Annotated in this window: 51 protein-coding genes and 1 other RNA gene (2 of these 52 cut by a window edge); 23 read left to right on the top strand and 29 right to left on the bottom strand. The window is 65.2% G+C overall.

Features of this window, described 5'->3' with window-relative positions:
• Positions 1-82 carry the 5' end (the start) of a glutathione S-transferase C-terminal domain-containing protein gene (locus tag ACTHNZ_RS11990; RefSeq protein ID WP_440542703.1) on the bottom strand. The gene continues 530 nt to the left of window position 1, outside the view, so 82 of the gene's 612 nt are visible here — the first part of the coding sequence; the start codon lies at positions 80-82; the stop codon falls past the left edge of the window.
• A 249-nt stretch (positions 83-331) separates the two neighbouring features.
• Here ACTHNZ_RS11990 and ACTHNZ_RS11985 point away from each other — a divergent pair, with 249 nt between their 5' ends.
• From ACTHNZ_RS11985 to ACTHNZ_RS11955, 7 genes are all read left to right on the top strand, one after another.
• Positions 332-1,735: an aminopeptidase P N-terminal domain-containing protein gene (locus ACTHNZ_RS11985; RefSeq protein ID WP_440542748.1), complete on the top strand. Its 1,404-nt coding sequence runs from the start codon at positions 332-334 to the stop codon at positions 1,733-1,735.
• Between the two features lie 4 nt (positions 1,736-1,739).
• The gene (locus ACTHNZ_RS11980; protein ID WP_440542702.1) at positions 1,740-3,032 is read left to right on the top strand and encodes a UbiH/UbiF/VisC/COQ6 family ubiquinone biosynthesis hydroxylase; all 1,293 of its coding nucleotides are present in this window, start codon (positions 1,740-1,742) and stop codon (positions 3,030-3,032) included.
• A gap of 156 nt (positions 3,033-3,188) precedes the next feature.
• The gene (gene dusB, locus ACTHNZ_RS11975) at positions 3,189-4,253 is read left to right on the top strand and encodes a tRNA dihydrouridine synthase DusB (RefSeq protein ID WP_440542747.1); all 1,065 of its coding nucleotides are present in this window, start codon (positions 3,189-3,191) and stop codon (positions 4,251-4,253) included.
• Positions 4,250-4,483 carry a Fis family transcriptional regulator gene (locus ACTHNZ_RS11970; protein ID WP_440542701.1) on the top strand — a complete coding sequence of 78 codons (234 nt, stop codon included), beginning with the start codon at positions 4,250-4,252 and terminating at the stop codon, positions 4,481-4,483. Before dusB ends, ACTHNZ_RS11970 begins: the two co-directional genes overlap by 4 nt.
• A 39-nt stretch (positions 4,484-4,522) precedes the next feature.
• Complete coding sequence (purH, locus tag ACTHNZ_RS11965; RefSeq protein ID WP_440542700.1) at positions 4,523-6,088, top strand: bifunctional phosphoribosylaminoimidazolecarboxamide formyltransferase/IMP cyclohydrolase; 1,566 nt, start codon at positions 4,523-4,525, stop codon at positions 6,086-6,088.
• Positions 6,089-6,337: 249 nt separating this feature from the next.
• A complete protein-coding gene (locus ACTHNZ_RS11960; RefSeq protein WP_440542699.1) occupies positions 6,338-7,120 on the top strand; it encodes a hypothetical protein in 783 nt (260 codons plus the stop codon).
• An 8-nt stretch (positions 7,121-7,128) separates the two neighbouring features.
• Entirely contained in the window at positions 7,129-8,280 is a 1,152-nt protein-coding gene (locus tag ACTHNZ_RS11955) for a DSD1 family PLP-dependent enzyme (RefSeq protein WP_440542698.1), read from the top strand.
• Between the two features lie 89 nt (positions 8,281-8,369).
• On the opposite strand, the gene ACTHNZ_RS11950 is transcribed toward ACTHNZ_RS11955, so the two are convergent.
• The gene (locus tag ACTHNZ_RS11950; protein WP_440542697.1) at positions 8,370-9,290 is read right to left on the bottom strand and encodes a DMT family transporter; all 921 of its coding nucleotides are present in this window, start codon (positions 9,288-9,290) and stop codon (positions 8,370-8,372) included.
• Between the two features lie 85 nt (positions 9,291-9,375).
• On the opposite strand from ACTHNZ_RS11950, the gene ACTHNZ_RS11945 reads away from it, so the two are divergent.
• The 6 genes from ACTHNZ_RS11945 (at position 9,376) to ACTHNZ_RS11920 (ending at position 13,978) form a co-directional block, all read left to right on the top strand.
• Complete coding sequence (locus ACTHNZ_RS11945) at positions 9,376-10,245, top strand: LysR family transcriptional regulator (protein ID WP_440542696.1); 870 nt, start codon at positions 9,376-9,378, stop codon at positions 10,243-10,245.
• A 130-nt stretch (positions 10,246-10,375) separates the two neighbouring features.
• Positions 10,376-10,918, top strand: a complete 543-nt coding sequence (gene ruvC, locus ACTHNZ_RS11940; protein WP_440542695.1) for a crossover junction endodeoxyribonuclease RuvC — start codon at positions 10,376-10,378, stop codon at positions 10,916-10,918.
• Between the two features lie 81 nt (positions 10,919-10,999).
• A complete protein-coding gene (locus ACTHNZ_RS11935; RefSeq protein ID WP_440542694.1) occupies positions 11,000-11,281 on the top strand; it encodes a hypothetical protein in 282 nt (93 codons plus the stop codon).
• Entirely contained in the window at positions 11,278-11,859 is a 582-nt protein-coding gene (gene ruvA, locus ACTHNZ_RS11930) for a Holliday junction branch migration protein RuvA (protein WP_440542693.1), read from the top strand. The genes ACTHNZ_RS11935 and ruvA overlap by 4 nt, the downstream gene beginning before the upstream one ends.
• Before the next feature lie 68 nt (positions 11,860-11,927).
• The gene (gene ruvB, locus ACTHNZ_RS11925; RefSeq protein ID WP_440542692.1) at positions 11,928-12,995 is read left to right on the top strand and encodes a Holliday junction branch migration DNA helicase RuvB; all 1,068 of its coding nucleotides are present in this window, start codon (positions 11,928-11,930) and stop codon (positions 12,993-12,995) included.
• Between the two features lie 41 nt (positions 12,996-13,036).
• Positions 13,037-13,978 (top strand): oxygenase MpaB family protein, encoded by a 942-nt coding sequence (locus ACTHNZ_RS11920; protein WP_440542691.1) that lies wholly within the window; start codon positions 13,037-13,039, stop codon positions 13,976-13,978.
• Here ACTHNZ_RS11920 and ACTHNZ_RS11915 read toward each other — a convergent pair.
• The 3 genes from ACTHNZ_RS11915 to tyrS all read right to left on the bottom strand — a co-directional run bounded on the left by ACTHNZ_RS11915 (position 13,975) and on the right by tyrS (position 16,440).
• The gene (locus ACTHNZ_RS11915; RefSeq protein ID WP_440542690.1) at positions 13,975-14,646 is read right to left on the bottom strand and encodes a histidine phosphatase family protein; all 672 of its coding nucleotides are present in this window, start codon (positions 14,644-14,646) and stop codon (positions 13,975-13,977) included. The genes ACTHNZ_RS11920 and ACTHNZ_RS11915 overlap by 4 nt on opposite strands.
• A gap of 22 nt (positions 14,647-14,668) precedes the next feature.
• Positions 14,669-15,127 (bottom strand): D-aminoacyl-tRNA deacylase, encoded by a 459-nt coding sequence (gene dtd / locus ACTHNZ_RS11910; protein ID WP_440542689.1) that lies wholly within the window; start codon positions 15,125-15,127, stop codon positions 14,669-14,671.
• Positions 15,128-15,192: 65 nt separating this feature from the next.
• Positions 15,193-16,440 (bottom strand): tyrosine--tRNA ligase, encoded by a 1,248-nt coding sequence (tyrS, locus tag ACTHNZ_RS11905; protein ID WP_440542688.1) that lies wholly within the window; start codon positions 16,438-16,440, stop codon positions 15,193-15,195.
• A 258-nt stretch (positions 16,441-16,698) separates the two neighbouring features.
• Here tyrS and ACTHNZ_RS11900 point away from each other — a divergent pair, with 258 nt between their 5' ends.
• The gene (locus ACTHNZ_RS11900; protein ID WP_440542746.1) at positions 16,699-17,850 is read left to right on the top strand and encodes an anhydro-N-acetylmuramic acid kinase; all 1,152 of its coding nucleotides are present in this window, start codon (positions 16,699-16,701) and stop codon (positions 17,848-17,850) included.
• A 197-nt stretch (positions 17,851-18,047) separates the two neighbouring features.
• On the opposite strand, the gene erpA is transcribed toward ACTHNZ_RS11900, so the two are convergent.
• The 3 genes from erpA to rplM form a co-directional block, all read right to left on the bottom strand.
• A complete protein-coding gene (erpA, locus tag ACTHNZ_RS11895; RefSeq protein WP_440542687.1) occupies positions 18,048-18,413 on the bottom strand; it encodes an iron-sulfur cluster insertion protein ErpA in 366 nt (121 codons plus the stop codon).
• 270 nt (positions 18,414-18,683) lie between these two features.
• On the bottom strand, positions 18,684-19,076 hold the full coding sequence (rpsI, locus tag ACTHNZ_RS11890; protein ID WP_440542686.1) for a 30S ribosomal protein S9: 393 nt from the start codon (positions 19,074-19,076) through the stop codon (positions 18,684-18,686).
• Positions 19,077-19,087: 11 nt separating this feature from the next.
• Positions 19,088-19,516 carry a 50S ribosomal protein L13 gene (rplM, locus tag ACTHNZ_RS11885; RefSeq protein ID WP_102609495.1) on the bottom strand — a complete coding sequence of 143 codons (429 nt, stop codon included), beginning with the start codon at positions 19,514-19,516 and terminating at the stop codon, positions 19,088-19,090.
• A 554-nt stretch (positions 19,517-20,070) separates the two neighbouring features.
• On the opposite strand from rplM, the gene ACTHNZ_RS11880 reads away from it, so the two are divergent.
• Entirely contained in the window at positions 20,071-20,493 is a 423-nt protein-coding gene (locus ACTHNZ_RS11880) for an OsmC family protein (protein ID WP_440542685.1), read from the top strand.
• 168 nt (positions 20,494-20,661) lie between these two features.
• Here ACTHNZ_RS11880 and rnpB read toward each other — a convergent pair.
• From rnpB to pyrC, 3 genes are all read right to left on the bottom strand, one after another.
• An RNA gene (gene rnpB / locus ACTHNZ_RS11875) (RNase P RNA component class A) lies at positions 20,662-21,073 on the bottom strand.
• A complete protein-coding gene (locus ACTHNZ_RS11870; protein ID WP_440542684.1) occupies positions 21,067-21,969 on the bottom strand; it encodes a DUF3025 domain-containing protein in 903 nt (300 codons plus the stop codon). Before ACTHNZ_RS11870 ends, rnpB begins: the two co-directional genes overlap by 7 nt.
• A gap of 33 nt (positions 21,970-22,002) precedes the next feature.
• Positions 22,003-23,091 carry a dihydroorotase gene (gene pyrC / locus ACTHNZ_RS11865; RefSeq protein WP_440542683.1) on the bottom strand — a complete coding sequence of 363 codons (1,089 nt, stop codon included), beginning with the start codon at positions 23,089-23,091 and terminating at the stop codon, positions 22,003-22,005.
• 220 nt (positions 23,092-23,311) lie between these two features.
• Here pyrC and ACTHNZ_RS11860 point away from each other — a divergent pair, with 220 nt between their 5' ends.
• Positions 23,312-24,217: a class II glutamine amidotransferase gene (locus tag ACTHNZ_RS11860; RefSeq protein ID WP_440542682.1), complete on the top strand. Its 906-nt coding sequence runs from the start codon at positions 23,312-23,314 to the stop codon at positions 24,215-24,217.
• Between the two features lie 116 nt (positions 24,218-24,333).
• Here the strand turns inward: ACTHNZ_RS11860 and ACTHNZ_RS11855 are convergent, their stop codons facing one another.
• Positions 24,334-25,059: an amino acid ABC transporter ATP-binding protein gene (locus ACTHNZ_RS11855; RefSeq protein WP_440542681.1), complete on the bottom strand. Its 726-nt coding sequence runs from the start codon at positions 25,057-25,059 to the stop codon at positions 24,334-24,336.
• Positions 25,060-25,315: 256 nt separating this feature from the next.
• Between ACTHNZ_RS11855 and bcsA the strand changes: the two genes are divergently transcribed.
• From bcsA to ACTHNZ_RS11840, 3 genes are all read left to right on the top strand, one after another.
• Positions 25,316-27,703, top strand: a complete 2,388-nt coding sequence (gene bcsA / locus ACTHNZ_RS11850; RefSeq protein ID WP_440542680.1) for a UDP-forming cellulose synthase catalytic subunit — start codon at positions 25,316-25,318, stop codon at positions 27,701-27,703.
• Positions 27,704-27,792: 89 nt separating this feature from the next.
• A complete protein-coding gene (locus ACTHNZ_RS11845) occupies positions 27,793-30,036 on the top strand; it encodes a cellulose biosynthesis cyclic di-GMP-binding regulatory protein BcsB (RefSeq protein WP_440542679.1) in 2,244 nt (747 codons plus the stop codon).
• Positions 30,029-32,839: a cellulose synthase subunit BcsC-related outer membrane protein gene (locus ACTHNZ_RS11840; RefSeq protein WP_440542678.1), complete on the top strand. Its 2,811-nt coding sequence runs from the start codon at positions 30,029-30,031 to the stop codon at positions 32,837-32,839. The genes ACTHNZ_RS11845 and ACTHNZ_RS11840 overlap by 8 nt, the downstream gene beginning before the upstream one ends.
• A 133-nt stretch (positions 32,840-32,972) precedes the next feature.
• On the opposite strand, the gene ACTHNZ_RS11835 is transcribed toward ACTHNZ_RS11840, so the two are convergent.
• Together ACTHNZ_RS11835 and ACTHNZ_RS11830 are read right to left on the bottom strand one after the other, a co-directional pair.
• Entirely contained in the window at positions 32,973-34,277 is a 1,305-nt protein-coding gene (locus ACTHNZ_RS11835) for a Glu/Leu/Phe/Val family dehydrogenase (RefSeq protein ID WP_440542677.1), read from the bottom strand.
• A 172-nt stretch (positions 34,278-34,449) separates the two neighbouring features.
• Positions 34,450-35,409, bottom strand: a complete 960-nt coding sequence (locus tag ACTHNZ_RS11830; RefSeq protein ID WP_440542676.1) for a LysR family transcriptional regulator — start codon at positions 35,407-35,409, stop codon at positions 34,450-34,452.
• Between the two features lie 475 nt (positions 35,410-35,884).
• Between ACTHNZ_RS11830 and ACTHNZ_RS11825 the strand changes: the two genes are divergently transcribed.
• Positions 35,885-37,294, top strand: coding sequence for an MFS transporter (locus ACTHNZ_RS11825; RefSeq protein ID WP_440542675.1), 1,410 nt, complete (start codon positions 35,885-35,887; stop codon positions 37,292-37,294).
• Between the two features lie 132 nt (positions 37,295-37,426).
• On the top strand, positions 37,427-38,815 hold the full coding sequence (gene purB / locus ACTHNZ_RS11820) for an adenylosuccinate lyase (protein WP_440542674.1): 1,389 nt from the start codon (positions 37,427-37,429) through the stop codon (positions 38,813-38,815).
• 131 nt (positions 38,816-38,946) lie between these two features.
• On the opposite strand, the gene ACTHNZ_RS11815 is transcribed toward purB, so the two are convergent.
• The 4 genes from ACTHNZ_RS11815 to edd form a co-directional block, all read right to left on the bottom strand.
• A complete protein-coding gene (locus ACTHNZ_RS11815) occupies positions 38,947-39,450 on the bottom strand; it encodes a gluconokinase (protein WP_440542673.1) in 504 nt (167 codons plus the stop codon).
• Between the two features lie 45 nt (positions 39,451-39,495).
• Positions 39,496-40,863: a GntT/GntP/DsdX family permease gene (locus ACTHNZ_RS11810; RefSeq protein ID WP_440542672.1), complete on the bottom strand. Its 1,368-nt coding sequence runs from the start codon at positions 40,861-40,863 to the stop codon at positions 39,496-39,498.
• A gap of 256 nt (positions 40,864-41,119) precedes the next feature.
• A complete protein-coding gene (locus tag ACTHNZ_RS11805) occupies positions 41,120-41,755 on the bottom strand; it encodes a bifunctional 4-hydroxy-2-oxoglutarate aldolase/2-dehydro-3-deoxy-phosphogluconate aldolase (protein WP_440542671.1) in 636 nt (211 codons plus the stop codon).
• An 11-nt stretch (positions 41,756-41,766) separates the two neighbouring features.
• Positions 41,767-43,638, bottom strand: coding sequence for a phosphogluconate dehydratase (gene edd, locus ACTHNZ_RS11800; RefSeq protein WP_440542670.1), 1,872 nt, complete (start codon positions 43,636-43,638; stop codon positions 41,767-41,769).
• Between the two features lie 281 nt (positions 43,639-43,919).
• On the opposite strand from edd, the gene ACTHNZ_RS11795 reads away from it, so the two are divergent.
• The gene (locus ACTHNZ_RS11795; RefSeq protein WP_440542669.1) at positions 43,920-44,807 is read left to right on the top strand and encodes a MurR/RpiR family transcriptional regulator; all 888 of its coding nucleotides are present in this window, start codon (positions 43,920-43,922) and stop codon (positions 44,805-44,807) included.
• Between the two features lie 23 nt (positions 44,808-44,830).
• Here the strand turns inward: ACTHNZ_RS11795 and ACTHNZ_RS11790 are convergent, their stop codons facing one another.
• From ACTHNZ_RS11790 to bamE, 9 genes are all read right to left on the bottom strand, one after another.
• Positions 44,831-45,247: a CopD family protein gene (locus ACTHNZ_RS11790; RefSeq protein ID WP_440542668.1), complete on the bottom strand. Its 417-nt coding sequence runs from the start codon at positions 45,245-45,247 to the stop codon at positions 44,831-44,833.
• Between the two features lie 33 nt (positions 45,248-45,280).
• Complete coding sequence (locus tag ACTHNZ_RS11785; RefSeq protein ID WP_440542745.1) at positions 45,281-46,570, bottom strand: glutamate-5-semialdehyde dehydrogenase; 1,290 nt, start codon at positions 46,568-46,570, stop codon at positions 45,281-45,283.
• A gap of 106 nt (positions 46,571-46,676) precedes the next feature.
• Positions 46,677-47,765, bottom strand: coding sequence for a DNA polymerase III subunit delta (gene holA, locus ACTHNZ_RS11780; protein ID WP_440542667.1), 1,089 nt, complete (start codon positions 47,763-47,765; stop codon positions 46,677-46,679).
• Positions 47,766-47,801: 36 nt separating this feature from the next.
• Positions 47,802-48,353, bottom strand: a complete 552-nt coding sequence (locus ACTHNZ_RS11775) for an LPS-assembly lipoprotein LptE (protein WP_440542666.1) — start codon at positions 48,351-48,353, stop codon at positions 47,802-47,804.
• A gap of 13 nt (positions 48,354-48,366) precedes the next feature.
• Positions 48,367-50,961, bottom strand: coding sequence for a leucine--tRNA ligase (leuS, locus tag ACTHNZ_RS11770; protein WP_440542665.1), 2,595 nt, complete (start codon positions 50,959-50,961; stop codon positions 48,367-48,369).
• Positions 50,962-51,118: 157 nt separating this feature from the next.
• Entirely contained in the window at positions 51,119-51,586 is a 468-nt protein-coding gene (locus tag ACTHNZ_RS11765) for an ExbD/TolR family protein (protein ID WP_440542664.1), read from the bottom strand.
• A gap of 31 nt (positions 51,587-51,617) precedes the next feature.
• The gene (locus tag ACTHNZ_RS11760; RefSeq protein ID WP_440542663.1) at positions 51,618-52,301 is read right to left on the bottom strand and encodes a MotA/TolQ/ExbB proton channel family protein; all 684 of its coding nucleotides are present in this window, start codon (positions 52,299-52,301) and stop codon (positions 51,618-51,620) included.
• Positions 52,302-52,366: 65 nt separating this feature from the next.
• A complete protein-coding gene (dapB, locus tag ACTHNZ_RS11755) occupies positions 52,367-53,164 on the bottom strand; it encodes a 4-hydroxy-tetrahydrodipicolinate reductase (protein ID WP_440542662.1) in 798 nt (265 codons plus the stop codon).
• 180 nt (positions 53,165-53,344) lie between these two features.
• Positions 53,345-54,136, bottom strand: a complete 792-nt coding sequence (gene bamE / locus ACTHNZ_RS11750; protein WP_440542661.1) for an outer membrane protein assembly factor BamE domain-containing protein — start codon at positions 54,134-54,136, stop codon at positions 53,345-53,347.
• Between the two features lie 163 nt (positions 54,137-54,299).
• Between bamE and fur the strand changes: the two genes are divergently transcribed.
• Positions 54,300-54,728, top strand: coding sequence for a ferric iron uptake transcriptional regulator (gene fur / locus ACTHNZ_RS11745; RefSeq protein ID WP_440542660.1), 429 nt, complete (start codon positions 54,300-54,302; stop codon positions 54,726-54,728).
• A gap of 197 nt (positions 54,729-54,925) precedes the next feature.
• On the opposite strand, the gene gap is transcribed toward fur, so the two are convergent.
• Together gap and tkt are read right to left on the bottom strand one after the other, a co-directional pair.
• Positions 54,926-55,936, bottom strand: a complete 1,011-nt coding sequence (gene gap, locus ACTHNZ_RS11740) for a type I glyceraldehyde-3-phosphate dehydrogenase (protein WP_440542659.1) — start codon at positions 55,934-55,936, stop codon at positions 54,926-54,928.
• Between the two features lie 118 nt (positions 55,937-56,054).
• Positions 56,055-56,801, bottom strand: the end of a protein-coding gene (tkt, locus tag ACTHNZ_RS11735) for a transketolase (RefSeq protein ID WP_440542658.1). It continues 1,275 nt past the right edge of the window; the window shows 747 of its 2,022 coding nt (coding positions 1,276-2,022); its start codon lies beyond the right edge, outside the window; it ends in the stop codon at positions 56,055-56,057.

Raw genomic sequence — 56,801 nt, 5'->3', positions numbered from 1 at the left:
GATAGTCGATCTTCTTTTCGGCGAGCACGACCCGCGCTTTACGGACGTAGGGGCTCGCGAGCGAACCGATTAATTTCATCATCTGCCTTTCTCTCATGAAAACGCCCGGCCTCTCGAGACGGGTTGCCGCGTCGTGCGCGCGGCATGCCCACGGGGCGCCCGCCATGGCTTCGCGCGCGCCGCCGCCTCGAGGGGCTTTGGGTGGAGTGCGAGAAAGAGTATAACGTCGCCGGGGCCGGAAACGGCGAGCGCGAGCGCCGTCATGTCGACGGGACAAGCCGCGCCCGCCGAGCCGGCCCGATCGAGCACGATTGAGCAGTACAATCGCACGATGAATACCGCGACCGAATTTCCCATCGCCGTCTCCGTCCATCAAGCCCGGCGCGAGCGCCTGCTTGCCGCCATGCGCGCCGCGGGCGGAGGCGTCGCGCTCGTGCCGACGGCCCCCGAGGCGCTGCGCAATCGCGATACCGACTACCCGTATCGCCACGACAGCTATTTCTACTATTTGAGCGGCTTTGACGAACCGCAGTCCTTCATCGTCCTCGACGCAACGGCGCAGGCTGGCGAGCCGGCCTCGATCCTGTTTTGCCGGACGAAGGATGCCGAGCGCGAAACGTGGGAGGGATTCCACTACGGTCCCGAGGCGGCGCGCGAAGCATTCGGTTTCGACGCCGCGTTTCCGATCGAAGAGCTCGACGCTCAGATGCCGCGCCTCATCGCCGACGCGCCGGCCCTGTTCTACGGCTTCGGCCGTTCGGCCGAGCTCGATGCGCAGGTGCGGCGCTGGCTCGACGGCGTGCGCGCTCAGGGCCGCACGGGCGTCGCCGCGCCCGTGCGGCTCGTCGACCCGACGCCGATCCTCGACGACATGCGCCTGTTCAAGGACGAGCACGAACTGGCGATCATGCGTCAGGCCGCGCGGATTTCCGCCGAGGCGCACCGCCGTGCGATGCAGGTCTGCCGTCCCGGCATGCGGGAGTACGAGCTCGAAGCCGAATTGCTCTACACGTTCCGCCGCCACGGCGCTCAAGCGCCGGCATACGGATCGATCGTGGCGGCCGGCGCGAACGCCTGCGTGTTGCACTATCCGGCCGGCAACGCGATCGCCCGCGACGGCGACCTGATCCTCATCGACGCCGCCTGCGAACTCGACGGCTATGCCTCCGACATCACGCGCACGTTTCCCGCGAACGGGCGCTTCTCGCCGGCTCAGCGCGAGCTCTACGAGATCGTGCTCGCCGCCCAGCAGGCGGCGATCGACGCCACCCGCCCCGGCGTGAGCTTCGAGGCGCCTCACGATGCGGCCGTGCGCGTGCTCGCGCAGGGGCTGCTCGATACGGGCATCGTCGATCGCACGAAATATGCATCGGTCGACGACGTCGTCGCCGAGCGCGCCTATTCGCGGTTCTACATGCATCGCACGGGCCATTGGATCGGCATGGACGTCCACGACTGCGGCGATTATCGAGAACGCAGCGCGGCGCCCGACGCCTCCGGCGCATTGCCGTGGCGCACGTTGCGCGCGTCGATGGCGCTCACGATCGAACCGGGCCTGTACGTGCGCGCCGCGCCGGACGTGCCCGAGCAGTACTGGAACATCGGCATCCGCATCGAAGACGATGCGATCGTCACCGAGGACGGCTGCGTGCTCATCACGCGCGACGTGCCCGTCGAAGCCGGCGCGATCGAGGCGCTCATGAGCGAGGCCCGCGAATCGTCGAGCGCCGCGTGAATTCATGAGCGAGATTCGTCCTTTGCATGCGCCGCACGAATTCGACGTCGCGATCGTCGGCGCGGGACCCGTCGGTCTCGCGCTGGCCGCCTGGCTCGCCCGGCGCAGCGCCAGCGCCGCACTCTCGGTCGCGCTCGTCGATGCGCGCGATCCGGAAGCAGCGGCGGGAGATCCGCGCGCGATAGCCGTCTCGGAGGGCAGCCGCATGCTGCTCGAGCCTTTCGGTGCGTGGCCGGCCGACGCCAACGCGATCGAACGCATCCACGTCTCGCAGCGCGGCCACTTCGGGCGCACGCTGATCGAACGTGGCGAGCATGGCCTCCCGGCGCTCGGCTACGTCGTGCGCTACGGTTCGATCGTCCACGCGCTAGCCGGCGCCGTTCGCCGCACGCACACGCATTGGTTCACGTCGTGCCGCGCGCTCCCGCCGCAGGTCGAGCCCGGCTCCGAGTTCGTCACGCTGCCCGTCGAAAGCGCGCACGTCCAGCGCACTTTGCGCGCGCGCGTGCTCGTCAATGCGGAAGGCGGGCTCTACGGCGAAGCACGAACGAATCGGCCCAACGATGCGCGCGAGCCTGCCGAGCAGGAAAATACGGCCGATGGCGCTCGGGCGACGGCCAGCGATGCCGCACCCGCTCTCATGGCCGCTAAACGCGAAACGCGCGACTATGGGCAAACGGCCATCGTCGGCACCGTCACCGTATCGGCGCCGCAGCCTCACGTCGCCTGGGAGCGCTTCACCGATGAGGGCCCGATCGCCCTGTTGCCGCTCGGCGGCGTGCGCGGGGCCGACTACGCGCTCGTCTGGTGCATGCGGCCGGCGCAGGCGGCACGCCGCGCCGCGCTTTCCGATGCGGCGCTGCTCGCGGAACTGGCCGGCGCCTTCGGCGAGCGCATGGGCCGCATCGAATCGATCAAGGGCCGCGCGGCTTTTCCGCTCGGGCTCGTCGCGGCGCAGTCACTCGTCGACGGCCGCATCGCGTCGATCGGCAACGCGGCCCAAACGCTGCACCCGGTAGCCGGCCAGGGGTTGAATCTCGGCCTGCGCGACGCGCACGCGCTCGCCGATGCACTCGCCGGCGCGGGTGCGACGCCCGAGGCGCTCGCGCATTTCGCGCGGCGGCGCGCGCTCGATCGCCGCCTGACGATCGGCGCGACCGACATGCTCGCGCGGCTGTTCACGATCGATTTCGGCCCGCTGGCCATGCTGCGGGGCCTCGCGCTGACGGCGCTCGAGTGCGTGCCGCCAGCGAAGACGGCACTTGCGCGCCAGATGATGTTCGGCCAACGCCGTTGAGGCGGCAGCCGCCGCCCCGGACGGCCCTTGCCGCCCGAGTATGTCGTTCATACCGATCGCGCGCGCTGGCCGCCGGCGGTTAACGGTAAAATGCGCGTTTCCCTGGTCGCCTACCCGCGCCCGTGCCCGTTCGGCGCGGGCAGCCGCCCCATTCTTATGCCAACGCTCGGCTCGCACACTCTGCGCAACAATCTGTTCGTCGCCCCAATGGCCGGCGTGACGGATCGGCCGTTCCGCCAGCTTTGCAAGCGGCTCGGGGCCGGCTACGCCGTGTCCGAGATGGTCGCGTCTAACGCGCAGCTCTGGAAGAGCGAGAAGACGATGCGCCGCGCGAACCATGCCGGCGAGGTCGAGCCGATCGCGGTGCAGATCGCGGGGGCGGACCCGGCGATGATGGCCGAAGCGGCGCGCTACAACGTCGATAACGGCGCGCAAATCATCGACATCAACATGGGATGCCCGGCCAAGAAGGTATGCAATGTCGCGGCCGGCTCCGCGCTGCTGCAAAACGAGCCGCTCGTCGTACGCATCGTGCAGGCCGTCGTCGAGGCCGTCGGTACGGGGCCCAGCGCGGTGCCGGTCACGCTGAAGATCCGTACGGGCTGGAACCGCGAAAATCGCAATGCGGTGCGCATCGCGCGGCTGGCCGAGGCGGCCGGCATTTCGATGCTGACGGTCCATGGCCGCACGCGCGCCGATCTCTATCATGGCGAAGCGGAGTACGACACGATCGCGGCCGTGAAGGCGGCCGTGCGCATCCCGGTCGTTGCGAACGGCGATATCGATTCGCCGGCCAAGGCGCGCGCCGTGCTGGCAGCCACGGGGGCCGACGCGATCATGATCGGCCGCGCGGCGCAGGGGCGGCCGTGGCTGTTCCGCGAAATCGCGCATTTCCTGGCGACGGGCGAGGTGTTGCCGCCGCCGCGCATCGCCGAGATTCGGCAGGTCATGAACGAGCACCTCGAGGATCACTACGCGTTTTACGGGGAATATACGGGCGTGCGCACGGCACGCAAGCACATCGGCTGGTACACTCGCGGCCTTTCCGGCGCCAATGCGTTCCGGCACCGGATGAACACGCTCGATACCACACGGGAGCAGCTCCTCGCCGTCAATGCGTTCTTCGACGAGCAGCAGGCGCTGTCGGACCGGCTCGTCTACGTCGACGACGACATGGCTGGGCACGGCGAGCCGAACCGCAACGAACCTTTAGCAGCATGAGCAAGCACAACATCGAACAATGCGTCCGCGACAGCCTGGGCAATTACTTCCAGGACCTCGACGGTGCCAATCCGCACGACGTTTATGACATGGTGATGTCGTGCGTCGAAAAACCGATGCTCGAGGTGGTGCTCGAGCAGGCCGGCGGCAATCAGTCGCTGGCCGCCGAATATCTCGGCATCAACCGCAATACGTTGCGCAAGAAGCTACAGCAGCACGGCCTGCTGTAACGCGCCACCCTCGTTTTCCTTTCGGCCATCGTTCCCATCATGATCAAGCAAGCGCTCATTTCAGTTTCCGACAAGTCCGGCATCGTCGACTTCGCTCGTTCGTTGTCGGCGCTCGGCGTCAAGATCCTGTCGACGGGCGGCACGGCGAAGCTGCTCGCCGACGCCGGCCTTCCGGTCACCGAAGTGGCCGACTACACGGGCTTTCCCGAAATGCTCGACGGCCGCGTGAAGACGCTGCATCCGAAGGTGCACGGCGGCATTCTCGCGCGACGCGATTTGCCCGAGCACATGGCTGCGCTCCAAGCGCACGACATTCCGACGATCGATCTGCTCGTCGTGAACCTATACCCGTTCGTCGCCACGGTTGCAAAGGACGACTGCACGCTCGAGGACGCGATCGAGAACATCGACATCGGCGGCCCGACGATGCTGCGCTCCGCGGCCAAGAATCACCGCGACGTCACGGTCATCGTCGATCCGGCCGATTATGCGGGGGTGCTCGATGAAATGCGCGCGAACGGCAACGCGGTCAGCTACAAGACGAATTTCCGGCTTGCCACGAAGGTGTATGCGCACACGGCGCAATACGACGGCGCGATCACGAACTATCTGACGAGCCTCACGGAGGCGCTACAGCACTCGTCGCGCAACACGTATCCGGACACCTTGAACTTGGCGTTCGAGAAAGTGCAGGATTTGCGCTACGGCGAGAACCCGCACCAAAGCGCCGCGTTCTACCGCGACATCGCCGTGCCGGCGGGCGCGCTGGCCGGCTATCGGCAGCTGCAGGGCAAGGAGCTCTCGTACAACAACATCGCCGACGCCGACGCGGCCTGGGAATGCGTCAAGACGTTCGACGTCCCCGCCTGCGTCATCATCAAGCACGCCAATCCGTGCGGCGTGGCGATTGCAGCGACTCCCGCCGAAGCTTATGCGAAGGCATTCCAAACCGATCCGACGTCGGCCTTCGGCGGCATCATCGCGTTCAATCGCGAAGTGGACGAAGCGGCGGCTCAGGCCGTCAGCAAGCAATTCGTCGAAGTGCTGATTGCGCCGTCGCTGACCGACGCCGCGAAACAAGTGCTCGCCGCGAAGCAGAACGTGCGTGTGCTCGAGATCGCGCTGGGCGCGGGACAGAACGCGTTCGATTTCAAGCGTGTCGGCGGCGGCCTGCTCGTGCAGTCGCCCGATGCGAAGAATGTGCTGCCGCGCGATCTGCGCGTCGTGACGAAGCGTCATCCTACGCCGCAGGAAATGGACGATCTGATGTTCGCTTGGCGCGTGGCCAAGTTCGTGAAGTCGAACGCGATCGTCTTCTGCGGCAAGGGCATGACGCTCGGCGTGGGTGCGGGGCAAATGAGCCGCGTGGATTCGGCGCGCATCGCGAGCATCAAGGCGCAAAACGCCGGGCTCTCGCTGCAGGGCTCGACCGTGGCGTCGGACGCGTTCTTCCCGTTCCGCGACGGCCTCGACGTCGTCGTGGCGGCGGGCGCAACTTGCGTGATTCAGCCGGGCGGCTCGATGCGCGACGATGAAGTCATCGCGGCGGCCGATGAACACAACATCGCGATGGTCGTGACGGGCGTGCGGCATTTCCGTCATTGAACGCATCGAAGCGGATGGTTGGGCGGCTCGGGCCGCCAGTGCAAGAACCCGGCTGCGGCCGGGTTTTTTAATGATGGGCGCGGCCGACGACGCGGCCGGAACGAGCCGCCAACGTTTCATTCGCACCTATCTCAGCCCGCGTCTGCCATCATATTTTCCTTTCCGTCGGTCTGATTTTTTCAACCAACACGAAATAACGCTCGCACGCTAGCCATGCTGGATGCCCACCCCATTATCGAGGGCGCATCCATGTCCTATTCTCTTGTCGACCCAGAGCGTTTTACCGACGAACATCGGTTGTTCATTGAACGATTCGGGCGAACCATCGACGTGGCCTCATCCGCGAGCGGCGCCATCGCAGGTGCGAAGGACGTGCATTCGCGCCACCTGACGGCCAACGACGCTTACGGGCGCATTGTCGGTCTGCCGCGCGGCGGAGATGTTGCCGGCCGCATGGATCGCGATATGCCCTGTGACGGCACCGCGGCGTTCGCCGATTGCTTCGTCCGGGAAGACCGACGCTTGCTGGACAGCGGCGACATTGGCGCGTTGAAGTCAGTCCTAAATATTCATGAGTACGATACCGGGCTCGGCGCACTCGTGTTCGATAAGTTTTTGTTGAAGCATCATCCCTCCAAGTCGGTGCTCGGCCTCATCTATTGTGCTTACCACGCGAACCTCGAGCGATTTGCCGCCCTATTTCCCAGCTATTGGTCGCAGTTCGGTAGCGGTTGCAGCATCGAGCGAACCGAATGCGGCGTGATCGATGGCGTTGGGCAATTTTCCACGATCGAGTACGAGGTCGCCTTCTTGCTTACGCTAGGCTACGATGCCACAGCCATCCCCGGCTTTTTGCGCCGATCGCACTTTGTCCCTGACGCCAGCGTCGACGCGGCACTTCGCGCGATCGGCGATAAAATGGCCATCGTGGGAATTCCCATTACAAGTGTGCGCGATCGCCTGATCGAGGCGCGCGTTCATCAACGTATGCCGACGTCACTATTCGACACTGTGATCGGACCGCGCACCTAGGAGCCTTCGTGTCACATTCCCCTACCCTAGGCCCGAACGGTTACCTCGTCGGCATTGCCGGCAGCCGCAACGAACTCGACACTCCGGCGCTATTGCTGGATCGCACGGCGTTGGCAGGCAACATCGCGAAGATGGCTATCATGGCCGAGCGCTGCGGCATCGGCTTGCGTCCGCACGTTAAAAGCCATAAGTCGGCGCGGATCGCTCAAATGCAGATCGAAGCGGGCGCGCTAGGCGTAAGCTGCGCGACGCTCGGCGAGGCTGAGGTGATGGTCCAAGCCGGCATCCCGGGCGTCCTGGTGACGTCACCGGTCGTCAGCACCAACAAGCTGCGCCGCCTCGTTGCACTAGCCGACAAAGCTGGCCCGCGGCAGTTGATGGTCGTCGTCGACGATCCACGCAATGTTGCGGAACTCGCCTTGCACGCAGCCCGGCTCGCCCACCCGCTCGATGTGCTTATCGACTACCACGCGGGATACCACCGCACGGGTGTCATCGATGAAGATGCAGCCGTGGCTCTCGCAAGCGCCATAGCGGAAACAGGCATGCTGACGCTGCGTGGGGTGCAGGCTTACGGCGGCCATCTCCAGCATATCGAACCGCGTTCTGAGCGCGATCACGCGGCTGCGCAATTGCGCAAGGCCGTTGCGTCTCTCGTCGATAAGCTCGAGTCGGCCGGCATGCCCATCGAAATCGTCACGGGTGTGGGCACTGGTACGCACGAGGCGGACGCACCCGCCGGCGTGTTCACCGAAATGCAACCGGGCTCGTATGTCTTCATGGACGTTGAATACAACCAAGTACTGGCCGACATGGAATGGAGCCCGCCGTTCGATACGTCGCTATTCGTTCAAAGCACCGTCGTCAGCACACAGGCACCGCAGTGGGTCACGCTCGATGCGGGCACGAAGAGCTTCGCCACCGACAGCGTCGTGCCGCGCGTTGCTCGCGGCATCGAGGGGCCTTCAGACTACGCGTTCTTCGGGGACGAGCACGGCAAGCTGATCGTCGATCCGGCACATCGACCGCCGCTCGGCGCGCGCGTCGAATTCATGACGCCGCATTGCGATCCCACGGTCAATCTGTACGATCGCTACCACGTAGTCGACGGCGATACACTCGTCGATATCTGGCCGATCGAGGCCCGTGGCAGACTTTGACTGATGCAAGCAGTCCCGGCGGCGGGAAGACCTCCCGCCGGCTGCTTGCCGAATCTTGCCCATCATCTTCGACGGGGTCTCTTCGCTGATTACCGCTGAGGCGCGCGTTCGGCAAGCCAGATTGCGATCGACATCGCCGCAATGCCCGTCAGTTGCAAGGGGCTCAAATGCTGGCCGAAAAAAATCCGATCGATGACGATCGCGACCGCCGGATACACGAATTGAAGCAACGCAATGCGGCCAGTATCCAGGCGCGCCATGCCGCTGTAGATCAACGTGTAGGCGAGACCGGTATGAACGATGCCGAGCCCGGCAAGCCACAGCCATGACGCACCCCACGCGGGCCAACCGTGCTGCATCGGCCAGATCCATAGCGTCAGCGTGCCGATCGCGCATTGCCACCAGGCAAGGATGCCCGCGGGCAAGTCGCGCAAACGCCGCGCGATGATCGTGACGCACGCCATGCAGAATGCGCCCAAGAGACACAAAGCAACATCGAGCCAATAACTTTGCCGGCCGTCGCCGCCTGTTCGGTGCTCGGCGATGCCCGTCGCCAGCACGAGGCCGACCATCGCCACCGAGACCGCGCCCACCCGCCGCCTGCCGATCGATTCCTTCAGGCACAGGGCGCCGAGGACCAGCACCCACAACGGCTGAACGTGAAACAGCACGATCGCCACGCCCACCGGCACCCGTTCAATGGCGGTGAAGAACAAGCTCCAGCTCAAAACCATCAAGGAGCCGGCGACGACGATCCAAGGGCCGGTCGTTCGCTTGAGCCGTAGAAATCGCACCTGGCGACGCCATGCGACCCAGCACGTCAGGCCTAGCAGGCCGAGCGCGCAACGAAACCACGTTGCCGTCAACGGCGCGGCGTGGGCTTCCCTCGCAAAGACGCCGATCGTGCCGAGCAGCGCGCAGCCGAGAATGAACGGCCACGCGCCGTCGTTCGACGGGCGGTGCGACGCCAAGGCGGAGGCCGCGTCTTGAATGTGCTGATCCGTATGCATTCACCGAGTGTGTCTCCGCGACGACCGAACGAAAAGCGCATAATTCGAAGATCATCCATTCGAAATTCGAAAGCCGGTGACAGCAATGAAACAACGCGATCTGCAGACGGACTGGCTCAGATGCTTCGTCGCCGTCGTCGATGCCGGTTCGCTATCGAGCGCGGCGGGCGAAGTGCATCGGTCGCAGTCGGCAGTGAGCATGCAGCTCAAGAAGCTGGAAAGCGCGCTGGGGCTGCGGCTCATCGAGCGCGGCTCACGAGCGCTCGCCCTCACTCACGAGGGCGAGACGCTGCTCGGCTATGCGCGCCGCATTCTCGACCTGCACGCGCAAGCCCAGATCGCGTTGCACGGTGAGCAACTCACCGGGCGCGTGCGGCTCGGCGTGCCCGACGACTACGCGGAAAAATACCTGACGCCGGTACTCAAACGGTTCGCGCCGCGGCACAGCGGTGTCGAAATCGAGTTGATCTGCGAGCAATCGACGTCGCTCATCCCGCGCGTGGCGAGCGGCGAGTTGGACCTCGCGCTGGTGTCACGCGATCGGGCGCGGCGTGGCACGCTGCTGTTTCACGAGCCGATGGTATGGGTCGGCGCGGCGCAGTTCGAATTATGGCGACGCGATCCGATGCCGATCGCCGTCTATGAAAGCGCGAGTCTCGCCCGGCGCAGCGCGATCCATTCACTGGCGCAGCAAGGGCGTCGCTATAAGGTGGTGTACAACAGTTCGAGCCTGGCCGGGCAGATCGCAGCCGTCGAAAGCGGGTTGGCCGTGGCGGCGCTGACGCAATGCAGTGCGCCCGGGCATCTGCGGATTCTCAGCCGCGAAGAGGGTCTGGGCCCGCTCGAGCCGATGGAGGTCGCGGTATATCGAAGCCGGGATTCGCGTGGCTCGAAAGCCGTTGATACCCTCTACGGCCTGCTGGTTAAGACGCTACGTCAGTCAGTGCCCGCATGAAGCGTTTCGCGAGGGCTTGCAAGCGTCGTGTTTGGGCTTCCATGCGTCCGGTTTTACCGTCTCCATGCATGGCATTTGCGCGTGCCGCCGTTCGTTGTAGTATCTCGGGCACTTCGTCCGGTTTTAGTTCATGAGAATCCTCGGCATCGACCCAGGCTTGCGCGTCACGGGCTTTGGCGTCATCGAGCAGACAGGCCAGCGGCTCGCCTACGTGACGAGCGGCGTCATCCGCACGAGCGACGGCGATCTGCCCTCCCGCCTCGGCACGATCTTCGACGGCGTCTCGGCGCTGATTCGCGAGCACGCGCCCGATCAGTCGGCCATCGAAAAGGTATTCGTCAACGTCAACCCGCAATCGACGCTGCTGCTGGGCCAAGCGCGCGGGGCAGCGATCTGCGGGCTCGTCGCCGGCGGCGTGCCCGTGGCGGAGTACACGGCGCTGCAACTGAAGCAGGCCGTCGTGGGCTACGGGCGTGCAACGAAAGAGCAAATGCAGCAAATGGTCGTGCGTTTGCTGAGCCTATCGGGCGTGCCCGGCACCGATGCGGCCGACGCACTCGGTATGGCGATTTGCCATGCGCACGGCGGCAACACGCTCGACACGCTCGGTGGCCTCGCGCCGGCGCTGGCGAAAAAGGGCCTGCGTGTGCGGCGCGGACGGCTCATTGGATAGCTTTTCGATCAGCCGATACCGGCGAAGCTGACTCGGTCCTGCCATTCGGCCGCCCCAATATTTCGGAATGGTCGACGTCAGATGAAACGCCCAATGCTACAGTTCATGATCGCCATCGGCCTCGCGGCACCGATGTTTCTGATCCTGACCAGCATCGACCCGTTGCTTGCTTGGATCCATGGGGACGCGGGCTGGAAGCTCTTGACACCCGCGTTTCACGCGTACGGTGCCGTAGGAGTCGAAGGCGAAGACGAGGTCATTGCCGGGTTGCTGCTCGTTGGAATCTTCACGCTGGCAATATCCCTTGTCTGGTTCATATGGCACGTTCCAACCCACCGTCACGTTAAGACCACCGCCCCATGATCGGTCGCATCGCCGGCATTCTGCTCGAAAAAAATCCGCCCCATCTGCTCGTCGATTGCAACGGCGTCGGCTATGAAGTCGACGTGCCGATGAGCACCTTCTACAACCTCCCGTCGACAGGCGAAAAAGTCGTCCTCCTGACGCAGCTCATCGTCCGCGAGGATGCGCACCTGCTCTACGGTTTCGGCACGACGCAGGAGCGCGCGACGTTTCGCGAGCTGCTGAAGATCAGCGGAATCGGCGCACGCATGGCGTTGGCCGTGCTGTCGGGCATGAGCGTGCAGGACCTCGCGCAGGCCGTCACGCTGCAGGACGCCGCGCGCCTCACGCGCGTGCCGGGCATCGGCAAGAAAACCGCCGAGCGGCTGCTGCTCGAACTGAAAGGCAAGCTCGGGGCCGATATCGGCGCCGCCGCGGCTGCCGCATCGCCGTCGGACCATGCTTCGGACATCCTGAACGCCCTACTGGCGCTCGGCTATTCGGAGAAAGAAGCGCTCGCCGCGATCAAGAACGTGCCGGCCGGCGCGGGTGTCTCCGAAGGGATCAAACTGGCGCTCAAGGCCTTGTCGAAGGCTTGACCGGGCGGGCCTCGCGCCCCTGGCATCGTCCGGCGTGAGCAGCCGGCGCGCGCGGTACAATGGCACGCATGATCGAAACCGATAAGCTCGCTAGCGAGCGCATCATCTCCGCCACGCCCGCGTCGTCGCACGAAGAGGTGTTCGAGCGTGCGCTGCGTCCACGCCAGCTCGACGAATACGTCGGGCAGGAAAAAGTGCGCGGCCAGCTCGAAATCTTCATCGAAGCGGCGAAGCGCCGCTCCGAAGCGCTCGACCACGTACTGCTGTTCGGGCCGCCCGGCCTCGGCAAGACGACGCTTGCCCACATCATCGCGCGCGAAATGGGCGTCAATCTGCGCCAAACCTCAGGGCCCGTGCTAGAGCGCGCAGGCGATCTGGCCGCCCTGCTGACGAACCTCGAAGCGAACGACGTCCTGTTCATCGACGAAATCCACCGGCTTTCTCCCGTCGTCGAGGAAATCCTGTATCCGGCGCTCGAGGATTACCAGATCGACATCATGATCGGCGAAGGCCCCGCCGCGCGCAGCGTGAAGCTCGATCTCCAGCCGTTCACGCTCGTCGGTGCGACCACGCGCGCCGGGATGTTGACGAATCCGCTGCGCGATCGTTTCGGTATCGTCGCTCGGCTCGAGTTCTACGATGCCGAGCAGCTCTCGCGCATCGTGCGCCGCTCGGCCGCGCTGCTCGGCGCGCAGATCCATCCCGACGGTGCGTTCGAAATCGCCAAGCGCTCGCGCGGCACGCCTCGGATCGCCAACCGCCTGCTGCGGCGCGTGCGCGACTATGCGGAAGTCAAAGCCGACGGCGCGATCACGGCGCGGGTGGCCGATGCGGCACTGGCCATGCTCGATGTCGATCCGGTCGGCTTCGACCTGATGGACCGCAAGCTGTTGGAAGCGATCTTGCACAAATTCGATGGCGGGCCGGTCGGCGTCGACAACCTTGCCGCGGCCATCGGCGAGGAGCGCGACACGATCGAAGACGTCCTCGAGCCCTATCTGATTCAGCAAGGCTATTTGCAGCGCACGCCGCGCGGCCGCGTGGCGACGCTCGCGGCCTACCGCCATTTCGGCCTTGCCGCGCCCGACGCGCAAAGCACCGTGCGTACCTTGTGGGACGACGCGGGCGGCGCCTAGACGCACCCGTCGATCTTTCTCCACTCGTTAGCGAGGCTGCGATGTCCGAACCGGCTCGTCGACAAGACAGCGGGCTGGATACTTCCGATCCCGCGTTCGTCATGCGCCTGCGGCAGCGGATTTCACAAGGCGTGCTCAGCATGACGAGCGGCAGCGGCCCGACGCTGGACTACGCGCAGCCGCCCGGCGACCCGGGGCTCTTCGGCCCCGACGCGATCTGCTGGCAAGTGCATGCCGATTTCACGTCGATGATGATCGGCGGCATCAGTGCGTTGATGCTGCAATCGCTGCATCCGTTGGCGCTCGCCGGCGTTTGGGATCACTCGACGTTCCGCACCGACATGCGAGGGCGCTTGCGTCGCACGGCGACATTCATCGCGGGGACGACGTATGGCGCGCGCGACGATGCGCTGGCGCTGATCGAGCGCGTCAAGCGAATTCACCTTGCGGTGACGGGTATCGCGCCCGACGGCCGCCCCTATCGGGCGAGCGACCCGGCACTGCTGACATGGGTGCACGTGGCAGAGGTGTCCAGCTTTCTAGCGGCGCATCTGCGCTATGTGAACCCCTCGCTGCCGCCGGCTGAACAAGACCGCTACTACGCGGAAGTCGCATTGATCGCGAGAGCGCTGGGCGCGAGCGACGTGCCCGAGACACGCTCGAAGGTGGCCGAGTACTTGTCGTCGATGAGGCCCCAGCTGGAGGCCGGGCCGCGCACGCATGAAGTCGTGCGCATCTTGCGTCGCGCAGCGCCGCCCGATCGTCCGCTCATGCGGCCCGCCGTGCATCTGATGCTGAATGCGGGCGCCGATCTCTTGCCCGATTGGGCGCAGCGAATGCTGGGGTTCACGACGCTCGCGCGCATGCGGGCGGCACTCGCGAGACCGGGTGTTAGGCTCGTCGTGCCGGTCATTCGATGGGCGCACGTGAACGCGGTTTCGAAGCGCGCCCGACAGCGGGCTGCGGCTGTGCCGGATGCCTAGAACGAAGCGCTCTGCTTCACCAACCCGTCGTCGTCGCTCGCGCCGCTCAGATGGGCGACATCGGCCCATTCGATTACCGTCGCCGCCCCATCCCCGTCAAACGCTACGGTATTGATGCTCGTATTGAGCAACGGGTAGTCGCGCGGCGCATCGAGCGCAAGGCCGCGTGCATACCGGTACACGCAATCGAGCACGCCGCCATGCGTGACGCACGCGATGCGGCCGCCCGGATGCTCGGCGATGATCGCAGTCACCGCGTGAACGACGCGATGATAGAACGCACGCACCGATTCACCACCTGCCGGCACAAACCCGGGATCGCGCGTTTGCCAGCGCGCATATTCGTCAGGATAGCGCTGCGCAATCTCGGCACTGTCGTGCCCCTGAAAAATACCGTAGGCCCGCTCGCGCAAGCCTTCGACGAGACGCGGCACCATGGCTAGCGCTGCGGCCGTCGGCTGCGCCGTTTGCCGCGCGCGCTGCAGATCGCTCGAATAGATCGCATCGAGCCGCCGTCCATCACGCACTTCGCGCGCCAACCGCTCGCCAAGGCGCTGCGCCTGCTCAATGCCCGTCTCAGCCAGCGGAATGTCGATGTGCCCTTGGATGCGCTTCACGCGATTCCAAGCCGTCTCGCCATGTCGGATGAAAAGAACTTGCGTCGGCATCGGCTGCAACTCAAAGGAAGGATTACGGGCGGGTTTGGAGCCAGAACGTCACCGGCCCGTCATTGACGAGGGACACCTGCATCATCGCGCCGAACTCTCCCGTCTCGACGAGGGAATGGCGGGCACGAGCCAGCGCAACAAAGTGCTCGAACAATCGCTTGCCATCTTCGGGCGCCGCCGCGGGCGTGAAGCTCGGCCGCGAGCCGCTGTTCGTATCGGCCGCGAGCGTGAATTGGGAGACGAGCAGCAAGCCGCCCGCCAGCCCCGCTCCATCGATGTTCGTCACGGGCAGATTCATCTTGCCGGCGGCGTCGCTGAACACGCGATACCCGAGCATCTTCGTGAGCAGCTTCTCGGCGCTTGCCTCGGTGTCGCCTCGCTCGGCGCATACGAGCGCCAGTAGTCCAGGCCCAATTTCACCCGCGACGCGTTCGCCGACACGTACGCTCGCCTGCGTCACGCGCTGGATCAGCGCGATCATCGGCGGACTCCGTCGCATGACGCACCAATGCTCGACTCATGGACGCTGGTGAACACGCTCGCCCTTTACGCCGTCAGCGTCACGCGCGCAAAGCGGCGTTTGCCCACTTGCACGACGTATTCGCCGGCCTCGATCTTGAGGGCCTTGTCCGAGATCACCGTGCCGTCGATCCGCACGCCGTTCTGTTCGACGTTGCGCAGCGCTTCGCTCGTCGACGAGACGAGCCCCGCCTGCTTCAGCAATTGGCCAATCGCGAGCGGCGCGCCGCTCAACGTGACCGAGGCGATATCGTCGGGCACGCCGCCCTTCGCGCGATGGTTGAAATCCTCCAACGCACGCTCGGCATCGGCTTGCGAGTGAAAACGCGCGACGATCTCCTGGGCGAGCAGAACCTTGAAATCGCGCGGATTGCGCCCTTCTTCGGATTCACGCCTGAAACGCGCGATCTCGTCGAGGCTGCGGAACGAGAGCAGTTCGAAGTAACGCCACATCAGGACGTCGGAAATGCTCATGAGCTTGCCGAACATGTCGCTCGGCTTTTCGCTGATCCCGACGTAGTTGTTCTTCGACTTCGACATTTTGTCGACGCCGTCGAGCCCTTCGAGCAGCGGCATCGTCAAGATGCACTGCTGTTCTTGACCGTATTGCTTCTGCAATTCGCGGCCGACGAGCAGATTGAACTTTTGATCCGTGCCGCCGAGCTCGAGGTCGGCGTTCAGCGCGACCGAGTCGTACCCTTGCATCAACGGATAAAGGAATTCATGAATCGAAATGGGCACGCCGCCTTGGAAACGCTTCGTGAAATCGTCACGCTCGAGCATGCGCGCCACCGTGTAGCGCGAGGCGAGCTTGATCATGCCGTCGGCGCCGAGCGGCATCGACCATTCGCTGTTGTAGCGGATTTCAGTTTTCTCGCGGTCGAGCACGAGCGCTGCTTGCTCGAAATAGGTCTTGGCATTCGATTCGATCTGCTCGCGCGTCAGCGGCGGACGCGTCGCGTTGCGGCCCGACGGATCGCCGATCAGCGAAGTGAAGTCGCCGATGAGAAAAATGACCGTGTGCCCGAGGTCTTGCAACTGGCGCATCTTGTTGAGCACGACCGTATGTCCGATGTGGATGTCGGGGGCGGTCGGATCGAGGCCCAGCTTGATCCGCAGCGGCGTGCTCGTTGCCGCGCTGCGGGCGAGCTTCTGTGCGAATTCCTCTTCGATCAGCAGTTCATCGGCGCCGCGCTTGGCGACGGCGAGCGCGTGGCGCACCTCGTCCGTGATCGGAAACGGCGAGGCAGGCTTGGAGGTGGACTCGGTGCTCATCTGGAAATCGGTGGGTTCGGCTGGCGGACGGTGCAAAAGCTTCGATTGTCCCATACTTGGGGCGGTGTTCGGCGTCGAGGAGGCCGCGCACGCCCGCAGGCCGCCCTCGGCACGTGCGATCGTTCTCGCGGATAATCGGTCCCGCAAGCGCGCATGCGCGCTCGCAACGCCCCCCACGGGGCCCGCAACCACGAAAAGGAGCAAGAAGTGGCCGCAAGCGCGACTCAAACCGGTGCCGACGGCGTGTATTTCGGGCTGATGTCGGGTACGAGCATGGACGGCGTCGACGGCGTTGCCGTGCAATTCCGTGCGGGGCAAGCCCCACGCGTTCTGGCCGATGCATTCGTCGGTTTTGCCGACGGCCTGCGCGAGGCGCTGTTCGCCCTGCAGCAGCCCGGCGAAAACGAAATAGAGCGCGAGGCGCTGGCCGCATCGGCGCTCGCCGCACGCTACGCGGTCTGCTGTCACGAACTGCTGCGCAGTGCGAACGTCGCCCCCGCGAGAGTGCGGGCGATCGGCGTGCACGGACAAACCGTGCGCCATCGTCCCGAAAAAGGCTATACGCGGCAGATCAACAATCCCGCGCTGCTCGCCGAAATGACGCATATCGACGTCGTCGCCGACTTTCGCAGCCGCGACGTCGCCGCGGGGGGCCAGGGCGCGCCGCTCGTTCCAGCCTTTCATGCGCAGGTATTCGGGGCGGACGACGAAACGCGCGTCGTCTGCAACCTAGGCGGCATCAGCAATATCACCGTCTTGCCGCCCGCGCGCGCGCCCCGCCATCAAGATAACGCGGGCAGGCCAGCGGAGGCGGACGGTTTCGGCGGCGAGGCGATCCGCGGTTTCGATTGCGGCCCCGCAAACGTGCTGCTCGACGAGTGGGCACAGCGCCACGTCGGGATGCCGTACGACGAAGGCGGGCGCCTCGCCGCAAGTGGTGCCGTCGACCCATCGTTGCTGAACGTTTTGCTCGACGAGCCGTTCTTCGAACAGGCCCCGCCCAAGAGCACCGGGCGAGACTTGTTCAACGCCCGATGGCTCGACGCGAAGCTCGCCGGGTTCGAGGCGCTCGCGCCGGCCGATGTTCAAGCGACGCTGGCCGCGCTCACGGCCGTGAGCGTCGCGCGGGAAATCGAGCGGCATGCCCCGGGCTGCCGAGCCGTGTACGTCTGCGGTGGCGGCGCTCGCAATCCGGAACTGTTGAAGGCGCTCGAGCGGGCGCTCGACATGAGCGGCGTGCGGGGCGTGCCGGTGATGACGACCGAAGCACTCGGCGTACCGCCGCACCACGTCGAATCGCTGGCGTTCGCCTGGCTTGCGATGCGCTGCATCGAACGGGCGGCCGGCAATCTACCGGCTGTCACCGGGGCAGCGGGCGAACGCGTGCTGGGGGCCATTTACCCGCGCTGAAGCAACCGCAGGCACTGGGGGCGGCCGGCTTATACCGGGACGGAGAGAGGCGCCGGCGCAGCCCCAGACGGTACCAAGCGCCACGCCGACAAAAATGCCGTTCAGTCGCCTACCTGAACGGCATGGGAAGCACAAAGCCCATTTCGGCAATAGGGCCGGACAAGCCGGCCAAGCCGGTCGTTCGGCAAGACGCCGGTTTAAACCGAGAATGACGAACCGCAGCCGCAGGTCGTCGAGGCGTTCGGGTTCTTGATGACGAACTGTGCGCCGTTGATATCGTCCTTGTAGTCGATCTCGGCGCCGACCAAATATTGGTAGCTCATGGAATCGATGAGCAGTTGCACGCCGCCTTTGTTCATGACGGTGTCGTCTTCGTTGATCGCTTCATCGAACGTGAAGCCATATTGGAAGCCCGAGCAGCCGCCGCCCTGGACGAACACGCGCAGTTTGAGGTCGGGATTGCCTTCCTCGTCGATCAGTTGCTTCACCTTGTCGGCCGCCGCGTCCGTGAAGACGAAGGGGCTGGGCATTTCGGTCACGGGGGTATCGGTGACGGCGGACATACGAACTCTCCAAAAAAGCTTCCAAGCGCGATGGCTTCCAAGCGCTATTGTATGGCGCTTCGCCAACTCGTGCTCTGCGAACTTCGGTAACCCTATGAATGCAATGGGTTCTCCCGCATGCTGCCGCAGCGAAAGCAAGCCCCACGCGTGACGGCACTTGGAGACGAAACCAGCGAAACCAAGGGCGCCCAAAACGAAAAAGCCGCCGTGCGCATGCGCAGCGGCGGCTTTTCCGGCAACCCCCGCCCAAGGCGGGGGCCTTCGAAACGATTAACGCTTCGAGAATTGCTTCCTGCGGCGTGCCTTGTGGAAGCCGACCTTCTTACGTTCGACTTCACGCGCGTCACGCGTCACGAAGCCAGCGCTCGACAGAGCCGGCTTCAGCGTTGCGTCGTAATCCATCAGCGCGCGCGTGATGCCGTGGCGAACGGCACCCGCTTGACCCGTTTCACCGCCGCCCGAAACGTTGACCTTGATGTCGAACGTCGTGGCGTGGTTCGTGAGCTCGAGCGGCTGGCGCACGATCATCAGCGACGTTTCACGCGAGAAGTAATCCGCGATGGGCTTGCCGTTGACGACGATGTCGCCCTTGCCAGCCTTGATGAAGACACGAGCGACAGCGCTCTTGCGGCGGCCCGTACCGTAGTTCCAATTACCGATCATGTGGGCTCCCCTTAGATCTCGAGCGCCTTCGGCTGTTGAGCCGAATGCGGATGCGTGGCTTCAGCGTAGACCTTCAGCTTCTTGATCATTGCGTAGCCGAGCGGGCCCTTCGGCAGCATGCCCTTGACCGCTTTCTCGAGCGCACGGCCCGGGAAGCGTTCTTGCATCTTGCCGAACGTCGTTTCATAGATGCCGCCCGGGTAGCCCGAGTGACGATAGTACTTCTTGTCCGTGGTCTTGTTGCCCGTGACCTTCAGCTTGCCGGCGTTGATGACGATGATGAAATCACCGGTGTCGACGTGCGGAGTGAACTCAGGCTTATGCTTGCCGCGAAGACGGCGTGCCACTTCGCTGGCGACACGGCCGAGAACCTTATCCGTCGCGTCAATCACGTACCATTCGCGCGTCACCTCTTCGGCTTTGGCGGAAAACGTCTTCATGATCGATCCAAAAAATTGACCTGCCCTTCGTCTTGTTACTGCTTATTTCCTGCTTAGGTTGGCGCATCGAGGCACCGTGCAGGCTCTCCCTGTTCTTCTTCCGCGGGCATGGATGCGGAAAAGCCCTGAATTATAAAGGAATTTGCCAGCGCGCGTCAAAGGCGCCCTCACCTTGGCCATCTCGGAGCCGAATCGGTGCCCGCCAACTCGCGGCCCGGCGCGATCGTCATGACGATCCGGCCGTTGCAGGCCCGCCAGACGGCGGTGAGCGGGTTCAGCACCAAAAAAAAAGCCCGAACGCTGGGCTCGGGCTTAATCCACCTAAGGAGGAGGGTGGAGGAGACATGCGGAGGTTGTCGATTCGACAACCAATGAAGCGCATTGTACAGAGGGAGCGCCCTCTAGGCAAGAAAATTTGCATTGCGAAAATCAAAACCATAATGTGAAATGCAAATCGCACCGAGCGTCCGCCGCGCGGCCGGACTCGGCTCCTTCGCGGCGGCTACAATGCCTATCCGATCGAACATCAACGTAAGCACTTCGGGAGTGGCGCTATGGAATGCAAAGTAAGCTGGATGGGGCCGGACGGCATGGCGTTCGCCGCCGAGACGGGCAGCGGCCATCTGGCGATGATGGACGGCGCGCCGGAAGGCGGCGGGCGCAACCTGGCGCCGCGGCCGATGGAAATGGTCTTGCTCGGCACCGGCGGCTGCACGGCTTATGACGTCGTCATGATTCTGAAGAAGAGCCGGCAGGAGATCTCCGACTGCTCGGTCACGCTCAAGGCCGAGCGCGCCAGCGAAGACCCGAAGGTCTTCACGAAGATCCACTTTCACTTCACCGTGACGGGCAAGAACCTGAACCCGGCCACCGTCGAGCGCGCGATCAACCTATCGCACGACAAATACTGCTCGGCCTCGATCATGCTGGCCAAGACGGCCGAATTGACGCACTCGTTCGACATCGTCGAAGTCTGAGGGGGCCGCACGCGGCGCATCGAGCAGCTGTCCACAACCGTCCTTCAGGCCGGGGTCCCGACTCACGGCCCTGAAGGACGGGGTTTCAAACCGGAGTCAGGCTTACGATGAAAAAAGCCGGCGTCAGTCGAACGGAATTCGAACTGACGCCGGCTTTCGGCATTCAAGCGGCAAAGCAGGCCGGTAAGCCGGATTCTGTGCGTGCGCGGCGCCTTGCGGCGCCGCGCACGTGGCAGCCATTCCTCTAGGCGCGCCATTGCTGACGCGCTCGAGCTTCCTACCCGCAGGCGAGACGGGGGCCCCGCCTTGCATCCGAAGATGCGTGCCTGCCTATTTGGAATTGCTCCGGGTGGAGGTTGCCGTGCCGTCTGCGTCGCCGCAGCCGCGGTGCGCTCTTACCGCACCGTTTCACCCTTACCTGATCCCGGCTTGCGCCGGGCCATCGGCGGTTTGCTCTCTGTTGCCCTGTTCCGCGTGTCGCCACGGATGGCCGTTAGCCATCACCCTGCCCTATGGAGTCCGGACTTTCCTCGCCCTTCCCGGCGCAAACCGGGAAAGCCGCGACTGCCTGGCCTACTTTGCTGCCGCGCAGTGTACCACTGCGCCCTTCGCCGCGCGGCCCACGCTGCCGCGAACGCGCCGCCCCGAACGAAACACGGCGGCATCGGCATAGAACAGCGGATCGGCGTTGTCCGGCCAAAAGCCCGGCACGCCGAGCACCGGCAACGGCGCATAGCGGCGAGCCTCGAGCCCGCCTTGCTCGAGCGAGGCGGCCACCTCGCGATCGAGCCATGCGTCCTGCCGAGGCCGCGGCCATCGGAAGTACTCGGGCGGCGCGGCGACGATCCACGCATGCCCCGTGCAAGCCTTGTAGGGCGCGATCAACTTCTCCAACAGCGCGTGGCCGAACACGCGAACTTCGCAGCGCTCGCCCCAAGCCACGCGCTCGCCGACGAAAAGCCGCCCCCAATCGAAGGCGGTGAGCGCCGTGCTCAAGGCCGGATCGGCACAGACGAACAACACCGCGTTTTCATCGAACAGCGTGAGGAAATCGCGTTCGACGCCGCGCGCACCCTTCACGCCGTCCCGTTCGATCGCCCGCGCTTGATGGGCATTGAGCACTGTCTTCACGCGCGGATGCGCGAACCAAACGAGCGCATTGAAGAAGTCATGGAGGTTGCGGCGCGTGGGCACACCGCCCGTCTCCGCGATATGCGTTTCGTAGGCCGTGCCGGCCGGCAGCTCCGCTTGCTCGATGAACGAGAGAGGCCGGCCGTAGCCGGTCACGTGAGCCGCCAAGCACGCCTGCCGCGTCAGCATTCGGACGAAGCCGGCGGGATCGGCCTGCGCCGAGCGCTGCCATTGAACGCCGCGCTCGGCGTAGGGAGCAAGCCAAGCCGCGCGCCAGTCGATCCGCTCGAGACCCGCGATGCGCGCCGTTTCCTCACGGGCGCAGGCGGTTTCATGCTGCGTCATCGCGCCCCCGATTTCCGCGAGCGTTGAGCAGCCTCAGGCCAGCCGCCAACCGATCGTCTCGCCTGCGCGCAGCGGCACGACCGCCGCTTCGCCGGCCACGATTTCGGCCGGCAGCGTCCAATTTTCGCGCACGAGCGTCACCCGCTCGCGGCTGCGCGGCAAACCGTAGAAATCCGGCCCGAAAAAGCTCGCGAACCCTTCGAGCTTGTCGAGCGCGCCGGCATTGTCGAACGCTTCCGCATAGAGCTCGAGCGCATGCAGCGCCGTGTAGCAGCCCGCGCAGCCGCAGGCATGTTCCTTCAACCCCTTCGGATGCGGCGCGCTATCGGTGCCGAGGAAGAAGCGCGGATTGCCCGAGCTCGCCGCTTCCACCAGCGCGAGCCGATGCGTCTCGCGCTTGAGCACGGGCAGGCAGTAATAGTGCGGGCGAATGCCGCCCTGGAAAATCGCGTTGCGGTTGTAAAGCAGATGGTGCGCGGTGATCGTCGCGCCGAGCAGCCCCGCCGGCGCGCCGTCGTCGCGAACGTATTGCGCTGCCTCCTTCGTCGTGATGTGCTCGAACACGACCTTGAGCGCCGGAAAATCGCGGCGCAGCGGCGTCATCACGCGATCGATGAAGACCTTCTCGCGATCGAACAGGTCGATCGCGGCATCCGTCACCTCCCCGTGCACGAGCAGCGGCATGCCGACTTCCTGCATCGCCTCGAGCGTCTTCGCGCATTTCGACAAATCGGTCACGCCGAAGTCCGAATTGGTCGTCGCGCCCGCCGGATACAGCTTCACTCCGTGTACGAACCCACTCTCTCGCGCGCGCACGATCTCGTCGGGCGGCGTGTTGTCCGTCAGGTAAAGCGTCATCAACGGCTCGAAGCTCGCACCAATCGGCAGCGCGTCGAGAATGCGCTGCCGATAGGCGCGTGCCGCATCGACCGTGGTGACGGGCGGCTTCAGGTTCGGCATGACGATCGCGCGCCCGAACTGACGCACCGTATGCGGCAGCACGGTGCCGAGCATCTCGCCGTCGCGCAAATGCACGTGCCAATCGTCGGGACGGGCCAGGGTGAGCGAATCGCGCGCGCCGCTCGTTGCGGTGGCGCTCAAGGTCGAATCGGAAACGGTCATGGCGACGGTCTGCAAGAAAGCCGGCCCGATGGCGCGGCGATGAGAAAGGAAGCCTGACGGAAGCCGGCGTGCCGCCCTCCCGTGGAAAAACCGCAACGGACGCGCTGTGTGCCCCACGGATTTCGCTTTTTTCGGCCGGCGGCTCGGTATATGCTTCCGAACAACATATTGTAGCGGGTTCGCACGAGAATCCGCCCCTTCACGCACCGCCAGCCGTAACATGTGCCAACTCCTCGGAATGAACTGCGCCGCCCCGACGGACGTCACGTTCTCCTTCACCGGCTTCGCTGCGCGCGGCGGCATCACCGACCACCACGCCGACGGCTGGGGCATCGCCTTCTTCGAGGACAAGGCTTGCCGGCTGTTCATCGACCATCAATCGTCGGCCACCTCGCCGATCGCCGAGATGGTCAAGCGCTACCCGATCAAGTCCAAGAACACGATCGCGCATATCCGTAAGGCGACGCAAGGCCACATCCTGCTCGAGAACTGCCATCCGTTCATGCGCGAGTTGTGGGGCCGGCATTGGATTTTCGCGCACAACGGCGACTTGCAGGGATATGGCCCCGACCTCACGGGCGTTTATCAACCCGTCGGGACCACCGACAGCGAGTTGGCCTTTTGCGCACTGCTGCAAGGCCTGCGCCGCGCGTTTCCCGGCGCGCAACCGCCTCTGCACGAGCTGTTCGAGGCGCTCGCCGCGCTCACGCGCGACGTCACGAATTACGGGGTATTCAATTTCCTGATGTCGAATGGGCAAGCGCTGTTCGCTCACTGCTCGACCCATCTGCACTACATCGTTCGCCGCTGGCCGTTTTCGACGGCGCACCTGATCGACGCCGACATGTCGATCGACTTCGCGCAGTACACGACACCCGAGGATCGCGTGGCCGTCATCGCCACGCAGCCGCTGACCGACGACGAAGTCTGGACCGCGTTCGCGCCCGGCGATCTGCTGATGTTCCAGGACGGCGAAGTGGCGGCGCGCACGAATATTCCGGTGCCGCCTTCCGTGCTCGAAAAAGCGCGCAATCCGGCCTGCGATCCGAGCGCCTCGGCCTCGATGCGTGCACGAGCCGCAACGCTCGAAGCCGACGCCGACGACATCGCCGCCTTCGAATCGTAATTCGCGGCGCTTCATTCCCGATCTCATTCGCCGATCTCACTCGCCGCAACGCCGGCTCGCTCTGCTGCAACGCCGCGATCGACACGGCGTTGCGCGTTGCGCTTTCCTCGCCCCGCTCAATGCAGGATTTTGGCGAGGAACTCCTTGGCGCGCTCCGATTTCGGATTGTCGAAGAAGGCGTCCTTGTGATCGTCCTCGACGATGAGCCCGCGGTCCATGAAGAGGACGCGGTGTGCGACCTTCTTCGCGAAACCCATCTCGTGGGTCACGCACATCATCGTCATGCCTTCCTGCGCGAGCTCGACCATCACGTCGAGCACCTCGTTGATCATCTCGGGATCGAGTGCCGAGGTGGGCTCGTCGAACAGCATCGCCACGGGATCCATCGATAGCGCCCGCGCAATGGCCACGCGCTGCTGCTGGCCGCCCGACAGGTGCGCCGGAAATTTGTCGGCATGCCCCGAAAGGCCCACGCGATCGAGCAGCGCAAGGCCTTTGCCGGCGGCTTCGTCTTTCGAGCGGCCCAGCACCTTGATCTGCGCGAGCGTGAGGTTCTCCATGATCGACAGATGGGGAAACAGCTCGAAGTGCTGGAACACCATGCCGACTTTCGAACGCAGCTTGGACAGATCCGTCTGCTTATCGTGCAGCGATTGCCCATCGACGACGATCTCGCCTTTCTGAAACGGTTCCAAGCCGTTCACGGTCTTGATCAACGTCGACTTGCCCGAGCCCGACGGGCCGCACACGACGACGACCTCGCCCTTCGACACTTCGGTCGTGCAGTCGGAGAGCACCTGAAACGTGCCGTACCACTTCGAAACGTGCTTGATCGAAATCATCCGGAAATCCCTTCGCAAAAACGCACCGGCCGCGCTCGGGCCGGCAAAGCCTTCGCATCATACGCCGCCCCGGCGAGCCCGATGAAGGCCGGCATTGTCAGCCGATCCTGACGCTATAAGCCGATTTACCCTACGAGAAAAAGGCGCGACGCCGGATTCAGGCATTCGAGCCGCCTGCCGATAATCAGATAAGCCCGCTCACGCAGTCTGCCGCGCATGCCACCGCGAGGTCCCCGCCAACGAAAGTTCGATCATCATGTCCGATGCCACCGAAGCGATCACCGTCGATGAAGCGAAGCCGCCGATTCCGGCAGCGCATCGGCTTGCTTGCGCGTCGCGAGGCAACGAGCGCTCGGTCACGCGCCTGACGCTACCCGAGTGGTCCGTCGTCGCGCTATGGGCCGGCTCGCTGGCTGCGCTGGGCGTGCTCGCGGTCGTCAAGCTCGATCTGAGCGCGCAATATCGGCTTTCGTTTGCCGTCGTGGCGGCCATGCTCGTGCTGCGCCGCGTCGGCAATCTCGAGCGCACGCGGCTGTTCTTCCTGCTGTGCTCGGGGTTCCTGACGTTTCGCTATCTGTATTGGCGCACCACGTCCACGCTCGGCTACAACGGTTTCGCCGATTTCATCTTCATGTCGCTGCTCTACGCGGCCGAACTGTACGGCATCGTCGTGTCGATGCTCGGGCTGTTCGTGAACAGCCGCCCGCTGCGGCGAGCACCAGCGCCGCTCGTCACGACGCCAGGCGCCTTGCCCAGCGTCGACGTGTTCATCCCTACCTACAACGAGCCGCCCGAGCTGCTTCAGGTGACCTTGCGCGCGGCGCTCGACATGCGCTATCCGCGCGAACTGCTGCGTGTCTATTTGCTCGACGACGGCGGCACTTCGCAAAAGCTCACGCAAGCGGACCCGCTCAAAGCCGCCGAAGCACGCGAGCGATCGCAGGCGCTGCGGCAGATGGCCGAAAGCCACGGCGGCGTCTATTTGACCCGCGAGCGCAACGAACATGCGAAAGCGGGCAACATCAACGCGGCGCTCGTACACACGCAAGGCGACCTGATCGCGATCTTCGATGCCGATCACGTTCCCACGGTCGACTTCCTCGAGAAGACGGTCGGCCACTTTCAACGCGACGATCGGGTCTATCTCGTCCAGACGCCGCACTTCTTCATCAATCCGGACCCGCTCGAAAAGAACCTCGGCATGTTCGGCCGGATGCCGCCCGAAAACGAAATGTTCTACTCGGTCGTCCAGCACGGGCTCGACTTCTGGAACGCCTCGTTCTTCTGCGGATCGGCGGCCGTGCTCAAGCGCCGCTGCCTCGAGGAAATCGGCGGCATCGCGGGCAACTCGATCACCGAGGATGCCGAGACGGCGCTCACGCTGCACGCACGCGGCTATCACAGCCGGTATGTCGATGAAGCGTTGATCTCGGGCCTGCAGCCGGAAACGTTCGCGAGCTTCATCGTGCAACGCGTGCGTTGGGCGCAAGGCATGATCCAGCTGTTCCTGCTCAGCAATCCGCTGCGCTTGAAAGGGCTCACGCCGGCACAGCGGCTCTGCTATTTCTCGAATGCGTTCTTCTGGTTCTTTTGCTACGCGCGCGTCGTCTTCCTGTTCGCGCCCATCATGTACCTCGCCTTCGGGCTGCAGTTCTACAACGCGACGATTCCGCAGTTCTTCGCCTATGGCCTGCCGCAGATGATCGGCGCCATTCTCGCCTCCGACTACCTGTTCGGGCGCTATCGCTGGACGCTGATTTCAGAGGTGTACGAACTGCTGCAATCGATGTTCTCGCTGCGTGCGGTCGTCTCGGTCATGCTGCGTCCTCGGGCGCCCGGCTTCAAAGTCACGCCCAAGGGCGAAAAGATCGAGGAGGACTCGATCTCCGAGCTGGCCGCACCGTTCTATGTCGTCTATGTGCTCGTCCTGCTCGGCGTCGCGGCGGGGGTTTGGAAGCTCGTACACGGCTATCCGCACCGGGATGTGATCATATCGGCGCTCAGTTGGTGCGGACTGAACCTCGTCCTGCTCAACGCATGCATCGGCGTGCTGTACGAGCGCAAGCAGCGTCGCGCCGTGCCGCGCGTGCCCGCGAATCTCGACGCCATGCTGCATGTCGGCTCCACGGCCGGATCGATCGCGGGCGAGGCGGGCGCCGCCCGAGCGGACGAAAAGATCGCCTGCCGCATCGTGGATCTCTCGGCGGGCGGGCTCAAGGCGATCATCGGCGCCGCCGACGCCGCGCGGGTCCCCCGCCAGGGCGAAGCCACGCTCGAGGTCTTCAACGCGGCGCGCGGACGCACGAGCCTCATTCCCTTGACGATACGCAATGCGTTTTCATCGCGCGACGGCGACCTCGTCGTCGGCGCTCAGTTCAGCGACGACAGCGTGACCGGGCTCTCCGAACGCGTCTCGCTCGTGTTCGGCGACAGCGGCCGTTGGCGCGATTTCCGCGAAAGCCGCAACCGGCGCATCGGCGTGCTGCCGAGCCTGGGCATCGTCTTTCGCCTCGGCTCCGTCCATGCATTCGGCCACTATCGAGTATTCGCACGCGGCATGCTGCGCTATGCCGCCGATCGGAGCCGAGCCGCTGCGCACTGCATTTCCGCTTTACGTTCCTTCCGACCAAAACAACACCAATGAACGTGTCTTTCTTCTCTCGCACAACGGTCCGAGCCGTTTGCTGCGTCGTTGCATTGCTCGCCGGTCATACGGCGTTTGGCAACGCCCCCGTGAAGGCCGCATCGACGAGCGCCTCGGCGAACGTCGTCGCCTCCCCGCTCGCCGCCGGCGCTGCAACGGAAGCCGCGACGCATGCGGCAGCCAGCAACGCGAATACCGTTTCGCTGGCGACGCTTGCCAATCTGAGCGGCGCCTTGCGGCTCGCCGGCGCATCGGCCTCGCGGAGCATCAGCATTCCGCTCTCGGCCAGAGAGCGCGTCCAGGACGCCGTACTTCATCTCGTCGTATCGAATTCGATTTCGCTGTTGACGAGTCGCTCCGAACTCGCCGTGCGCGTGAACGATCGTACGATCGCGCAAGTTCAGCTGTCATCGCGGCAGCCGGAGGCGACAGCCGATATCCGCGTGCCCGCGGACTTGCTGCGGCCCGGATACAACACGCTCACGTTCGCCGTCGCACAGCATTCGACCGAGGCCTGCGAAGACCCGAGCGCGCCCGAGCTGTGGACCGAAATCGACACGAGCGCCTCGACGCTGCGCATGCAAACGGCGCTGGCGCCGCTAACGCCGACGCTGGCCGATCTGTCCAATCTCATCGACCCGAAGCAGTGGGCGCCGCGGGCCATTACGATCGTCAACGCTTCGCATCCGAACAATGCGTCGCAACTCGCCGGGGGCGCCCTCGTCGCTGAAGGCATCGCGCTGCGGCTTCGCTACCTCAGTACGGCGCCGCGCGTGCTCGACGCCGAACACGGTTCCGGCGAGGGGTTACTGCCGGGCCTGGCGCCGGGGCCGTTGGCCGGCTCCGATGTCGTGCTGATCGGCTCGCGCGATGCATTGCGCGGCTACCTCGATGCCAAGACGGCGGCCCAGATCGACGGGGCCTTCCTCGGCGTCTATCCGAAGCCCGACGATGCGCGCCGCTTCGTGCTCGTCGTCAGCGGCCGCAACGACGCGGAAGTCGAGCGCGCGGCGCGCGCATTCGCGCACAGCGAGTTGCCGCTGCCACACGCGAGCGGGCTCGTCATCGGCGCCTTCGACGAAACGGCGCTGCCGCCGTGGTCGGCCAACCGGACCGTCACGGGCACCGCGCCGCACGCGTTCCGCGACCTCGGCTTCACGAGCCGCACGCTGCGCGCGGGCGATACGGCCGATCTCGAGGTTCGACTTCCCGCCGACATCTATGCGCCGGAAGACGCGAAGGTCACGCTCGACATGAATTTCACCGAGGGCGCGAAGATGCGTGAGGATTCGGTCCTCAACATCGCCCTCAACGGCCGCTTCGAGCAGGTGATCGCGCTCGATCAGCAGCAAGGCGCGGTCATGCGCCACTACCGTATCAGCCTTCCGCTGCGCGATTTCCGTGCCGGACTGAACACGCTGTCGCTGCAGGCGCTGCTCGTGCCTCTCGTGTCGGACCACTGCGCGTTGCGCAACATGCAGAACCTCGAAATCACATTGTTCGACGACTCGACGCTGAAGCTGCCGCCGACCTCGCACTACACGACGCTGCCCGATCTAAAACGCTTCGCCGACAGCGGTTTCCCCTACACGGTGAAACCCGACGGCAGCGACCTCGCGCTGCGGCTCGCCGCGCGCGACAACGCCACGATCGCCAGCGCCTGGGCCCTGATGGGCCGGCTCGCGCAAAACCAGGCCGCGCCGCTGACGGCGGCGCAAATCACGTTCGACGCGCAGGCGCAAACGCGTCGCAATCTGATCTTGATCGGCGCCGCGTCGAGCCTGCCGCAGCGGCTGTTGAAAGATGCGCCGTGGTCCCCCGGCACAAGCATCCGTATCGCCGACGGCCCCGCACATGCGGCCGATTCCGATACGGGCGGTGCACTGCCGCTGGGCTTGGGCCGCCTGCTGCGCTCGTCGGCTCGCGCCGAGAAAGCCGGCGTGACGTTGCGCGGCGATGCGCCGCTCTCGCGTCAGTTGCTCGTCATGCAATATCGCGGCGAGCAAGGGGGGGCGACGACCGTGCTCACGGCAGCCGATGCGGCTGAACTGGCAGCCGGCGTCTCCCAACTGATCGAGCCCAGCTACTGGGGCGAGATGCGCGGCAACGTCGCCCTGCTCTCGTTCGATCGCGCGGATCTATGGACGGAACGCGTCGGCAGCACCTACGAAGAGGGCAGCCTCGGGCCGCTGGCCTGGCTCGGCTACGCGCTCTCGGAGCGGCCCTGGGTAGGCTACGCAATGCTCATCGCGCTGCTGTCGATATTCGCGGGGACGTCCGCGCTGCTCTTGAAACGCTACTACCGGACGCGGCATCGTGACCGCGATGAGTAAAGTGCGCAAGCGCACCCGCTGGATGGTGCGCTGCTGCTTCGCACTGCCGATCGTCTCCTGTCCGATGCATGCGGTACGCGCAGCGCAGAGCAACGTGCTCACGTTCGAAAGGCACCCCGGGACGACGGCCACCGCAACCGGCGCGAGCGAGGCTGCGGTCACCCGGCAGCGCTCGCAGCGCGACCTGAACCGTGCCGGCGCGACAGCGGGCGCTCCGCGGATCGTGCATACGGAACAGCGCAACGTCATCGATACCGTCGAGCCGCCGCCCGGGCCGGCAACGGCGCGCGTGCCGAACGAGGAGGCCGCGACGAGCACACCGGTCGAGACGAACATGACGCCCTCGACGAACGCGGTGAACACGGCGGCATCCGATATCGCTGCGGCGCAAAATGCAACGCCCCCGGTACCGGACGAACGCCCATTGTGGCGGCTGCTGCATGCACAACGCCTCGCCGAATACGATCGACGGGTGGCGCAACTCGAGCACGAGACACCGTCGTGGCGGCCTTCGCCGTCGCTCGCGGCCGAGCGCACGCGGCAACGACAAGAAGCTGACATCGCCGCCGCTTTGCAAAGCGACGATGCCGCGGGGTTGCGCCTCGCGCTCGCGCGCATGCCCGAAGCGTTCGACTGCATTCACATCGATCGCATCTGGCATGCCGCCGATGTCTTCGCCCGGACCGGCCACCTCGACGCGGTCGATGCGCTCTATCGCACGATCATCCCGGCCTGCACGCCCGACGCGAATCGAATTGCAACGCTCTATCGCGCCGAGCAACAGCTACCGCCCGAGAGCGTCGATGCGTTGATCGCCCTGGAAGCCACCGATGGGCATCGCGACGCGCAAGCCGAAGCGGCGTTCGCGCGGCTCCGATATGAACGCGCGATCGCGGCGCTCGGCAAGCTGCCGCCCGGCTCGCCCCAAGCAGCTTCGCAACTCGCGCGCGTCGCGTCGTCGATCCGCTCGCATCGCGATGGCCCCGCCGCGACGCTCGCCGGGTGGATCGCGCACGCGCAGCACGATCGGAGCGAAGCACAGCGTTGGTTCGAAACCGCGTTGACGTTTTCACCGGAAAACGCCGATGCCAAGCTCGGGCTCGCCCAAGTGCGAATCGAAGCGCACGACTACGATGCCGCTCGATCGCTGCTCGATGAACCGGCGCTGCGGAGCGATCCGCGAGCACGGCAAGAACGCGCCCAGATTGCGCTCGCCCGCGCAAACGACGCTTATGCGGGGCACCGCTACAGCGATGCGTTGAAATGGCTCGACGCCGCGGGTCGCGAGGGACTACCGGGGGCGGACACGGCGGCGCTGCGCGGTTGGACGCTTTACGCGCTCGGGGACTACGAGCGAGCGGCGGCTGCGTTCAGGACCAGCTACGACACGCATCATGACGACGACAGCGCGGAAGGGCTCGCGATGTCGATCCACGCCATGCACGAGCGCGGCGCGCAAAGCGGCGAGCAGCGCCCCACGGGCGATGGCCGCATCGATGCTTATCTCGATGGGCTCGATGCGCAAGCGTTCTACTACCGCAAGCAATTCGTCGCGGCGCACGCCGCACTGCGCGATGCCTCCACCGGGGGCGCCGATCCGCAGCGAATCGCGCGCGACGTGCCGGCGGACTTGACCGGTATCGACGCACCCTCGCTGACGGGCGGCCTCACGTGGTCGGACCACATCGGTGCGGCAGGGCAAGGCCGGCTCGACACGATCGGCCCCGCGTTGCGGAGCACCTGGTTCCACGACACGACGCAACTCTCGCTGCAATATCGACAGTCGCTCATCAACGCCGGAACGGCGTCGTTCGACCAAACCGCGCCGGGATTATTGGACACGTTGCCTAGCCGATTCCCCGATCCGGCCGAGCGCCAACGCAGGGCCAACGCCATTCGAGGGACGTTGGTCGGTGGATCGACACGCGCGGAGGACCTGCAAGCAACGGTGGCGACATCGACGCGCATCGGCAACGCCGATCCATTCGATTGGCGCTTCACCGTCGGCGCCACTCAGGGCGCGCCGTCCGGATTCCAAGCGAACGGTTCGGCGAGCGTCGGCCAGCAGGCTGCGTGGGGCATGTGGTCGTTATACGGTTCGCACCAGAGCGTGCGCGACTCCCTGTTGTCGTGGCGCGGCATGACCGTCACCCTCCCCGGCACCGTCGACAGCGTGCGCTGGGGCGCTGTATCGAGTACCTCGGGCGGCGGACAACTGCGCTGGCAATTTGCGCCGCGCTGGAACGTTTCCGCCGCGGTCGAAGGCAAATGGCTGACAGGGACGAACGTGCTCGGCAATGAAGGTATGTCGGCCGACGTGTCCGCAGCCTACGACGTCCATGCGCGCGGCTTCGACTATTTCAATGTCGGCCCGGCCGTCCATTTTCTGTCTTACCGGCGCAACGAAAACTTCTACACCGTCGGACAAGGCGGCTATTACAGCCCTCAGTATTCCGTCAGCGCGGGGGCTACCTTGCAATGGCTCACGCAAGAAGGGCGCAACTGGCAGATCCGGGGCAGCATCGAAACGGGCTGGAACGATACGCTCGCGCACACCGAATCGTGCTTTCCGTTCAGCACCATCGGACTGACGTGTGCCGGCAGCCACGATCATGGCCCCTATGGCAGCACCGAACTCGCCGCGGTGGCCAAGCTGTCCTCCCGCGTGCAAATCGGCGCACTGGCCAGCGCCAACATCACGCCGGGCCGCGATAAGCAATTCGGCGCGGCGATCTTCGTCCGTTATTTCTTCGAGCCGCGCGCCGCCGTATTCAGCAGCGACTTGCCGAGCAGCGCCCAGTAAACTTACGCGCACCGCAAAGCCCAATTGAAAAACGGGCGGCACCGTTCGATGCCGCCCGTCCAGGGGAAGCCGGATGCGCCGTGAGGGGCGCCGCCGGCAAGTCAAACCCGCTTCGCTTGTGGCGAATAGGGAATCAGGGATACAGGCCGCGCATTTCGCGCGCCATCAAAATCCGTTTGCAGGCCACGATGAAGGCCGCCGTGCGCATCGACACGCTGTTGTCGCTCGCCACTTGCCAGACGGCGCTGAACGCTTCGCGCATGACGCGCTCGAGGCGCTGGTTGATTTCGTCTTCGGTCCAGAAGAAGCTCGAGAAATCCTGCACCCACTCGAAGTACGAAACCGTCACGCCGCCGGCGTTGGCCACGACGTCGGGGATGATGAGCACACCCTTGTCGTGCAAGATGTCGTCGGCAGCCGTCGTCGTGGGCCCGTTCGCGCCTTCGACGATGATCTTCGTCTTGATCTTGCCCGCGTTCTTCTCGGTGATCTGGTTCTCGAGCGCGGCCGGAATCAGGATGTCGCTTTCGATCATCCAAAATTCGTCGTTCGCGACCGGATCGGCACCCTTGAAGCCGCCCACGCCGCCCGTATTGCCCACGTGCTCGAGCAGCGCATGCGTATCGATCCCGCTCGACTTATGGATCGCACCCGTGTGGTCTTGCACGGCGATGACCTTCGCGCCGGCCTCTTCGAACAGGCGAGCCGCGATGCCGCCGACGTTGCCGAAGCCTTGCACGGCGATGCGTGCGCCTTGGATGTCGAGGCCCACGCGGCGCGCCGCTTCCGTGCCGACGACGAACACGCCGCGGCCCGTCGCTTCGCGGCGGCCCAGCGAGCCACCCAGCGCAATCGGCTTGCCCGTCACGACGCCCGTGGCCGTTTGGCCTTGGTTCATCGAGTACGTGTCCATCATCCACGCCATGATCTGCTCATTCGTGTTGACGTCAGGCGCGGGAATGTCCGTGTTCGGTCCGATGATGATGCCGATTTCGCTGGTGTAGCGGCGCGTGACGCGCTCGAGCTCGCCGCGCGACAGCTTGCGCGGATCGACGCGGATACCGCCCTTCGCGCCGCCGTACGGCACGTTCACGGCGGCATTCTTCACCGACATCCAGGCGGAGAGCGCCATCACTTCGGAGAGCGTCACGTCCTGGTGGTAGCGCACGCCGCCCTTGCCGGGGCCGCGCGAAACGTTGTGCTGAACGCGATAGCCTTCGAAGTGCGCAACGGTGCCGTTATCGAGTTCGATGGGCACGTCGACGATCAGGATGCGCTTCGGACGCTTGAGTGTTTCGAGCCAACGCGACGACGAACCGAGGTACGGCGCGACGCGATCGACTTGACGCAGGTAGTTCCCCCAGGGGCCGAGATCGTCGGCGTGCAGATACGAGGGAATCGATTGTGCAGACGTGGTGGACTGCAATTGCGAGGACATGGACACTCCAACGGTCACTGAATGTGCGCCATTGTCGAAAAAGGCCCTTTTGAAATCCAATGCCGTTTGATCATCCCATTATGCATTTCTTGCATAACGTGAGTCGAGCGGCTGGCGTCACGGCTGCGCCGCGCGGCGCTTCGCACCGCGCGCGGTCAGCCGAGTTCGGACCTTACGCCTGCTTTACGCCGAGCTCGTCGGCGACGACCTGCCATAAGCGGCGCACGAGCTGTTGGCGCGGATCGCCGGCGTTGCTTGCAAGCTTGTCGCGGTACAAGCGGATTTCCATCGTCAGCGTGAAGCGATCGGCCGCGAGGCCGCGCGATGCCGTGCGGTCGAGCCTGAGCAGCGCGCCGTCCGCCACGGCGTCCTCGACGGCGCTGTGCGGCAAGAAAGCGACGCCGTGCCCGGCCAGCGTCATGGCCTTGAGCGCCTCGGCCATATCCGTTTCGTAGATCCGATCGAGACAGAGCCGCTCCGGCGCGTTCGCGACGATGACCTCGGTCATGCGCCCAAGATACGCGTTCGGCGTGTACGACAGGTACGGAACGGGCGCATCGGGCGTGCCCGGAAGCGGATAGCGCGCGCGGCCGGCACGCGCCGGTGCCGAGAACGGGCTGATCGGCTCGAAACCGAGCGTCAACATGTCGTAGCGTCCGGGATCGAGCGCGACGGGATGGCTCGGGTGGTGATAGCCCATCACGAGGTCGCACCCGCCTTCCACGAGCGACAGCACCGCATCGTGCACGTTCAACGCGCGCAGCCGCGTGTGAACCTGCCCCATCTGCGCTTCGATCCGCTGCAGCCACTTGGGAAAGTACGTGAGCGAAAGCGTATGCGGCACGGCGAATTCGATCGTCGCGGCCGGGGCGCCTACGTGCCCGCGCAGCAGGATGCGCGACTCGTGCATGTGCGAGAGCATGGCGAGCGCTTGCTCGCGGAACACTTCGCCCGCCTGCGTGAGCCGCGTCGGATAGACCGAGCGGTCGATGAGCTCCGTGCCGAGCCAGGCCTCGAGCGCCTGGATGCGGCGCGAAAACGCCGGCTGCGTGACGTGCCGCAATTCGGCCGAACGGCTGAAGCTGCGCGTCTCAGCGAGCGAAACGAAATCTTCGAGCCATTTGAGTTCCATGCGGGGCTGACGGCCGTGCGGGCCGAGGGAAACGGGACGCACGCATTGTACCGGGGCATCGTTCTCGCCCGCCTATGCCGGCGCGGGCGGTGGGCACGCGGTGCCCGATGCATGCCCCAACTCCGCCCCTTCCCGCCCTCTTTGCGCCCGCTTTGCGCCCCTTGCGCTCGCTTCATCAGGACATTGATGCAGCGCACCATCGACGCGCGCTCGGCACACCGAAAGTGCCCCGGCGCGCGATGCGGGTGCGCGGCCGCACGGGGCGGCCGAACGCCGGCGCGAAGCGCGCGCCGCGCGGAGCGTTCGTCCGAAAACGCGCAATCGCACGCCGCGCCTGAGTATCCGGCCGGCGCCGAGCCTTACGGCGACGCGCATGGCATGGGCCTTGCATTGCCGGGCCGTCGCGCGACGCCGGCAGGCTCCGTGACGCTCATCGCCCCTAACGATTCATCCGACATTCGACGCGAGGACGATCATGAAGAACCTGCAACACGCGCTACGGAGCGGCAACTGGCGCTCGCTCCTCGCCTGCTTTCTCTATTTCGACACGGGCTTCACCGTCTGGGTCCTGTACGGGCCGCTCGCGCCGTTCATCGGCAAGAGCATTCCGATGACGGCCGCGCAGCAGGGCTTTCTCGTCGCCGTGCCCGTCCTCGCGGCAGCCATCTTGCGCGTGGCGCTCGGTAATCTGTATCAGTCGGCAAACGGACGCCGCGTCGCGCTGATGGGCGTTCTGCTGTCCGCCGTGCCGGCGATCGTCCTGCCGCTCATCCCCACGACGCCCTCGTACACCCTGCTGCTCGTGCTAGGCGTCTTTCTCGGCGTAGGCGGAGCGAGCTTTGCCGTGGCGTTGCCGATGGCGGGCAGCAGCTATCCGCCGAAAGTGCAAGGCCTCGTGCTCGGCCTCGCCGCCGCAGGCAACATCGGTGCCGTGCTCGACGGGTTTCTGTTTCCGCACGTAGCCGATGCGCTCGGGTGGCAATACGCCACCGCGGCCGCGCTGCCGCTGCTCGCGATCGCGGGCCTCGCGCTGTTTGCTTGGGGCGAGGACCGCGGCGAGAAAGCCGGCAGCGTCCCGCGCGCACTGGCCGGCTTCGCGGCGATGCTCGCCGGTCTCATCGTGCTCGTGCTCGCTGTCCACGCGGGCGTCTTCGGCTCGGGCCGAACCGGCGTGCTGCTGTTGCCGGTGCTCGGCGCGGCCGGCGCGATCGCCCTGTTGCCCGCGCGCTATCGCGCGGTGCTCGCCGAACGCGATACGTGGGTCATGATGCTCGTCTACAGCATCACGTTCGGCGGCTTCGTCGGCATGTCCTCGTATGTCACGCTGCTGCTCACGACGCTCTATCAAATGCCCAAGCTCGAAGCCGGCCTGTTCATGTCGCTGCTTGCGTTCCTCGGCGCCATCGTGCGCCCGATGGGTGGCTATCTGGCAGATCGGATCACGGGCGTGCGCGCGCTCACCGGCCTGCTGGCGATCATCTCGGCGGCCGATTTCGCCTTCGCCGCGTGGATGCCGCCGCTCGGAGGCGGCATTGCCGTGCTCGTTTGCCTTTATCTGGCGTTCGGCCTCGGCAACGGTGCGACGTTCCAGCTCGTGCCGCACCGCTGGAAAGGCAAGACCGGCCTGCTCTCGGGGGTGATCGGGGCAGCCGGCGGGATCGGCGGCTTCTATCTGCCCGTCGTGATGGGCATCGCCAAGGAGAGCACGGGCAGCTACCAGATGGGTTTCGCAACGTTCGGCGCATTGGCCGCCTGCGCTTGCGTCGCGGTCCTCGCGCTGCGCGCGCAATGGCTCGTTTGGGCGAGCCCGGCCATCGCCGCCATCGAACCTGTTCAAGCGGGTGCGACGGCGCGGGTCGGACAAGCGGCCACGGCCGGCGAATGACGCCCGACGACCGATGGAGCGCGGGGCGCTGAAAGCCCGACTGCCGGGCCCGGCCGACGTCGGGCCCGGCGGTGGTAAAATCTCGGGTTCTCTCCTGCACCCGACCCCGCGCCCTCGAGCGCGACGCCGATCATGTCCGATACCCGCGCCGATACGCTGTTTGCCCTCACCGCCCTCTCGCCGCTCGACGGCCGCTATGCCGCCAAAACCGAAGCGCTGCGCGACTGGCTCTCCGAAGCCGCATTCATGCGCCACCGCGTGACGGTCGAAGTCCATTGGCTCATCGCGCTCTCGCAAGCCGGCTTCGCGGAAATGCCGCGCTTTTCGGATGCGGCTGAGCAATTCCTGCTCGATCTCGTCGCGCGTTTCTCGGCGCACGACGCCGCGCGCATCAAGGAAATCGAGCGCGTGACGAACCACGACGTCAAGGCCGTCGAGTACTGGCTCAAGGAATCGGTCAAAGGCCAGCCCGAGCTCGAGCGCGCCAGCGAATTCATCCATTTCGCCTGTACCTCGGAAGACATCAACAACACGTCGCACGGCCTCATGCTCGCCGGCGCGCGCGAGCACGTCATCGTGCCGGCGCTGCGTGCCGTGCACGGCCGCCTCGTCGCGCTCGCCCATACGCACGCGGAACAGCCGATGCTCTCGCGCACGCACGGGCAGCCCGCCAGCCCGACCACGCTCGGCAAGGAAATCGCCAACGTGGCCGCGCGGCTCGCCCGCGCGATCGAGCGCATCGAGAAAGTGGAGCTCCTCGGCAAGATGAACGGCGCGGTGGGCAACTACAACGCGCACCTGTCGGCGTATCCGAGCTTCGATTGGGAGGCGTTCTCGCGCAACGTCATCGAACAGCGGCTGAAGCTCACGTTCAATCCGTACACGATTCAGATCGAGCCGCACGACTACATGGCCGAACTGTTCGACGCCGTCGCCCGAGCCAACACCATCCTGCTCGATCTGGACCGCGACGTCTGGGGCTACATCTCGCTCGGGTACTTCAAGCAAAAGACGAAGGCCGGCGAAATCGGCTCGTCCACGATGCCGCACAAGGTCAACCCGATCGACTTCGAAAATTCCGAAGGCAACCTGGGCTTCGCGAACGCGACGCTGCGCCACCTGGCCGACAAGCTGCCCGTGTCGCGTTGGCAGCGCGATCTGACCGACTCCACGGTGCTGCGCAACATGGGCGTCGCGCTCGGCTACTCGCTGCTCGCCTACGATGCGCTGATTCGCGGCCTCGACAAGCTCGAGGTCAATCCGGCTCGCTTGAACGAAGATCTCGACGGCTGCTGGGAAGTGCTGGCCGAACCCGTGCAAACCGTCATGCGCCGGTTCGGCATCGAAAATCCGTACGAGCAGTTGAAGGAACTCACGCGCGGCAAGGGCATCACGCGTGAAGCGCTGCAGCAGTTCATCGCCACCCTCGCGATCCCCGACGATGCGAAGGCGCAGCTGACGGCAATGACGCCCGCGTCCTACACGGGCAAGGCCGTCGAATTGGCGAAGCGGATTGCTTAACGCGGCCCACGCGTCATCAGAAGCGCGCCGTCATTCGACGGCGCGTTTTTTTTGGGGGGAGGCATTGCGCGCGGCGCCGGTCGAGCCTGCGGCAGAAGCCCGCCTCTTGCCCTGTGCGCCTTCGCCTTACGTTATGCGGCAGGCAGCTTCGCCACCACCTCATCGACGATCTCTTGCGGAGACAACTCGATGCTGACGGTGATCGCTTCATCGTCGCCGGGCTCTTCGAGCGTGTCGAGCTGACTTTGCAGCAGAGCCGGATTGAAGAAGTGGCGCCCACGGGTAGCCAAGCGTTCGTGCAATACGTCGAACGAACCCTTCAAATAGATGAAACGCACGGTGCCGTCGCCCTGCGCGCCACCACGCAGCACGTCGCGGTAGGCGCGCTTGAGCGACGAGCAGCCGACGATCAACGATTGCCCGGCCTGCACGCTTTCCTCGATCGCCGTGCGAATGGCGGCGAGCCACGGCCAACGATCGTCGTCGGTCAGCGCGATGCCTTGCGCCATCTTCTCTTTGTTGGCCGCGCTGTGAAACACGTCGCCGTCGACGAACGCACACCCGAGGCGCTGCGCGAGCAGCTCCCCGATCAGCGTCTTACCGGAGCCCGACACACCCATCACGATCAGAATCATTGCCGTTCCACTTTCGCTTTCACTTTCTTTGAGCCCGGTTCGAGGCTAGAAGACCGCCGCGAGCGCGAACGTCAACCCGAGACCGAGCAGCGAGATGATCGTCTCGCAGAGCGACCAGGTCTTGAAGGTCTGCCCGACCGTCATCCCGAAATACTCTTTGACCAGCCAGAATCCGCCGTCGTTCACGTGCGAGAAAATCAGCGAGCCCGAGCCCGTCGCGAGCACGAGCAACTCGGGCTGGACGTGGATCGCACCGGCCTTGGCGATCGGGGCCACGATGCCGCACGCCGTCGTCATCGCAACGGTGGCCGAGCCCGTTGCGAGGCGAATCAGCGCGGCAACGAACCAGCCGAACAGCAGCGGCGACAAATGCGACTGCGTGGCAACCGCGACGATCTGCTGCGAAATGCCGCTGTCGCGCAGCACGCCGCCGAAGCCGCCGCCGGCACCGACGATCAGCGTGATGCCAGCGATCGGCGCCAGGCAATCGCCGCAGAACTTCTGAATCTGCTCGCGCGTGAAGCCGCGCTGCGCGCCGAAGGTCCAGAAGCTGACGAGCACGGCGATGAGCAGGGAAACGTCCGCGTTGCCGATGAAGCGCAGCAGATCGTTCGGAACCGTCTTCGGCGCGAAGACGAGATCGGCCCAACTGCCGATCAGCATCAGCACCACGGGCAGCAGGATCGTAAAGAGGGTAATGCCGAAGCTGGGCGCGTCGCGGCGTTGCTGGGCCGCCTCATCCGCCGATTCGACGAACTGCGCGGCAAGCGGATTGTTCTCGGGCAGTTTGACTTGCCGGTGCACGAGCAGCGCGAACAAAGGCCCAGCGACGATCGCCGTCGGAATGCCGACGATGAGGCCGTAGGCGATCGTCTTGCCGATGTCGGCCCCGTATGCTTGCACTGCGAGCAGCGCGGCCGGGTGCGGCGGGATCAAGCCGTGCACGACCGAAAGCCCGGCCACCATCGGCAAGCCGATCAGCAGCAGCGATTTGCCCGTGCGCTTGGCCACGTTGAATGCGATCGGGATGAGGAGCACGAAGCCGACTTCGAAGAAGACGGGCAAGCCGACGATGATCGCCACGACCATCATGGCCCAATGAATGTGTTTCTCGCCGAACCAGCGGATCAGCGTCGTCGCGACCTGCTCGGCTCCGCCCGACTCGGCCATCATCTTGCCGAGCATCGTGCCGAGCCCGACCACGACGGCGATGTGGCCGAGCGTCCCGCCGTTGCCCGTCTCGAACGACTTGACGATCTGGCCCGCCGGCATGCCCGCCGCCAGCCCCAACGCTAGGGAGACGATGATGAGGACCAGAAACGGATAGACCTTGTACCGCGCAATCAGCAAAATCAACGCCGCGATGGCGATCAACGCATAAAGCAGCAGCAGGCTACCGTGGACCGATCCCATGAAAACTCTCCTTTACTTGTTTTGAACAACGAAGAAGGTGGAGCGATGCATCGGCGGCGCGAGCCTCGTCGCCGGCACACAGTCGCTGCATTTTAGACGGCGGCGACGTTTGCCGATAGAACCGGTTCCATACAAGGAAACCCTGATTTCTCGCGCCGGAGCCGGGCGATGGCGAATGCGGGGATAGGTGAGGCGATGAGCGAGATGACATGCGCTGCCGCGGCGCCCGGCAATGCGGGCGCCGTGGACCGACGCGTCAATGCTGGTGAGCGGCGAGTTCGGAGGCGGCGCGGGCGAGGCGCGTGACCTCGTCCCAATTGCTGGCGGCGAGCGCAGCCTTCGGCGTGAGCCACGAACCGCCGACGCAAACGACGTTCGGCAACGCGAGGAAGCTCGGTGCCGTTTCCGTCGTGATCCCGCCCGTCGGACAGAACTTCAGGTTCGGGAACGGTCCGTAGAGCGCTTGCAGCATCGGGATGCCGCCCGCCTGCTGCGCCGGGAAGAACTTGACCGTCTCGTAGCCGAGCTCGAGCGCCAGCAGAATGTCGCTCGGCGTGGCGACGCCCGGCAGCAGCGGCAAGCCCGCGTCCTGCGCGGCTTGATGAATGCCCTTCGTCAGGCCCGGCGATACGCCGAACTGTGCGCCGGCCTTCTTCGCCGCGGCGCAGTGCTCGGGCCGCGTGATCGTGCCGACGCCTACGACGATGTCGGACGACAATTGCGCCGCACGTTCGATCGCGCCGATGCCGGCCGGCGTGCGCAACGTGATCTCGAGGACCTTGACGCCGCCCGCATGAAGCGCGCGCGAAACGTGTTCGCCCTGCTCGACCGTATCGAAGGCCAGCACCGGGATGACGGGACCTAGGCGGACGATGTCTTCAACCTTTTTCATGCGGGACTCCTTTAGTGTTTTGCTGCGGCATGGAGGGGCTGCTCGGCTTGCTCGGAAACGAGCGGCCCGAACACCGAGGCGCCCATTTCGGCCGGCGCGGCGGCCGCCCGAAACACGCCGAACAGTTCGCGGCCGAAGCCGACTTCGTTTTCCGCCTGGTGCTTGGGTGCTTCCACCGGGCGTGTATTCCATTCGCCCGCGTCGACTTCGACGTCGAGCACGCCGCGCTCGGCGTCGATGACGATCGTATCGCCGTCGCGCACTTTGCCGAGCGGGCCCGCGAGCAGCGCCTCGGGCGAGACGTGAATGACGGCGGGCACCTTGCCCGATGCGCCCGACATCCGCCCGTCCGTGACGAGCGCCACGTGGAAACCTTGGTCCTGCAGCACGCCGAGCAGCGGGGTCAAGCGATGCAGTTCGGGCATGCCGTTCGCGCGCGCGCCTTGGAAGCGCACGACGGCGACGAAATCGCGCTTGAGCTCGCCCTTGTCGAAGGCTTCTTGCACCGCCTCCTGCGAATCGAAAACGATCGCCGGCGCGCGCACCGCGCGGTGCTCGGGCGCGACGGCCGAAATCTTGATGACGCCGCGGCCGAGCTTGCCCTGCATGAGCCGCAGGCCGCCATCGGCCTGAAACGGATCGCCGATTGGCCGCAGCACCTTGGCATCGCCGCTTTGTTCCGGCCCGGGCACCCAGGCGAGCTGCCCGTCGATGAGCTTCGGCTCTTCGGCGTAGCGGCTGAGCCCTTTGCCCACGACCGTCGTGACGTCCTCGTGCAGCAGCCCGCCTTCGAGCATGTTGCGGATCAAAAACGCCATCCCGCCGGCCGCGTGATAGTGGTTCACGTCGGCCTTGCCGTTGGGATAGATCTTGGCGAGCAGCGGCACTGCTTGCGAGAGGGCATCGAAGTCGTCCCAGTCGATGATGATGCCGGCGGCCCGTGCAATGGCCACGAGATGCAGCGTATGGTTGGTCGAGCCGCCCGTCGCGAGCAGCGCGGCGATGCCGTTCACGACCGCTTTTTCATCGACGACGTGACCGATCGGCGTGTACTGGCCGCGCTCCACCGTGAGATCGAGCACGCGGCGCGCCGCGGCGGCCGTCAGCGCATCGCGCAGCGGCGTGTGCGGGTGGACGAACGCCGAGCCCGGAAGGTGCAGCCCCATGACTTCCATGAGCATTTGGTTGCTGTTCGCGGTGCCGTAGAACGTGCACGTACCGTGCCCGTGATAGGCCGCCGATTCCGATTCGAGCAGCGCGTCGCGCCCGACTTGGCCGGTCGCGAACTGCTGCCGGATCTTGGCTTTCTCATCGTTCGAGAGCCCGCTCGTCATCGGGCCGGCCGGAACGAAGATCGTCGGCAGATGGCCGAATTGCAGCGCGCCGATCAAGAGCCCGGGCACGATCTTGTCGCACACGCCGAGGCACAGGGCCGCATCGAACATGTTGTGCGTGAGCGCGACGGCCGTGCTCATCGCGATGACCTCGCGCGAAAACAGCGACAACTCCATCCCGGCGTTGCCTTGCGTGATGCCGTCGCACATGGCCGGCACGCCGCCCGCGAATTGCGCGACGCCGCCGTTTTCGCGGGCTGCGCGCTTGATGATGTCGGGAAAATCCTTGTAGGGCGCATGTGCCGACAACATTTCGTTGTACGACGAGACGATGCCGATGTTCGGCACGCGCATCGCCTTGATCGCAAGCTTGTCGTTGCCCTCGAGACCGGCGAATCCATGCGCGAGGTTCGCGCACGAAAGGGTTCCGCGGGCCGGAAATTTACCTTGGGCGGCGTCGATGCGGGCCAAGTACGCGGAACGCGTGGGACCGCTACGTTGGGCGATACGGCGGGTGACTTCGATAAGCGTGGGATGCGGCGAGACCATGGGCAAACGCTCCTCCTGAAAGACGGCGCACCGGCGCCGGACGGCGGCGCGCGCTCGGCGCGACTCGGGCGGGGGCAAGTTTAGTAGAAAAACTACATGACCGCAATGCAGTTCGATCGTGATCTTCGATGCAATCGCTGCGAATACCGCCTTATCACCGGTTACTTCCGAAATACCCTTCCGGCGATTCGGTAGCAAATACATGTAGATTTTCTACAAGCTCTCGTTCATACTGGTGCCATCGATAGAACACGATACACCTGCTCAGCCCAGGTTCCGAGATGCTCGCCCGAATCGAATCGATGCGCACGCAGCTGCGCCCGTCCGAACGCAAATTAGCCGACTACGTGCTCGACGCGCCGCGCGAAGTACTCGATCTGGCGATGACGGAACTCGCCGAGCGGGCCGGCGTGAGCCAGCCGACGATCGCTCGGTTTTGCCAAGCGCTGGGCTGCGGCGGTTTTCGCGAATTCAAGATCCGGCTCGCGCAGAGCATTGCGCCGGGCCTGCCTTCGGTCTATCGCGATGTGCGACCCGACGAACCGGCGCCGGGCGTCGTCGCCAAGGTGTTCGATCGCACGATCGGCGCGCTGATCGAAGTCAGAAACAGCTTATCGGCCCATAGCGTCGCCAAGGCAATCGACTTGCTCTCGCGCGCGTCGCGCATCGAGTTTTACGGCGCGGGCGGCTCCGGCATCGCGGCGCAAGACATCCAGCACAAGTTCTTCCGGCTCGGCATTCCGAGCGTCGCGTATGCCGATCCCCACACGTACACGATGTCGGCGGCACTGCTCGGCGAGGGAGACGTCGTGGTGACGATTTCGAATACGGGCCGCACGCGCGACATCGTCGAGGCGGCGCGCTCGGCGCTCGCATGCGGCGCGAAGGTGATCGCCATCACGAACAGCAGCTCGCCGCTCGCGCAACTGGCGACGGTGAGCTTGTTCGCGAACGTCGCGGAAGAGACCGATGTTTTTTCGCCGATGACCTCGCGCGTGTCGCATCTCGCGATCGGCGACGTTCTAGCGGTGGGCGTCGCGCTGTCCCGCGGGCCTGAGCTCGTGGACAAGCTCGGGCGCGCCAAGAAAGCGATCACGCGGCGCCGGATCGAAGCGCCGGCGCAACCGCAACACGGGGAAAACCGAGAGAACGGAAAGGAAGAAGACTAGCGTTCGTCGCGTGCCATTCGTCGTTAAAACGGCTTGACGACGACGAGGGCAACCGCCGCGATGAGCCCAAGCACGGGCAGCTCGTTGAAAATGCGATACCACCGGTCGGAGCGGCGGTTCTCGCCGCGCTCGAACGCAGCCAGCAAGCGGCCGCAGTAGGCGTGATAGGCGATGAGCAGGACGACGACACCGAGCTTCGCATGGAGCCAGCCCTGCCCTTGCCCGATCCCGTAGCCAAGCCATAGCCCGAGCCCGCATGCGAGCGCCACCACGGCGATCATCGTCATGAAGCGATAGAGCTTGCGCGCCATCGTCAGCAGCCGAGCCACGGCGGCAGACTCCTTCTCCATGGCGAGATTGACGAAAATGCGCGGCAGATAGAACAGGCCCGCGAACCACGCGGCCACGAACACGATGTGGAAGGTTTTGAGCCAGAGCATCGGTGCGGTGTTCTCCCCTTCTAAGCGACGCGCCTACTGCCGAACTTCGCCGTGCCCCAGCACGACGTACTTGAGCGACGTGAGCCCTTCGAGTCCCACCGGACCGCGCGCATGGAGCTTGTCGTTCGAAATCCCGATCTCCGCGCCGAGCCCGTATTCGAAGCCGTCGGCGAAGCGCGTCGACGCGTTCACCATCACGCTCGCGGAATCGACCTCGCGCAAGAAGCGCATCGCACGGTCGTGATCTTCGGTGATGATCGCGTCGGTATGCGCGGAGCCGTACGCGTTGATGTGTTCGATTGCCGCATCGATGCCATCCACGACCTTGACGGCAAGCACCGGCGCGAGATACTCGGTGCGCCAATCTTCCTCGGTCGCATCGATGAGCGCCAGCGGCGGCGCATCGCTATCCCACGGCGTGGCCTCGAGCGCGGCGCGCGCCTGCGCATCGACGCGCAACTCGACGCCCTTGTCGCGATAGACGCGCGCGAGCGGCGGCAGCACGGCCTTGGCCACGCCACGCGCCACGAGCAGCGTCTCCATCGTGTTGCAGGTGCCGTAGCGATGCGTCTTCGCGTTGTCGCAAACGGCCAGCGCCTTGCATAAGTCGGCGCGGTCATCGATGTAGACGTGGCAAATGCCGTCGAGGTGCTTGATCATCGGCACGCGCGCCTCTTCGATGAGCCGCGCGATCAAGCTCTTGCCGCCGCGCGGCACGATGACGTCGACGTATTGCGTCATCGTGATGAGCTTGCCGACGGCGGCGCGATCGGCCGTCTCGACCACTTGCACGGCGTCGCGCGGCAAGCCCGCTTGCGCGAGCCCTTCGCCGATCAGCGCAGCCAACGCGGTGTTGGACGCCAACGCTTCCGAGCCGCCGCGCAAGATCGTCGCATTACCCGACTTCAGGCACAGCGCCGCGGCGTCGATCGTCACATTCGGGCGCGATTCGTAGATGATGCCGATCACGCCGAGCGGCACGCGCATTTGACCTACCTGGATCCCGCTGGGCCGATACTTGAGATTGCCGATTTCGCCTATCGGATCAGGCAATGCGGCGACCTGGCGCAGCCCCTCGATCATCGTCGCGATCGCTTTGTCCGACAGCGTCAAGCGATCGACGAACGCGGCATCCATGCCCTTCTCGCGCGCACGCGCCACGTCGCGCGCGTTCGCTTGCTTCAACGCGGCCTGCTCACGCTCGATCGCCCGCGCGATCGCGTGCAGCGCGTCGTTCTTGGCTGCCGTGGCGGCACGCGCCATCGCACGCGAAGCGGCGCGCGCCCGGCGACCGATGGCGGTCATGTAATCGTCGATGTCCATCATGATTCTCGTTCGTGGCGCACGCGGCGCGCTCAGGCAGTGCAGTCAGTATGAATGGGGATGGGGCCAGCCGAGGCCGGCACTTCGGCACTTCGATTGTAAGCCGTCAGCCGCGGCTCGCGCGTGCGACACCGCGCTTACCTGGCGCCGCCACCAGGGCGGCGAGTTCGAACAGGCCGTCCCAGGCATCGGGCGGCAACGCCGTCCGCCGGCGGCTCCCGGGCACCGTCCCGGTCAGCCCCTTCACCTGCCGATCGAGCGCCGCGGCGAGCGCTAGGCCCTCTTCGAGCAACGGTTCCGTCACACGCGACAACGCCGGCCCGACGAGCCGCTCGCGCGGGCCCCAGACGCGGTTCTCGCGCAGCAGCATGGCCAGCGGCTTGCCCGCCGCCGTACCGCGCTTGATCTTGAGCAACGTCCGCAACTCTTCCGTCAGTGCCCACAGCACGAGGACCGCGGCCTCACCCTCGCCCTTCAGCCCCTCGATCATCCGCGAGAGCCGGCCGACATCGCCGGCGAGCATCGCCTCGTTGAGCTTGAAGACGTCGTAACGCGCGACGTTGAGCACGGCGTCGTGCACCTGTTCGAACGTCAGAACGCCCTGCGGGTAAAGCAGCCCGAGCTTTTGTATCTCTTGGTGAGCCGCGAGCAAGTTGCCCTCGACCCGCTCCGCGATGAATTGCAGCGCACGGCGGCCGTCCTCGCCCGGCGCGACGCGCTGGCCTTGCTGCGCGAGCCGCTGCGCGACCCAATTCGGCAACTGCGCGCGCTCCACCGGGTCGATCCGCAGCGAAACGCCTCGGTCCGCCAGCGCCGTGAACCAGGCCGACTTCTGCGTCGCGGCGTCGAGTCGCGGCAGCGTCACGAGCGTCAGCACGTCGGGGTTATCCGCTGCCGCGAGCGCCTTGAGCGCATCGGCGCCTTCCTTGCCCGGCTTGCCCGAGGGAATCCGCAGTTCGATCAACTGGCGTTCGCCGAACAGCGACATCGACTGCGTGGCGCCGAGCAACGAGCTCCAGTCGAAGCTGCGCTCGACGGTGAAGACGTTGCGCTCGGTGAATCCGGCCGTGCGCGCACTCGCACGGATGCGATCGCAGGCCTCCTGGGCGAGCAGATGCTCGTCGCCGTGGACGACGTAGAGGCCGGCGAGGCCTTTCGTCAAATGCGTGTCGAGCGCGTCGAGTTTCAGTTGCATGAGCGGCGAATGTGGCTTGTGGCCGATACCCGACGATCAGAGCGGCGGCGGCGGCAACGGCGCGCGCGGCACAATGCCCGGTGTCTGCGGGCCCGACGCCGGATGCAGCGAGTGCACCGTCGCGAGCCGGCGCGTCAGTTGATCCACGGCGTCGTTCTCCATGTCCGTGTACAAGAGTTCGGCTTCCTGCGCCTTCGCCGTAGCGAACTGGGTGTTGTAGGTCATGGCCCGGTTCAGCGCGATCGAACTAGTCGGGATCAAGGACGTGCCGTCGGCGCTCGCCAGGGAATAGCTGAGCGAGTACGTGAGTTCGTACTCTTGCGCCGCGCCGGCCAGATTCAGCGTCAGCACGCGTTGCCCCCGCCCTTCGCCGAGCGTCAGAATGGCATCGGCATTCGATGGCGACTCGACGACGACCGTATCGCTGCCGCCTTCGATCATCCGCGTCAGACGCGCAGCGACGATCGGCGGCGCCCCCACGATCGCCAGCCGCTTGAACGCGTAGTTTTGCTGGCCGCGCAGTTGGAAGCCGCACGCGGCGAGCACCGCCGTGCCGCACACGAGCGCAAGAAACGATCGGCGAATCACATTGACTCCTTGTTTACACGACGACGTTCACGAGCCGGCCCGGCACGACGATGATCTTCTTCGGGCTGTTGCCTTCGCTGAAACGCGCGAACATCTCGTGGCCGAGCGCCGCCGCTTCGATCGCTTCGCGCGGCGCATCCTTGGCGATCGTCAGCGAGCCGCGCACCTTGCCGTTTACTTGCAGCACCAGCTCGATCTCGGCCTGCTCGAGCGCTTTGTCGTCCACCTTCGGCCACGGCGCATCGAGTAGCGGCCCGAATTCGTCGACGAAGCCGAGCGTCTGCCAGAGCGCGTGCGTCACGTGCGGCACGACCGGGTACAGCACGCGCAGCAGCACGCCGTAGCACTCGCGCAGCACGCTGGGCCGCGCGAGTTTCGCGTCTTCCAGCGCGTTGAGCATCTTCATCGCGGCCGAGACGACCGTGTTGTACTGCAGGCGCTGATAGTCGAAATCGGCCTGCTTGAGCACGCTATAGATCTCGCGGCGCAGCGTCTTGTCGACTTGCGAGAGCTTCGCCGGATCGAAAGTATCACGCGCGACGAGTTCGGCTTGATTTGCATGCCCGAACGCCCAGACACGGCGCAAAAAGCGGCTCGCGCCTTCGACGCCCGAGCCCGACCACTCGAGTTGCTGCTCGGGCGGCGCCGCGAACATCGTGAACAGGCGAGCCGTATCCGCACCGTATTGATCGATCAGCAGTTGCGGGTCGACGCCGTTGTTCTTCGACTTCGACATTTTCTCGACACCGCCGAGCACCACGGGCTGCCCATCCGCATTGAGCGTCGCGCCCACGGGGCGCCCCTTCTCGTCGTGCTCCACCGTGACGTCGGCCGGGTTGTACCACGTCTTCTTGCCCGAGGCGTCCTCGCGGTAGAACGTTTCGTTGAGCACCATGCCCTGCGTGAGCAAGTTCTTCGCGGGCTCGCCGAAATTCACGAGCCCCATGTCGCGCATCACCTTCGTCCAGAAGCGCGAATAGAGCAAGTGCAGGATCGCATGCTCGATGCCGCCGATGTATTGGTCCATCGGCATCCAGTAATCGGTGCGCGCATCGACCATCGTCTCGGCATCGGGGCAGGTGTAGCGCGAGAAGTACCAGGAGGAATCGACGAACGTATCCATCGTGTCCGTCTCGCGCTTCGCGGGTGCGCCGCACTTCGGGCACGCGCAATCGACGAACGCCGCCGATTTCGCGAGCGGGTTGCCCGTGCCGTCCGGCACGAGATCCTCGGGCAGCACGACGGGCAGATCCTGTTCCGGCACCGGCACGTCGCCGCAGGCGGCGCAATGAATGATCGGAATCGGGGTGCCCCAGTAGCGCTGGCGCGAAATACCCCAATCGCGCAAGCGCCAGGTGACTTGCTTATCGCCAACGCCGAGCGCCTTCAAATCGGCGGCGACCGCATCGATGGCCTGCTCGTAGCCCATGCCGTCGTAGCGCCCGCTATCGATGCATGCGATGCCTTCCTTTTCGCCATACCAGGCCTGCCAACCATCGAGCGAATACGCACAGCCGGCCTTCGCGATGACCTGCTTGATCGGCAGGCCGTATTTCTTCGCGAACGCGAAATCGCGCTCATCATGCGCGGGCACGCCCATGACGGCGCCTTCGCCATAGCTCATCAGCACGTAATTGCCGATCCACACCTCGACTTTCGCTTGCGTGAGCGGATGCGTGACGTAAAAGCCCGTCGGCATGCCCTTCTTTTCCATCGTCGCGATCTCGGCCTCGGCCACGCCGCCGTGCCGGCATTCGTCGATGAACGCTTGCAACTCGGGCTTGCCTTGCGCCAAGCGCGCCGCCAGCGGATGCTCGGCCGCGATCGCGCAGAACGTGACGCCCATGATCGTGTCCGCGCGCGTCGTGAACACGCGCAGCAGCTTGGACTCGCCGTCGATCTCATACGGGAAGCCGAAAGTCACGCCTAAGCTCTTGCCGATCCAGTTGCTCTGCATCACCTTGACGCGCTCGGGCCACCCCAGACCGTCGAGGTCGTTCAGCAGTTCGTCGGCGTATTGCGTGATGCGCATGTAGTACATCGGGATCTCGCGCTTTTCGACGAGTGCGCCCGAGCGCCAGCCGCGCCCATCGATGACTTGCTCGTTCGCCAGCACCGTCTGATCGATCGGATCCCAGTTCACCGTGCCCGTCTTCTTGTAGACGATGCCCTTCTCGAGCATCTTCAAGAACAGCCACTGATTCCATTTGTAGTACTTCGGATCGCAGGTGGCGACCTCGCGCGACCAATCGATGGCAAGCCCCATCGACTGCATCTGCCGCTTCATGTAGGCGATGTTCTCGTAAGTCCACTTCGCGGGCGGCACGCCGTTGGCCATCGCGGCATTTTCCGCGGGCATGCCGAAGGCGTCCCAGCCCATCGGCATCAACACGTTGTGGCCGTTCATCCGCAAATAGCGGTACATGACGTCGTTGATCGTGTAGTTGCGCACGTGCCCCATGTGCAGCTTGCCCGACGGGTACGGCAGCATCGAGACGCAATAGAACTTCGGCTTGCCGGCGATCTCGGCCGAGCGATAAGCGTTGGACGCATGCCAATCCGCCTGGGCGGCAGCTTCGAGGTCGGCGGGTAAATATTTTTCTTGCATGGCGGTGGTTCGGGCTGGGCTGTCGTGGCGCCTTGCGAAGCGGGCGCGGCAATACGTCGAGATGCGTCTTTCCCCGCGCGCGGGGAAAACGGTGATTATACCGCCCGCGGAAGCGCAAACCGCACGCACCGCGCGCCGCCGGCAACGCCGCGTGCCGTTATCGCTTACCCGAGGGCCCGGCCGATGCCGGCACGGTGCCGGGCTCGCCCGCACGCGGCGGCTCCGTCACGAAGCCGATCCGATCGAGTCCCGCCTGCTGCGCCGCGCCCATCACCTGCGCGATGACGTCGTAGCGCGTCGCGCGCGAGGCGCGTAGATGCAGTTCGGGCGGCTGTGCGGCCTTGCCCGCTTGAACGAGGCGGGCACGCAAGGCATCGAGCGTGAGCGGCTGGCCGTCCCAATAGAGCCGGCCCGCATCGTCGATCGAAAGCGTGACCGTTTGCGGCGTTTGCCGGACCGGCGCGGAAGCCACCTTCGGCAGTTCGAGCCGAATCGCATGCGTGAGCAACGGCGCGGTGATGATGAAGATGACGAGCAGCACGAGCATGACGTCGATGAGCGGCGTCATGTTGATCTCGGCCATCGGCGCGGCCGAGCGCTCTTTGTCGAATCCGCCGAATGCCATGATCGCTCTCCTCGCTCGAACGCGCGCGGGCTTATGCAGCGCTCTTTCCGTGCCCGTCGGGCGCGCAAACGTAAGCGTGCAAATCACGCGCGAAGCCGTCCAATTCTTCGGACAGCTGCCGCTGCATGCGGCCAAGGACGTTGTAGGCGAGCACGGCCGGAATCGCGACGACGAGCCCGAAGGCCGTCATGATGAGCGCCTCGCCGACAGGCCCCGCGACGTTCTCGATCATTGCCTGCCCGCTCGCGGCGATGCTGCCGAGCGCGTGATAGATGCCCCATACGGTGCCGAGCAAACCGACGAACGGCGCGGTGCTGCCCACCGAAGCGAGCAGCACTTGACCGAACTCGATGCGGCGCTGCGAGGCAAGCAGTGCCTCGCGCAAAGCGCGCAGCACGCGCTCGCCGCGATCGACGCGCGCGAGCATCGCAGACGCCGCATGAACCTCGGACGCAGCCAAGGCGGCCTCGGCCAGCGGCGCGAAAACACGTTCGCGATCCGCGCCGCGCAGCGCGAGCACGCCTTCCGAGAGCGTGGGCGATTGCCAGAACAGTGCAATGGCGCGCGGCCCTTGCCGCTTGGCCCGGCCGAGCATCCAGCTTTTGACGATCAGAAAGCACCAGCTTGCGATCGACATCGCCAGCAGCACATAGGCAACCGCGTGCGTCAGTGCGTCGCCCGATTCCAAATAGTGAACGATGCCCGTGTTTTGCATGCGAATGTGAATCCCGAATGCGAACCCGAATCCGAATTCCGATCAAAACGAGCGCGTCGCCCGCCTCAACGCAGGCCGAGCACGTCCTGCATGTCGTAAAGGCCGGCGCCGCGCTCGACGAGAAAGCGCGCAGCCCGCAAGGCACCCTGCGCATACGACACGCGGCTTGCCGACTTATGCGTGATTTCGATCCGCTCGCCGGTACCGGCAAACAGCACCGTGTGATCGCCGACGATATCGCCGCCGCGAATCGCCGAGAAGCCGATCGTCGACGGGTCGCGCTCGCCGGTCACGCCGCGGCGATCGTAGACGGCACAGTCCTTCAAATCGCGGCCGAGCGCACCGGCGATCGCCTCGCCCATCGCGAGCGCCGTGCCCGAGGGCGCATCGACCTTGTGACGGTGGTGGGCCTCGATGATTTCGATGTCGTAGCCGGTCGCGAAATGCCGCGCGGCGAACTCGAGCAGCTTGAGCGTGACGTTCACGCCCACGCTCATGTTCGCCGCGAAAACGACGCCGATTCGCTCGCCCGCGGCGCACACCGTCTCGCGCTGCGCGTCGGTCATGCCCGTCGTGCCGATGACGAGTTTCGTGCCGTGCCGCAGCGCCGCCTCGATATGCGCCATCGTGCCTTCGGGCCGCGTGAAATCGATGAGACAGTCGGCTTGAGACAACACGGCGTCGATATCGTCGCTCAGCACGACGCCCGTGGGCGCGCCGAGGAACGCGCCGGCATCCTCGCCCAATTGCGGCGAGCCCGATCGATCGAGCGCGCCCGCGAGCGTCGCATCGGCATCGTTCAAGACGGCTTCGATCAGCATCCGGCCCATTCGGCCCGAGGCTCCGGCGATCGCGATTTTCATCGGCAACATGCTTACCCCTTTTTCAATGACGGGCCGGCGGCTAGGCCGACCGGCGGCGCGGGCCGTGCACGGGGCACGCGCGCCTGAAAAGACGAAAGGCGGGCGGCGCACCCTGCGCATGGCCCGCCCGACGGCCCGTTCGCGCTTGACGCTGCACCAACGGCCTGGAACGACGAAAGATCAGCCGCCCGTGCTCGACGCAGCCGGTTGCGACGACGATACCGATTGCCCGTGCGTGGCCCCGGTGCTCGACTGCGAGCCCGCCGGACCGACAGGATTGCTTTGATCGGGCGCCCCGGGCTGCGGCTGACGATGGAACTGGAACTGCGGCGTCGCGCTCGGCAAACCATTCGACGGCGACGGCGCGCCCGAGCGCACGGGGGGTTTCTCCGGCGTGGCCGGCACCTGATTCGTCGCACGGTTGGCCGCTTGCGCGGCCGCCGCGTTGGCGTCTTCGGCAGGCGGGGCGCTCGCGCTCGCCTGCGCGGCACCGCTGGCCGATTGCGCCACGGCAGCGCTCGAGGCTGCGGCGGCCGAAGCAGCCGCTGCGGCTGCGGCCTTCGCCTTGGCCTTCTTGCCGAGTTTGTCGCCGTCGATATCCGCGAGCAGTTCGAGCTCGGACGGAAGATCGTCGCCGCCCGACCAGCTCGTGACCGTATCGCCTTGGAAGTTGACGACGAAATCGCGCTGCTGCACGACGGCCGTGGAGCCGCGCTTGAAGTAAAAGACGTAGTCCCAGCGGTCGTTGTGGAACATGTCGGTCAAGAGCGGCGTGCCGAGCGTTGCCTTCACTTCGTCGCGGGTCATGCCCACGCGCATCTTCGAGGCGGCTTCCTTCGAAACGAAGTTGCCTTGCACGATGGTGATGCGATACGGCGTAATGCTTTGAGCGACGCGCTGCGTGAGGCTGTCGTAGGTCGAACATCCCGCAACGAGCGCAACCGTCGAGGCAGCGATCAACAGCTTGCGCACGTGACTCCCCCCGCGCTTCATAAGAAAATTTGGACTCATTTCACCCACCGTGCGGGCCCTTTTTCGTGTTGCGCCGGGCCGCGCGAGTTTCACCGAAGATGACCGGAACAGCAAAAACCCATTACTATTCGAGTCGTGCATTGTACTCTAGGGATGCCTAGCCATGACCAATCCCACCGATCTCAAAAACATCGGGCTGAAGGCGACCCTACCGCGCCTCAAAATCCTCGAAATTTTCCAGCGCAGCGCCGTGCGGCATTTGACGGCCGAAGACGTCTATCGCAACCTGCTCGGCGAGGAACTCGACATCGGCCTTGCTACCGTCTATCGGGTGCTGACGCAGTTCGAACAGGCCGGTCTGCTCTCGCGCAGCAATTTCGAATCGGGCAAAGCCGTGTTCGAATTGAACGAGGGCACGCATCACGACCACCTCGTATGCATCGACTGCGGGCGCGTCGAGGAGTTCTTCGACCCCGAAATCGAAAAACGCCAGCAGACGATCGCCGAAGAACGCGGCTTCAAGCTGCAAGAGCATGCCCTCGCGCTGTACGGCGCCTGCACGAAGGAAGCGTGCCCGCATCGCAAGCACTGACACGCCGCCCGCGCGGCTCGGACTGCCCGTTGTCGGCCGGTTCGACGGCCAGCAGCAGCGCGCCGCGTTAGGAAAGTGGATCGTTCGGATATGAAAAGAGCCGCCCCCGGTGCAAACGGCACCTCGGGCGGCTCTTTCGTTCGACGAGTGAGAAAAAAACTCGCCGGGGCCGAGCGCGGGCGAACCCGCGCGCAACCTCACTTCGCCGTGGCGAGTGCGACGGCCGTATCGAGCATGCGGTTCGAGAAACCCCACTCGTTGTCGTACCAGCTCGACACCTTCACCAGACGGCCGGCCACCTTGGTCAGCGTCGCATCGAACGTCGAGCTTGCCGGGTTGTGGTTGAAGTCGATCGAGACGAGCGGCGCCGTGTTGTAGCCGAGGATGCCCTTCAGCTCGCCCTCGGCCGCGTCCTTCATGATCGCGTTGATTTCCTCGACCGTCGTGTCGCGCTTGGCGATGAACGACAGATCGACGATCGACACGTTGATCGTCGGCACGCGGATGGCATAGCCGTCGAGCTTGCCGGCCAACGCGGGCAGCACGAGGCCGATCGCGGCAGCAGCACCCGTCTTCGTCGGGATCTGGCTATGCGTGGCCGAGCGCGCGCGGCGAAGATCTTCGTGATAGACGTCCGTGAGCACTTGGTCGTTCGTGTACGCGTGGATCGTCGTCATCAGGCCCGTTTCGAGGCCGATCTTGTCGTTCAGCGGCTTGACGAGCGGCGCGAGGCAGTTCGTCGTGCACGAGGCGTTCGAGATCACCGTGTGCGAGGCCTTCAGCTCGCCGTGGTTCACGCCGTAGACGATCGTCGCATCGACGTCCTTGCCGCCCGGCGCCGAGATCAACACCTTCTTCGCGCCGCCGGCCAAGTGCGCGCTCGCCTTTTCCTTCGACGTGAAAAAGCCCGTGCATTCCATCACGACGTCGACGCCGAGCTCGCCCCACGGCAACTCGGCCGGGTTGCGGTTCGCCAGCACGCGGATCTTGTCGCCGTTGACGACGAGGTTCTCGCCCTCGACCGACACTTCACCGGGGAACGGGCCGTGCGCCGTGTCGTACTTCGTCAGGTGGGCATTCGTCTTCGCATCGCCGAGATCGTTGATCGCGACGATCTGCAGATCGTGCTTCTTGCCGCTCTCGTAGAACGCACGCAGGGTGTTGCGGCCGATCCGGCCATACCCATTGATTGCAACGCGTACCGTCATGATGGTTCTCCTGATATTGGGGCTAAAAAAACCGTCGTACCTCATGCCTCCCGGCGCATCGCGAAGCGAAGCCGCTCGCGCTGCATCGGGAAGCCGTATTGCGTCTTCCCGCCTATCGTTACTCGAGCGCCGCTTTCACTGCCGCGACCACGTGCTCGACGGTGAAGCCGAAATGCTTGAACAGCTGGCCGGCAGGGGCCGACTCGCCGAACGTATCGATGCCGACCACGCCGCCTTCCAAGCCGACGTACTTGCGCCAGAAATCGCTCACGCCCGCTTCGATCGCGACGCGGCGCACGCCCTTGGGCAGCACGCGCTCGCGATACTCGGCGTCCTGGCGGTCGAACGCGGTCGTCGCCGGCATCGAGACGACGCGCGCCGCGATCCCTTGCTGCGCGAGCGGCTCGACGGCGTTCAGCGCGAGTTCGACTTCCGAGCCCGTGGCGATCAGGATGATCTTGCGCGCGACGATCTCGTCGTTCCAATCGCGCAGGATATAGCCGCCCTTCGCGATGTTCGCGATTTGCGCATCGCTGCGCGTCGAGAACGGCAGATTTTGGCGGCTGAAGATCAGGCACGAAGGGCCTTTGTGCTCGATCGCCTGCGTCCAGGCCACGGCAGTCTCGACCGTATCCGACGGACGCCAGACCTGAAGGTGCGGAATCAGGCGCAAGCTGGCGACGTGCTCGATCGATTGGTGCGTCGGGCCGTCCTCGCCGAGGCCGATCGAATCGTGCGTGAACACGAAGATCGACGGCGACTTCATCAGCGCCGCGACGCGCAGCGCATTGCGGCTGTAGTCCGAGAACGTCAGGAATGTACCGCCGAACGGCTTGTAGCCGCCATGCAGCGCAAGGCCGTTGAT

It is taken from the genome of Trinickia sp., assembly GCF_051953955.1.
Taxonomy (GTDB): domain Bacteria; phylum Pseudomonadota; class Gammaproteobacteria; order Burkholderiales; family Burkholderiaceae; genus Trinickia.
This window is presented reverse-complemented; position numbering and strand designations above follow the sequence as displayed.

Bases quoted from the DNA above. Each gene is read 5' to 3' on its own strand.
- purB (WP_440542674.1), top strand. From the start codon at position 37,427: ATGTCCGATACCCGCGCCGATACGCTGTTTGCCCTCACCGCCCTCTCG.
- ACTHNZ_RS11810 (WP_440542672.1), bottom strand. From the start codon at position 40,863: ATGGGATCGGTCCACGGTAGCCTGCTGCTGCTTTATGCGTTGATCGCC.
- ACTHNZ_RS11900 (WP_440542746.1), top strand. From the start codon at position 16,699: ATGTCGGGTACGAGCATGGACGGCGTCGACGGCGTTGCCGTGCAATTC.
- ACTHNZ_RS11860 (WP_440542682.1), top strand. From the start codon at position 23,312: ATGTGCCAACTCCTCGGAATGAACTGCGCCGCCCCGACGGACGTCACG.
- ACTHNZ_RS11805 (WP_440542671.1), bottom strand. From the start codon at position 41,755: ATGAAAAAGGTTGAAGACATCGTCCGCCTAGGTCCCGTCATCCCGGTG.
- ACTHNZ_RS11915 (WP_440542690.1), bottom strand. From the start codon at position 14,646: ATGCCGACGCAAGTTCTTTTCATCCGACATGGCGAGACGGCTTGGAAT.
- erpA (WP_440542687.1), bottom strand. From the start codon at position 18,413: ATGTCCGCCGTCACCGATACCCCCGTGACCGAAATGCCCAGCCCCTTC.
- ACTHNZ_RS11920 (WP_440542691.1), top strand. From the start codon at position 13,037: ATGTCCGAACCGGCTCGTCGACAAGACAGCGGGCTGGATACTTCCGAT.
- ACTHNZ_RS11815 (WP_440542673.1), bottom strand. From the start codon at position 39,450: ATGATTCTGATCGTGATGGGTGTGTCGGGCTCCGGTAAGACGCTGATC.
- ACTHNZ_RS11830 (WP_440542676.1), bottom strand. From the start codon at position 35,409: ATGGAACTCAAATGGCTCGAAGATTTCGTTTCGCTCGCTGAGACGCGC.
- ACTHNZ_RS11870 (WP_440542684.1), bottom strand. From the start codon at position 21,969: ATGACGCAGCATGAAACCGCCTGCGCCCGTGAGGAAACGGCGCGCATC.
- ACTHNZ_RS11795 (WP_440542669.1), top strand. From the start codon at position 43,920: ATGCTCGCCCGAATCGAATCGATGCGCACGCAGCTGCGCCCGTCCGAA.
- ACTHNZ_RS11985 (WP_440542748.1), top strand. From the start codon at position 332: ATGAATACCGCGACCGAATTTCCCATCGCCGTCTCCGTCCATCAAGCC.
- leuS (WP_440542665.1), bottom strand. From the start codon at position 50,961: ATGCAAGAAAAATATTTACCCGCCGACCTCGAAGCTGCCGCCCAGGCG.
- ACTHNZ_RS11935 (WP_440542694.1), top strand. From the start codon at position 11,000: ATGAAACGCCCAATGCTACAGTTCATGATCGCCATCGGCCTCGCGGCA.
- ACTHNZ_RS11980 (WP_440542702.1), top strand. From the start codon at position 1,740: ATGAGCGAGATTCGTCCTTTGCATGCGCCGCACGAATTCGACGTCGCG.
- ACTHNZ_RS11835 (WP_440542677.1), bottom strand. From the start codon at position 34,277: ATGTCCTCGCAATTGCAGTCCACCACGTCTGCACAATCGATTCCCTCG.
- ACTHNZ_RS11960 (WP_440542699.1), top strand. From the start codon at position 6,338: ATGTCCTATTCTCTTGTCGACCCAGAGCGTTTTACCGACGAACATCGG.
- pyrC (WP_440542683.1), bottom strand. From the start codon at position 23,091: ATGACCGTTTCCGATTCGACCTTGAGCGCCACCGCAACGAGCGGCGCG.
- ruvA (WP_440542693.1), top strand. From the start codon at position 11,278: ATGATCGGTCGCATCGCCGGCATTCTGCTCGAAAAAAATCCGCCCCAT.
- ACTHNZ_RS11970 (WP_440542701.1), top strand. From the start codon at position 4,250: ATGAGCAAGCACAACATCGAACAATGCGTCCGCGACAGCCTGGGCAAT.
- ACTHNZ_RS11855 (WP_440542681.1), bottom strand. From the start codon at position 25,059: ATGATTTCGATCAAGCACGTTTCGAAGTGGTACGGCACGTTTCAGGTG.
- dusB (WP_440542747.1), top strand. From the start codon at position 3,189: ATGCCAACGCTCGGCTCGCACACTCTGCGCAACAATCTGTTCGTCGCC.
- ACTHNZ_RS11825 (WP_440542675.1), top strand. From the start codon at position 35,885: ATGAAGAACCTGCAACACGCGCTACGGAGCGGCAACTGGCGCTCGCTC.
- rplM (WP_102609495.1), bottom strand. From the start codon at position 19,516: ATGAAGACGTTTTCCGCCAAAGCCGAAGAGGTGACGCGCGAATGGTAC.
- purH (WP_440542700.1), top strand. From the start codon at position 4,523: ATGATCAAGCAAGCGCTCATTTCAGTTTCCGACAAGTCCGGCATCGTC.
- fur (WP_440542660.1), top strand. From the start codon at position 54,300: ATGACCAATCCCACCGATCTCAAAAACATCGGGCTGAAGGCGACCCTA.
- ruvB (WP_440542692.1), top strand. From the start codon at position 11,928: ATGATCGAAACCGATAAGCTCGCTAGCGAGCGCATCATCTCCGCCACG.
- ACTHNZ_RS11950 (WP_440542697.1), bottom strand. From the start codon at position 9,290: ATGCATACGGATCAGCACATTCAAGACGCGGCCTCCGCCTTGGCGTCG.
- ACTHNZ_RS11760 (WP_440542663.1), bottom strand. From the start codon at position 52,301: ATGCAAAACACGGGCATCGTTCACTATTTGGAATCGGGCGACGCACTG.
- ACTHNZ_RS11765 (WP_440542664.1), bottom strand. From the start codon at position 51,586: ATGGCATTCGGCGGATTCGACAAAGAGCGCTCGGCCGCGCCGATGGCC.
- ACTHNZ_RS11945 (WP_440542696.1), top strand. From the start codon at position 9,376: ATGAAACAACGCGATCTGCAGACGGACTGGCTCAGATGCTTCGTCGCC.
- holA (WP_440542667.1), bottom strand. From the start codon at position 47,765: ATGCAACTGAAACTCGACGCGCTCGACACGCATTTGACGAAAGGCCTC.
- tyrS (WP_440542688.1), bottom strand. From the start codon at position 16,440: ATGAGCACCGAGTCCACCTCCAAGCCTGCCTCGCCGTTTCCGATCACG.
- gap (WP_440542659.1), bottom strand. From the start codon at position 55,936: ATGACGGTACGCGTTGCAATCAATGGGTATGGCCGGATCGGCCGCAAC.
- ACTHNZ_RS11785 (WP_440542745.1), bottom strand. From the start codon at position 46,570: ATGGACATCGACGATTACATGACCGCCATCGGTCGCCGGGCGCGCGCC.
- dtd (WP_440542689.1), bottom strand. From the start codon at position 15,127: ATGATCGCGCTGATCCAGCGCGTGACGCAGGCGAGCGTACGTGTCGGC.
- dapB (WP_440542662.1), bottom strand. From the start codon at position 53,164: ATGAAAATCGCGATCGCCGGAGCCTCGGGCCGAATGGGCCGGATGCTG.
- bcsA (WP_440542680.1), top strand. From the start codon at position 25,316: ATGTCCGATGCCACCGAAGCGATCACCGTCGATGAAGCGAAGCCGCCG.
- ACTHNZ_RS11880 (WP_440542685.1), top strand. From the start codon at position 20,071: ATGGAATGCAAAGTAAGCTGGATGGGGCCGGACGGCATGGCGTTCGCC.
- ACTHNZ_RS11840 (WP_440542678.1), top strand. From the start codon at position 30,029: ATGAGTAAAGTGCGCAAGCGCACCCGCTGGATGGTGCGCTGCTGCTTC.
- ACTHNZ_RS11790 (WP_440542668.1), bottom strand. From the start codon at position 45,247: ATGCTCTGGCTCAAAACCTTCCACATCGTGTTCGTGGCCGCGTGGTTC.
- rpsI (WP_440542686.1), bottom strand. From the start codon at position 19,076: ATGATCGGTAATTGGAACTACGGTACGGGCCGCCGCAAGAGCGCTGTC.
- edd (WP_440542670.1), bottom strand. From the start codon at position 43,638: ATGGTCTCGCCGCATCCCACGCTTATCGAAGTCACCCGCCGTATCGCC.
- ruvC (WP_440542695.1), top strand. From the start codon at position 10,376: ATGAGAATCCTCGGCATCGACCCAGGCTTGCGCGTCACGGGCTTTGGC.